This is a genomic window from Erwinia sp. SLM-02 (genome assembly GCF_037450285.1).
Classification (GTDB): domain Bacteria; phylum Pseudomonadota; class Gammaproteobacteria; order Enterobacterales; family Enterobacteriaceae; genus Erwinia.
Map to the genome: position 1 here is coordinate 1,769,043 of NZ_JAQISN010000001.1, position 56,385 is coordinate 1,825,427.

At 58.2% G+C, this 56,385-nt stretch carries 53 protein-coding genes (1 of these 53 cut by a window edge); 25 read left to right on the forward strand and 28 right to left on the reverse strand.

What is annotated here, in order from left to right:
* Positions 1-871: the 3' portion of a 2-hydroxyacid dehydrogenase gene (locus tag PGH32_RS08190; protein WP_337893742.1), read on the forward strand. It extends 116 nt beyond the left edge of the window; 871 of the gene's 987 nt are visible here — the last part of the coding sequence; its start codon lies beyond the left edge, outside the window; the stop codon is at positions 869-871.
* 36 nt (positions 872-907) lie between these two features.
* On the opposite strand, the gene PGH32_RS08195 is transcribed toward PGH32_RS08190, so the two are convergent.
* Complete coding sequence (locus tag PGH32_RS08195) at positions 908-1,174, reverse strand: putative hemolysin (RefSeq protein WP_314424726.1); 267 nt, start codon at positions 1,172-1,174, stop codon at positions 908-910.
* 185 nt (positions 1,175-1,359) lie between these two features.
* Between PGH32_RS08195 and PGH32_RS08200 the strand changes: the two genes are divergently transcribed.
* Both PGH32_RS08200 and PGH32_RS08205 read left to right on the forward strand, forming a co-directional pair.
* Positions 1,360-2,016, forward strand: a complete 657-nt coding sequence (locus PGH32_RS08200; protein WP_314424729.1) for an MgtC/SapB family protein — start codon at positions 1,360-1,362, stop codon at positions 2,014-2,016.
* A gap of 105 nt (positions 2,017-2,121) precedes the next feature.
* Complete coding sequence (locus PGH32_RS08205; RefSeq protein ID WP_337893743.1) at positions 2,122-2,409, forward strand: putative quinol monooxygenase; 288 nt, start codon at positions 2,122-2,124, stop codon at positions 2,407-2,409.
* Between the two features lie 81 nt (positions 2,410-2,490).
* On the opposite strand, the gene dbpA is transcribed toward PGH32_RS08205, so the two are convergent.
* The 3 genes from dbpA to PGH32_RS08220 all read right to left on the reverse strand — a co-directional run bounded on the left by dbpA (position 2,491) and on the right by PGH32_RS08220 (position 4,723).
* On the reverse strand, positions 2,491-3,870 hold the full coding sequence (dbpA, locus tag PGH32_RS08210; protein ID WP_337893744.1) for an ATP-dependent RNA helicase DbpA: 1,380 nt from the start codon (positions 3,868-3,870) through the stop codon (positions 2,491-2,493).
* Between the two features lie 149 nt (positions 3,871-4,019).
* On the reverse strand, positions 4,020-4,427 hold the full coding sequence (locus tag PGH32_RS08215) for a type II toxin-antitoxin system death-on-curing family toxin (RefSeq protein WP_337893745.1): 408 nt from the start codon (positions 4,425-4,427) through the stop codon (positions 4,020-4,022).
* Complete coding sequence (locus PGH32_RS08220) at positions 4,427-4,723, reverse strand: type II toxin-antitoxin system Phd/YefM family antitoxin (protein ID WP_337893746.1); 297 nt, start codon at positions 4,721-4,723, stop codon at positions 4,427-4,429. Before PGH32_RS08220 ends, PGH32_RS08215 begins: the two co-directional genes overlap by 1 nt.
* A gap of 308 nt (positions 4,724-5,031) precedes the next feature.
* Here PGH32_RS08220 and ttcA point away from each other — a divergent pair, with 308 nt between their 5' ends.
* Together ttcA and PGH32_RS08230 are read left to right on the forward strand one after the other, a co-directional pair.
* A complete protein-coding gene (ttcA, locus tag PGH32_RS08225; RefSeq protein WP_337893747.1) occupies positions 5,032-5,961 on the forward strand; it encodes a tRNA 2-thiocytidine(32) synthetase TtcA in 930 nt (309 codons plus the stop codon).
* Between the two features lie 23 nt (positions 5,962-5,984).
* Positions 5,985-6,680, forward strand: coding sequence for a helix-turn-helix transcriptional regulator (locus PGH32_RS08230; protein WP_337893748.1), 696 nt, complete (start codon positions 5,985-5,987; stop codon positions 6,678-6,680).
* A gap of 7 nt (positions 6,681-6,687) precedes the next feature.
* On the opposite strand, the gene PGH32_RS24690 is transcribed toward PGH32_RS08230, so the two are convergent.
* The gene (locus tag PGH32_RS24690; RefSeq protein ID WP_443112746.1) at positions 6,688-6,837 is read right to left on the reverse strand and encodes a hypothetical protein; all 150 of its coding nucleotides are present in this window, start codon (positions 6,835-6,837) and stop codon (positions 6,688-6,690) included.
* A 271-nt stretch (positions 6,838-7,108) separates the two neighbouring features.
* The gene (gene zntB, locus PGH32_RS08235) at positions 7,109-8,092 is read right to left on the reverse strand and encodes a zinc transporter ZntB (protein ID WP_314424877.1); all 984 of its coding nucleotides are present in this window, start codon (positions 8,090-8,092) and stop codon (positions 7,109-7,111) included.
* Between the two features lie 362 nt (positions 8,093-8,454).
* On the opposite strand from zntB, the gene bglF reads away from it, so the two are divergent.
* The 3 genes from bglF to PGH32_RS08250 all read left to right on the forward strand — a co-directional run bounded on the left by bglF (position 8,455) and on the right by PGH32_RS08250 (position 13,237).
* Positions 8,455-10,332 carry a PTS beta-glucoside transporter subunit IIABC gene (gene bglF / locus PGH32_RS08240; protein ID WP_337893749.1) on the forward strand — a complete coding sequence of 626 codons (1,878 nt, stop codon included), beginning with the start codon at positions 8,455-8,457 and terminating at the stop codon, positions 10,330-10,332.
* 21 nt (positions 10,333-10,353) lie between these two features.
* Positions 10,354-11,748 carry a glycoside hydrolase family 1 protein gene (locus PGH32_RS08245; protein ID WP_337893750.1) on the forward strand — a complete coding sequence of 465 codons (1,395 nt, stop codon included), beginning with the start codon at positions 10,354-10,356 and terminating at the stop codon, positions 11,746-11,748.
* 115 nt (positions 11,749-11,863) lie between these two features.
* Complete coding sequence (locus tag PGH32_RS08250) at positions 11,864-13,237, forward strand: carbohydrate porin (protein ID WP_337893751.1); 1,374 nt, start codon at positions 11,864-11,866, stop codon at positions 13,235-13,237.
* 88 nt (positions 13,238-13,325) lie between these two features.
* Here PGH32_RS08250 and licT read toward each other — a convergent pair whose 3' ends face one another.
* Positions 13,326-14,192 (reverse strand): BglG family transcription antiterminator LicT, encoded by an 867-nt coding sequence (licT, locus tag PGH32_RS08255; RefSeq protein WP_314424885.1) that lies wholly within the window; start codon positions 14,190-14,192, stop codon positions 13,326-13,328.
* A 335-nt stretch (positions 14,193-14,527) separates the two neighbouring features.
* Here licT and PGH32_RS08260 point away from each other — a divergent pair, with 335 nt between their 5' ends.
* Entirely contained in the window at positions 14,528-14,785 is a 258-nt protein-coding gene (locus PGH32_RS08260) for a DUF1902 domain-containing protein (RefSeq protein WP_337893752.1), read from the forward strand.
* Between the two features lie 3 nt (positions 14,786-14,788).
* Positions 14,789-14,986: a type II toxin-antitoxin system HicA family toxin gene (locus tag PGH32_RS08265; protein WP_337893753.1), complete on the forward strand. Its 198-nt coding sequence runs from the start codon at positions 14,789-14,791 to the stop codon at positions 14,984-14,986.
* A 252-nt stretch (positions 14,987-15,238) separates the two neighbouring features.
* Here PGH32_RS08265 and PGH32_RS08270 read toward each other — a convergent pair whose 3' ends face one another.
* Positions 15,239-16,858, reverse strand: coding sequence for a peptide ABC transporter substrate-binding protein (locus PGH32_RS08270; protein WP_337893754.1), 1,620 nt, complete (start codon positions 16,856-16,858; stop codon positions 15,239-15,241).
* Positions 16,859-17,064: 206 nt separating this feature from the next.
* Between PGH32_RS08270 and mpaA the strand changes: the two genes are divergently transcribed.
* A complete protein-coding gene (gene mpaA, locus PGH32_RS08275; RefSeq protein ID WP_314424890.1) occupies positions 17,065-17,772 on the forward strand; it encodes a murein tripeptide amidase MpaA in 708 nt (235 codons plus the stop codon).
* Here mpaA and ycjG read toward each other — a convergent pair.
* A complete protein-coding gene (gene ycjG / locus PGH32_RS08280) occupies positions 17,752-18,735 on the reverse strand; it encodes an L-Ala-D/L-Glu epimerase (protein WP_337893755.1) in 984 nt (327 codons plus the stop codon). The genes mpaA and ycjG overlap by 21 nt on opposite strands.
* Positions 18,736-18,853: 118 nt before the next feature.
* Between ycjG and tpx the strand changes: the two genes are divergently transcribed.
* Complete coding sequence (gene tpx / locus PGH32_RS08285) at positions 18,854-19,357, forward strand: thiol peroxidase (protein WP_105594706.1); 504 nt, start codon at positions 18,854-18,856, stop codon at positions 19,355-19,357.
* Positions 19,358-19,414: 57 nt separating this feature from the next.
* On the opposite strand, the gene tyrR is transcribed toward tpx, so the two are convergent.
* From tyrR to pspA, 7 genes are all read right to left on the reverse strand, one after another.
* Positions 19,415-20,980, reverse strand: coding sequence for a transcriptional regulator TyrR (tyrR, locus tag PGH32_RS08290; RefSeq protein ID WP_314424894.1), 1,566 nt, complete (start codon positions 20,978-20,980; stop codon positions 19,415-19,417).
* A 113-nt stretch (positions 20,981-21,093) separates the two neighbouring features.
* Positions 21,094-22,149 carry a YcjF family protein gene (locus PGH32_RS08295; protein ID WP_337893756.1) on the reverse strand — a complete coding sequence of 352 codons (1,056 nt, stop codon included), beginning with the start codon at positions 22,147-22,149 and terminating at the stop codon, positions 21,094-21,096.
* On the reverse strand, positions 22,146-23,543 hold the full coding sequence (locus tag PGH32_RS08300) for a YcjX family protein (protein ID WP_314424898.1): 1,398 nt from the start codon (positions 23,541-23,543) through the stop codon (positions 22,146-22,148). The genes PGH32_RS08295 and PGH32_RS08300 overlap by 4 nt, the downstream gene beginning before the upstream one ends.
* 52 nt (positions 23,544-23,595) lie before the next feature.
* Positions 23,596-23,826 carry a phage shock protein PspD gene (gene pspD / locus PGH32_RS08305; protein WP_314424900.1) on the reverse strand — a complete coding sequence of 77 codons (231 nt, stop codon included), beginning with the start codon at positions 23,824-23,826 and terminating at the stop codon, positions 23,596-23,598.
* A 27-nt stretch (positions 23,827-23,853) separates the two neighbouring features.
* Positions 23,854-24,204, reverse strand: a complete 351-nt coding sequence (gene pspC, locus PGH32_RS08310; protein WP_314424902.1) for an envelope stress response membrane protein PspC — start codon at positions 24,202-24,204, stop codon at positions 23,854-23,856.
* On the reverse strand, positions 24,201-24,428 hold the full coding sequence (gene pspB, locus PGH32_RS08315; RefSeq protein WP_314424904.1) for an envelope stress response membrane protein PspB: 228 nt from the start codon (positions 24,426-24,428) through the stop codon (positions 24,201-24,203). The genes pspC and pspB overlap by 4 nt, the downstream gene beginning before the upstream one ends.
* Before the next feature lie 35 nt (positions 24,429-24,463).
* A complete protein-coding gene (pspA, locus tag PGH32_RS08320) occupies positions 24,464-25,129 on the reverse strand; it encodes a phage shock protein PspA (protein ID WP_314424906.1) in 666 nt (221 codons plus the stop codon).
* A gap of 187 nt (positions 25,130-25,316) precedes the next feature.
* Between pspA and pspF the strand changes: the two genes are divergently transcribed.
* The 3 genes from pspF (at position 25,317) to sapB (ending at position 29,203) form a co-directional block, all read left to right on the forward strand.
* A complete protein-coding gene (gene pspF / locus PGH32_RS08325) occupies positions 25,317-26,306 on the forward strand; it encodes a phage shock protein operon transcriptional activator (RefSeq protein WP_443112747.1) in 990 nt (329 codons plus the stop codon).
* Positions 26,307-26,612: 306 nt separating this feature from the next.
* Positions 26,613-28,241 (forward strand): ABC transporter substrate-binding protein SapA, encoded by a 1,629-nt coding sequence (gene sapA / locus PGH32_RS08330; RefSeq protein WP_314424908.1) that lies wholly within the window; start codon positions 26,613-26,615, stop codon positions 28,239-28,241.
* On the forward strand, positions 28,238-29,203 hold the full coding sequence (gene sapB / locus PGH32_RS08335; RefSeq protein WP_314424910.1) for a putrescine export ABC transporter permease SapB: 966 nt from the start codon (positions 28,238-28,240) through the stop codon (positions 29,201-29,203). The genes sapA and sapB overlap by 4 nt, the downstream gene beginning before the upstream one ends.
* 208 nt (positions 29,204-29,411) lie before the next feature.
* On the opposite strand, the gene PGH32_RS08340 is transcribed toward sapB, so the two are convergent.
* Both PGH32_RS08340 and PGH32_RS08345 read right to left on the reverse strand, forming a co-directional pair.
* Positions 29,412-29,735, reverse strand: coding sequence for a hypothetical protein (locus tag PGH32_RS08340; RefSeq protein WP_337893757.1), 324 nt, complete (start codon positions 29,733-29,735; stop codon positions 29,412-29,414).
* Positions 29,735-30,013, reverse strand: coding sequence for a hypothetical protein (locus PGH32_RS08345; protein WP_314424916.1), 279 nt, complete (start codon positions 30,011-30,013; stop codon positions 29,735-29,737). Before PGH32_RS08345 ends, PGH32_RS08340 begins: the two co-directional genes overlap by 1 nt.
* A 481-nt stretch (positions 30,014-30,494) precedes the next feature.
* Here PGH32_RS08345 and sapC point away from each other — a divergent pair, with 481 nt between their 5' ends.
* From sapC to PGH32_RS08365, 4 genes are all read left to right on the forward strand, one after another.
* Positions 30,495-31,385 carry a putrescine export ABC transporter permease SapC gene (gene sapC, locus PGH32_RS08350; protein WP_314424918.1) on the forward strand — a complete coding sequence of 297 codons (891 nt, stop codon included), beginning with the start codon at positions 30,495-30,497 and terminating at the stop codon, positions 31,383-31,385.
* On the forward strand, positions 31,385-32,377 hold the full coding sequence (sapD, locus tag PGH32_RS08355) for a putrescine export ABC transporter ATP-binding protein SapD (RefSeq protein WP_314424920.1): 993 nt from the start codon (positions 31,385-31,387) through the stop codon (positions 32,375-32,377). Before sapC ends, sapD begins: the two co-directional genes overlap by 1 nt.
* The gene (sapF, locus tag PGH32_RS08360; protein ID WP_314424922.1) at positions 32,377-33,183 is read left to right on the forward strand and encodes a putrescine export ABC transporter ATP-binding protein SapF; all 807 of its coding nucleotides are present in this window, start codon (positions 32,377-32,379) and stop codon (positions 33,181-33,183) included. The genes sapD and sapF overlap by 1 nt, the downstream gene beginning before the upstream one ends.
* A 229-nt stretch (positions 33,184-33,412) precedes the next feature.
* Complete coding sequence (locus PGH32_RS08365; RefSeq protein ID WP_337893758.1) at positions 33,413-34,558, forward strand: oxidoreductase; 1,146 nt, start codon at positions 33,413-33,415, stop codon at positions 34,556-34,558.
* Positions 34,559-34,666: 108 nt separating this feature from the next.
* Here PGH32_RS08365 and PGH32_RS08370 read toward each other — a convergent pair whose 3' ends face one another.
* Positions 34,667-35,563 carry a LysR family transcriptional regulator gene (locus PGH32_RS08370; protein ID WP_314425032.1) on the reverse strand — a complete coding sequence of 299 codons (897 nt, stop codon included), beginning with the start codon at positions 35,561-35,563 and terminating at the stop codon, positions 34,667-34,669.
* Positions 35,564-35,689: 126 nt separating this feature from the next.
* Positions 35,690-37,279, reverse strand: a complete 1,590-nt coding sequence (locus tag PGH32_RS08375) for a PTS transporter subunit EIIC (protein WP_337893759.1) — start codon at positions 37,277-37,279, stop codon at positions 35,690-35,692.
* A gap of 241 nt (positions 37,280-37,520) precedes the next feature.
* On the opposite strand from PGH32_RS08375, the gene PGH32_RS08380 reads away from it, so the two are divergent.
* The 4 genes from PGH32_RS08380 to pdeR all read left to right on the forward strand — a co-directional run bounded on the left by PGH32_RS08380 (position 37,521) and on the right by pdeR (position 46,381).
* Positions 37,521-39,827: an FdhF/YdeP family oxidoreductase gene (locus tag PGH32_RS08380; protein ID WP_337893760.1), complete on the forward strand. Its 2,307-nt coding sequence runs from the start codon at positions 37,521-37,523 to the stop codon at positions 39,825-39,827.
* Positions 39,828-39,935: 108 nt separating this feature from the next.
* On the forward strand, positions 39,936-41,885 hold the full coding sequence (locus tag PGH32_RS08385; RefSeq protein ID WP_314424930.1) for an exoribonuclease II: 1,950 nt from the start codon (positions 39,936-39,938) through the stop codon (positions 41,883-41,885).
* A gap of 172 nt (positions 41,886-42,057) precedes the next feature.
* Positions 42,058-44,139, forward strand: coding sequence for a carbon starvation CstA family protein (locus tag PGH32_RS08390; RefSeq protein WP_337893761.1), 2,082 nt, complete (start codon positions 42,058-42,060; stop codon positions 44,137-44,139).
* 256 nt (positions 44,140-44,395) lie between these two features.
* A complete protein-coding gene (pdeR, locus tag PGH32_RS08395; RefSeq protein ID WP_314424934.1) occupies positions 44,396-46,381 on the forward strand; it encodes a cyclic di-GMP phosphodiesterase in 1,986 nt (661 codons plus the stop codon).
* Between the two features lie 19 nt (positions 46,382-46,400).
* Here pdeR and PGH32_RS08400 read toward each other — a convergent pair whose 3' ends face one another.
* Positions 46,401-47,270: a crotonase/enoyl-CoA hydratase family protein gene (locus tag PGH32_RS08400; protein WP_314424936.1), complete on the reverse strand. Its 870-nt coding sequence runs from the start codon at positions 47,268-47,270 to the stop codon at positions 46,401-46,403.
* 169 nt (positions 47,271-47,439) lie between these two features.
* A complete protein-coding gene (gene araD, locus PGH32_RS08405; RefSeq protein WP_314424938.1) occupies positions 47,440-48,144 on the reverse strand; it encodes an L-ribulose-5-phosphate 4-epimerase in 705 nt (234 codons plus the stop codon).
* Positions 48,145-48,462: 318 nt separating this feature from the next.
* On the opposite strand from araD, the gene osmB reads away from it, so the two are divergent.
* A complete protein-coding gene (gene osmB / locus PGH32_RS08410; protein ID WP_123329599.1) occupies positions 48,463-48,678 on the forward strand; it encodes an osmotically-inducible lipoprotein OsmB in 216 nt (71 codons plus the stop codon).
* 132 nt (positions 48,679-48,810) lie between these two features.
* On the opposite strand, the gene yciH is transcribed toward osmB, so the two are convergent.
* The 5 genes from yciH to pgpB all read right to left on the reverse strand — a co-directional run bounded on the left by yciH (position 48,811) and on the right by pgpB (position 52,598).
* Positions 48,811-49,137, reverse strand: coding sequence for a stress response translation initiation inhibitor YciH (gene yciH, locus PGH32_RS08415; RefSeq protein WP_314424941.1), 327 nt, complete (start codon positions 49,135-49,137; stop codon positions 48,811-48,813).
* The gene (gene pyrF, locus PGH32_RS08420; protein WP_337893762.1) at positions 49,137-49,853 is read right to left on the reverse strand and encodes an orotidine-5'-phosphate decarboxylase; all 717 of its coding nucleotides are present in this window, start codon (positions 49,851-49,853) and stop codon (positions 49,137-49,139) included. The genes yciH and pyrF overlap by 1 nt, the downstream gene beginning before the upstream one ends.
* A 327-nt stretch (positions 49,854-50,180) precedes the next feature.
* Complete coding sequence (gene lapB / locus PGH32_RS08425) at positions 50,181-51,350, reverse strand: lipopolysaccharide assembly protein LapB (protein ID WP_314424944.1); 1,170 nt, start codon at positions 51,348-51,350, stop codon at positions 50,181-50,183.
* A 6-nt stretch (positions 51,351-51,356) separates the two neighbouring features.
* On the reverse strand, positions 51,357-51,665 hold the full coding sequence (locus PGH32_RS08430) for a LapA family protein (RefSeq protein ID WP_314424945.1): 309 nt from the start codon (positions 51,663-51,665) through the stop codon (positions 51,357-51,359).
* Between the two features lie 165 nt (positions 51,666-51,830).
* Positions 51,831-52,598: a phosphatidylglycerophosphatase B gene (gene pgpB / locus PGH32_RS08435; RefSeq protein ID WP_314424946.1), complete on the reverse strand. Its 768-nt coding sequence runs from the start codon at positions 52,596-52,598 to the stop codon at positions 51,831-51,833.
* A 229-nt stretch (positions 52,599-52,827) separates the two neighbouring features.
* On the opposite strand from pgpB, the gene ribA reads away from it, so the two are divergent.
* A complete protein-coding gene (gene ribA / locus PGH32_RS08440) occupies positions 52,828-53,418 on the forward strand; it encodes a GTP cyclohydrolase II (protein WP_314424948.1) in 591 nt (196 codons plus the stop codon).
* A 141-nt stretch (positions 53,419-53,559) separates the two neighbouring features.
* Here the strand turns inward: ribA and acnA are convergent, their stop codons facing one another.
* On the reverse strand, positions 53,560-56,244 hold the full coding sequence (gene acnA, locus PGH32_RS08445; RefSeq protein WP_337893763.1) for an aconitate hydratase AcnA: 2,685 nt from the start codon (positions 56,242-56,244) through the stop codon (positions 53,560-53,562).
* Between the last annotated feature and the right edge of the window lie 141 nt (positions 56,245-56,385).

Here is a 56,385-nt window from a genome sequence, read left to right on the forward strand (position 1 = left end):
CAAGAACGCCACCGGATGCGACGGCGTATGCATTTTCGTCAACGATGACGGCAGCCGTAAGGTGCTCGAAGAACTGGCCGAGCTGGGGGTGAAGTTTATCGCGCTGCGCTGCGCCGGGTTCAACAACGTCGATCTCGATGCGGCAAAAGAACTGGGAATCCAGGTCGTTCGCGTGCCGGCCTATTCGCCCGAAGCGGTTGCCGAGCATGCCGTCGGCATGATGATGACGCTGAACCGCCGCATTCACCGCGCCTATCAGCGCACCCGCGATGCCAACTTCTCACTGGAAGGCCTGATCGGTTTCAACATGCACGGGCGCACGGCGGGCGTTATCGGCACCGGTAAGATCGGCATCGCCACCCTGCGCATCCTTAAAGGCTTTGGTATGCGCCTGCTGGTTTCCGACCCTTACCCTAATCCGCTGGCGCTGGAGCTGGGTGCGGAATATGTTGACGTTAAAACCCTGTTCGCCCAGTCGGACGTGATCAGCCTGCACTGCCCGCTGACCCCGGAGAATCATCATCTGCTTAACGAAAGTGCCTTTGCGCAGATGAAAGATGGCGTGATGATTATCAATACCAGCCGCGGAGGATTGATCGATTCTCAGGCCGCCATTGACGCACTGAAAAAACAGAAGATTGGTGCGCTGGGGATGGACGTGTATGAAAACGAGCGGGATTTGTTCTTTGAAGACAAGTCGAACGACGTGATCCAGGATGACGTTTTCCGCCGCCTGTCAGCCTGCCATAACGTGCTGTTTACCGGCCATCAGGCGTTTCTGACCGCCGAAGCGCTGACCAGCATCGCACAAACCACGCTGCAAAACCTGCAGCAGCTGGAAAAAGGCGAAACCTGCGCTAACCAGCTCTGATCCGCCCTTCGCCCCCCGCTGCCGCTGGCGGGGGGTTTAACGCGCGCAGGTGCCGTTAAGTAACGCACTCTCGCCACAGCGACGCCCGTTCGCCAGCTGACACATCCCAACCGAAGATCCATCCAGCTGCCGCGAAAGCGCCAGCGTTCCGCCCGCATTTTCACAATTACTGGCTGCCAGATCGGCCATTTGCACCCGTGCGGGTACGTGGGCGGCGGTTGCCTGCTGCGGCGGTTCATTGTCGCTGCTGCAGGCCGACAGCAGCAGCGTTGCGGCTGCAAGCAAAAAAGAGGCTGCTTTCATTGTGTAAACTCCGGTCGGTGTGGGATTAGAGGCGCCAGCCAGCATAAGCCAGGTTTTGCAGCAGGTCGATAGCTGTCATCCAATTTTACAAAATCAAAATTGATAAAATATCAATACCCTGACGTCTTAATTTACAATTCAGATCAATGCGCTGAGGAAAAGCACGTAAATACAGGAGGATAGAAATGATAATTGACCTTTTACTGCGTATCGCCCTCGCCGGTGCGCTGGGTGGCGTGATCGGGATGGAGCGCCAGCTGCGCTCGAAAGAAGCCGGGCTGCGTACGCACATTCTGGTCGGGATCGGCAGCGCCATGTTTATGATCGTCTCGAAATACGGCTTTAACGATATTCTTCAGGCCTCTCATATTGCGCTTGACCCCAGCCGGGTCGCCGCCCAGGTGGTCAGCGGCATGGGTTTTCTCGGTGCCGGGACCATCATCATCCAGAAACAAATCGTTAAGGGGCTGACCACCGCCGCCGGGCTGTGGGTGACGGCGGCTATCGGGCTGGTGATCGGCAGCGGCATGTACGAGATCGGTATTTACGGCACCCTGCTGGCGCTGGTGGTGCTGGAAACCTTTCGCCGGCTCAGCTACCGTTTCATCGGTCGTAATCTGACCCTGATCGTCCAGCTCAAATCCAAAAGCGTACCGCTGGTGCTGATCGCGCTGCAGCATCGGGACGTGCGCACCGGAAAAATCACCCTGACCAACCGCGACAGCGAAACCGGGCTGTGCGAAATGATGGTCGACGTGACCCTGTCACGCAAAGTGGCTCCGGAAAAAATGTACAACGTGCTGCTGGAAATAAACGGCGTGCGTTCGCTGGAAATACATTAGCCACAAATGCTCATGGCAAAAATAGCTGAAACAGTTACTCTAACAGCCATGCCTGTTGCGGCTGGCCCTGTGCCAGCAACGTTGTCTTGTTAAATGGAGATTATAATGACCGAGAAATCCGTACTGATTATCGCCACGTTTACTGCTAAACCGGGCCAGGGCGATGCGCTGTTTGCCGCGCTGAATCCCTGCGTTGCCCCCAGCCGCCTTGAGGCCGGTAACGTGCATTACGATCTGTACCGTAGCGTGGAGAACCCGGACGCCTTCCTGTTCCACGAGACGTGGAAAAGCCATGCCGCTATTGAAGAGCACGAAAAACAGCCGCATTTCCTGGCGCTGATCGCCGGCGTGGAATCCCTGCTCGCCGCCCCGCCGGTGATTACCAAAATCTGATCTGCCGCGCTCAGATGTTAAACGGCCCCCGGGTATCACACCGGGGGCCGTTTCGTTTCAGGCAAGGGAACGCTGAAGAACTTACTTCACGATGCGGGCGCGGCAGGTTTTGCCTTTGATTTTTACCTGCTGCAGCTGCTGCATGACCTTGCGAACCAGCTCCGTGCGAATCGCCACGAAGGCCAGCGTCGGGGCAATATCAATCTTGCCGACCTGATCGCCCGTCAGCCCGCCGTCGCCGGTCAGTGCGCCCAGGATATCCCCCGGACGGATCTTGGCTTTGCGCCCGCCGTCGAGGCTGAGGGTGGTCATCTCCGCGCGCAGCGGTTTCGGCGCCACGGACTTGAGTTCGCTGACGCTGGCCCACGTCAGGCGCTGCTGCAGGAAATCTTCCAGCGCATGGGCGCGCTGCATTTCATCCGGCGCAACGAAGCTGATCGCACAGCCTTCGGCACCGGCACGCGCGGTACGGCCAATGCGGTGGACGTGCACTTCCGGATCGAACGACAGCTGATAGTTCACCACCATCGCCAGCGATTTAATATCCAGCCCGCGCGCCGCGACGTCGGTCGCCACCAGCACCCGGCAGCTGCCGTTGGCAAAGCGTATCAGCACCCGGTCGCGCTCGGACTGTTCCAGATCGCCGTGCAGTGCCAGCGCGCTGATCTGCGCACTGTCCAGCGAGGCGGCGATGTCATCACACTCGCGCTTGGTGTTGCAGAACACCACGCAGGAAGCAGGCTGGCGCTCGCTGAGCAAGCCGATCAGTGCGCTCATTTTTTCGCGCGCGCTGGCCTCATAGAAGGTCTGCTCGATGGACGGCAGATCGGACACGTCGCCGGTTTCCACCGTTAGCGGATCGCGCTGCACGCGCTGGCTGATGCGGGCAATATCTTCAGGCCAGGTGGCGGAGAACAGCAGCGTCTGGCGCTGCGGCGGGCAGTAGCTGATAATCGCATCGATATCATCACGGAAGCCCATCTCCAGCATGCGGTCGGCCTCATCCAGCACCAGCGTTGCCACGCCGTCCAGCTTGAGGGTTTCTCGCTTGAGGTGCTCCAGGATACGCCCCGGCGTACCGACCACCACATGCGGCGCGTGCACCAGCGAATCGCGCTGAGCGCCCATCGGCTGGCCGCCGCACAGGGTCAGGATTTTGATATTGGCGGTAAAACGCGCCAGCCGGCGCAGCTCTTTCGCCACCTGATCGGCCAGTTCACGGGTCGGGCACAGCACCAGCGACTGAGTGACATACTGACTGACGTCCAGACGGTGCATCACACCCAGACCAAACGCGGCGGTTTTGCCGCTGCCGGTTTTCGCCTGCGCGCGCACGTCACGCCCTTCCAGGATCGCCGGAAGCGATGCGGCCTGTACCGGCGTCATGGCCAGATAGCCAAGTTCATTAAGGTTTTCAATCTGGCTGGCGGGCAGCAGGTTCAGGGTAGAAAAAGCAGTCACGGGTATTATCTCTGATCAATCGGGCGGGAATTTTGCCGCTGATTGTAGCAGATAATCCGCTGTGAACGTTACTTTCAGGCGGAAAGAGGTAACGACGGAGGATGCATAAGGCCAAAAGGAAGAACAATTTTAGAGAATGTTACAAGTCTTCAGACTACATAATCATGCTCCGCTACAATATCGTTACGGTAATCAGAAAGGATCCTTAGTGCAAAAGCTGTGTCATTCAAATCAGCCTCATCCATCGCTGCAAGTACAGTCAGTTTTACTAATTCGAACGAAGCATTGAGTTCATAGCCATTCATAAGAAGAAAAACACTCGCAGCCTGAAAGGCTGTTCGTTTATTTGCATCATTAAAAGCATGGGCTTTTGCAATTGCTATAAGATACATCGCTGCAAAAACAAAAATATCGTCACAACCCTCGTAATCGGCTAACGTTTGTATCCGGAATAATGCACCTGCCAGTCGGTCTTCATCAGGCTGTCCGCTGCCAGGGAGGGTCGAATTCTGGATTTCAATAACCTGCCCGGATGTCAGGAATTCGATGTCATCCATTACTTATCTTCCAGTGCTTTGATTATTTTTGCATGTTTGTGCTTGGTTTTGCTTAAAGCTTCATTGAATGAAATTTTAAACATGCTGCCTCTCTTTGGAGTGATGCGCTTTCCTTTATGAATGATGTAGGGTTTGTAGATGAAATTTTCTTCTTCAGGTTTTTCCTCAAAAAGCGCTCCATTTAGGACCGTATCAGGCCTTCCTCTCTGAGTCACAACAATAGTCTCACCATTTCGGACAGCGTCCAAAATGTCAGAAAGCTCCGCCCTCATCTGGGTATAACTGATTTTTCGCATATGACACCTCTAAACTGTACATGTACAAGTTAGCACAGGGAGTCTTTTGATGACAGAAAGAAAACATGTCTTGAAAAAGCGCCTCCGCTCAGATGAGCAGAAGCATCCCCACAGCTTAGCATTGATAAACTAATACTTCTTTTATCAGGTTTCGCCGGAGAGGGTTAGCAGTGTTAAAGTAAGATGAAATTCTACTGTAAAACGTGCTGGTATTCGCCATCGTAATCCGTACCATAGCACGCCAGTCAGTTTTCATGCCGGGCCTGCCGATGTTCTCGCCCACTCCAGCAATACGAGATAGCTAATAAATGCAACCGAATCCGGAAACCAGTAAGAAAGAGCAGTACAACCTCAACAAGCTGCAGAAGCGTCTGCGCCGTAACGTCGGCCAGGCGATTGCTGACTTTAATATGATCGAAGAGGGTGACCGGATCATGGTGTGCCTCTCCGGCGGCAAAGACAGCTACACCATGCTGGAGATCCTGCGCAATCTGCAGCAGAGCGCGCCGATTTCTTTCTCGCTGGTGGCGGTAAATCTCGACCAGAAACAGCCGGGCTTCCCGGGCCATATTCTGCCGGAATATCTGGAAACGCAGGGTGTGGAATATAAGATCGTCGAAGAAGACACCTATGCCATCGTTAAGGACAAAATCCCGGAAGGCAAAACCACCTGCTCGCTCTGCTCTCGCCTGCGCCGCGGTATTCTGTACCGCACGGCCACCGAGCTGGGCTGCACCAAAATCGCCCTGGGACATCACCGTGACGATATCGTGCAGACGCTGTTCCTGAACATGTTCTACGGCGGAAAAATGAAGGGCATGCCGCCGAAGCTGATGAGCGACGACGGGAAGCATATCGTTATCCGTCCGCTGGCCTACTGCCGCGAGAAGGACATTGAGCGCTTCGCCATCGCCCGCGAATACCCGATTATTCCGTGCAACCTGTGCGGTTCGCAGCCGAACCTGCAGCGCCAGGTGATTGGCGATATGCTGCGCGACTGGGATAAGCGTTATCCGGGCCGTATTGAAACCCTGTTCAGCGCCATGCAGAACGTGGTGCCTTCGCATCTTGCCGACGGCGAACTGTTTGACTTCAAGGCCATCACCCACGGCAGCGACGTCGTTGACGGTGGCGATCTGGCCTTCGATCGCGAAACCCTGCCGGTGCAGCCCGCCGGCTGGCAGCCGGAAGATGAAGACGAAGCCCCCGTTCGTCTTGACATCGTTCAGGTCGGCTAAGCACAACATTTCACGGAGGAAGTGTGTCGCGATCGCAACGCCTGCTGGATCTGCTGCAACTGCTGCGTAACCACCGCTTCCCCGTGCCCGGCGCTCAGCTCGCCGGCACGCTCGGCATCAGCCTGCGCACGCTCTACCGCGATATCGCCACGCTGCAACAGCAGGGGGCGGATATCGCCGGTGAGCCGGGCATGGGCTACGTATTAAAACCCGGCTTCACCCTCCCCCCGCTGATGTTCAGCGAAGAGGAGATTGAGGCGCTGGTGTTAGGCTCCCGCTGGGTAGCCAGCCGCACCGATACCGGGCTGAGCCAGTCGGCCAGGAGCGCGTTAAGCAAAATTGCCGCCGTCCTTCCTGCCGAACTGCGCCACAGCCTGGACAGTAACGGCCTGATGGCCGCGCCGTCTGCCAGCCCCCGAGTTGAAAGCGTGGATTTTGTCGCCATCCGGCGGGCGATCAGGCAGGAGCTGACGGCGACCCTCACCTATCGTGACGGCAAGGATTGCTCCACCCGGCGCGTGATCTGGCCGTTCCTGCTGGGCTACTTTGATAATCTGCATATCCTCGGTGCCTGGTGTGAACTGCGCGGCGACTTCCGCCACTTCCGCACCGACCGCATTCTCTCACTGGAACTCCATTCCACCCGCTATCCCCGCCGCCGCGCCGCCTTGATCAAGCAGTGGCGCGAGCAGCAGTTCCCGGACAGGCCGGCTCAGTAGCCCTGCCTCAGTGATGCGCGGGCGGGTCGATGATCGGGTCAGGATCGACGGGCGGTGGATCGGGAAGCGGCTGCGGCGTCGGTATCGGGCCGGGAACGGGTGCAGGGTCGCCCAGAGGTTCTGAGCCGCGAATGGCATGAAGCTGGTCAGTGAACATACTGTCCCCTTACTGTTTAAAGCGTGAGCTTTAAGCGTAGGACATCTGACCGGGCTGGCAAACGGGCAAAAAAAAGCCGGCTCGGAGCCGGCGTCGTACGAATTAAATGTGCTATGCATTAATTCTAAAAATGAAGTAAGACAATTATGGAGCGCAACGCCCATCGCTTGACGTTGCATTCACCTGCGAGAAAGAGTTTGCCCTTAACATCATCGTCAGATATTGACGTCGATCAGTTTTAACCGCCTTAATCGCACAATAATTTCTCTTTTCACAACCATTTACGTCGCCGCAACCACCACGCAACACCCAGCACCAGGATTGCTAACAGCAGACAGAAAATACCAAAGCCAAAGCGCCAGCTTCCGCCCGGGATCCCCCCGAGGTTGACGCCGAACAGCCCGGTCAGAAACGTGGTCGGCAGGAACACCACCGCCAGCAGCGACATGGTATAGGTTCGGCGGTTCATCGCTTCCGCCATCACCGAACTGATTTCATCTGACAATACCCCGGTCCGCGCCACGCTGGCGTCCAGATCGTCCAGCCCGCGGCCCAGACGGTCGGCAATGTCCTGCATCCGTCGGCGATCGTCATCGCTCATCCACGGCAGACGTTCACTCGCCAGCCGTGAGAACACGTCCCGCTGCGGGGCCATGTAGCGGCGCATAATGATCAGCTGTTTGCGGATCAGCGCCAGCTCGCCGCGCGGCGGAACCTGCAGGTCGACGACGGCATCCTCCAGTTCGATGATTTTGTCGTGCAGCTCCTCGATAAACTCACTGGTGTGGTCGGTCAATGAATCGCAGACATCCACCAGCCAGCTGCCGCCGTTGTGCGGGCCGTTGCCGTTTTGCAGATCGGTAAGCACTTCATCAATGGCAAACACCTTGCGCCGCCGGGTGGAGACAATCAGCTTATCGTTGATAAACACGCGGATGACCACCAGCTGGTCGGGCCGGGATTCGCTGTTCAGATTGACGCTGCGCAGGGTGATCATCGTGCCGTCACCCAGACGGCTGACGCGCGGCCGCATACTGTCGCCGCCCAGCGCATCGCGCACGTTGTCCGGCAGCAGCGGCGTGGTGGTCAGCCACTCGGCGCTTTCAGGATGGGTGTAGTTCAGGTGCAGCCAGCACGGATGGTCGCACGTGAGCACCTCGGTATCGGCAATCGGGATCATCCCACCGTGGCCATCCAGCTGGCACGAGATAATCGCATCCGATACCTGTAAGGATTTACCTGCAATAACGTCCACTTTTTGCCCCGCTTTCAACATAATCAATACGATACAGTCTAGCGTGCGGAACCGCAGTTGCAAAATAATGCGCGTATACACAATGGTTAGTAAACATGACAGACCGGGTTCAGCGGCGGTGGAGGGATCCGTGGCAAAAAAGTGAACCCGCTCACGAAATCCAGTAATTCCCGTTTTCCCCTCTTGTCAGCGGAGCCTTTCTGAGGAACTATTTACGTCAGAAATCAGGATTGCTACTGAATCTCAGGCAAAACCTAAACTGCTTTTTATGGACCGTGGGTCCGTTTGAAGCCGTTTAGGTTTTTTTTTGGCCTGAATTCAGTAACGGCCCGTTGACAAGATGTCAGAACCAGGAGCATACGATGAAGTACCAGGCGTTATCAGAAGAGATCCTGCAAGGGGTTGGCGGCAAGTCAAACATCAGCTCAGTCATACACTGCGCAACCCGCCTGCGTTTTAAGCTGAAAGACAGCAGCAAAGCCGATACCGCCGGGCTGAAGAAAAACCCGGGGGTGATTATGGTCGTGGAAAGCGGCGGCCAGTATCAGGTCGTGATCGGCAATCATGTCAGTGATGTCTATCAGGCGCTGCTGTCCGTGGCGGGCCTGGGGGACGGTAGCGGCAACGGCAGCGATGAACAGAAAGGATCGCTCTTTGCCCGCCTTATCGACGTCATCTCCGGCATTTTCACCCCGTTTATCGGCGTGATGGCCGCCTCCGGTATCCTGAAAGGTCTGCTCTCCCTGGCGCTGGCACTGAATGTGATTCGCGAAGACGCCGGGCTGTATAAAATTCTGTTTGTCGCCAGCGACGCGCTGTTCTACTTCCTGCCGGTGGTGCTGGGCTACTGCGCGGGTAAAAAATTCGGCGGCAACGCCTTCACCACGATGATTATCGGCGCGGCGCTGGTGCACCCGCTGATGCTGACCGCGCTGACCGCCGAGCAAAGCGGTGCCGCTCCGCTGCACGTCTTCGGCGTGCCAATCATTCTGATTAACTACAGCTCATCGGTGATCCCGATTATTTTTGCCGCGTGGCTGTCGTGCCTGATTGAGCGCACGGTACACGGTCGCCTGCCGGGCGCTATTCGTAACTTCACCACGCCGCTGCTGTGCCTGGTTATTACCATTCCGCTGACCTTTATGGTGATTGGCCCGGCGGCCACCTGGCTCAGCCATCTGCTGGCCGACGGCTACCTGGCAATTTATCAGTTCAGCCCGACCTTCGCCGGTGCCTTTATTGGGGCGTTCTGGCAGGTCTGCGTGATTTTTGGCCTGCACTGGAGCCTGGTGCCGATCATGATCAACAACCTCAGCGTGATCGGCTCGGACACCCTGCTGCCGCTGCTGATGCCGGCCGTGCTCGGCCAGGCCGGTGCCACCCTCGGCGTCATGCTGCGCACCCGTGATGCCAAAACCAAAGGCATTGCCGCCTCCGCGTTCAGCGCCAGCCTGTTCGGTATTACTGAACCCGCGGTCTACGGCATCACCCTGCCGAACCGCCGTCCGTTTATCTTCGGCTGCATCGGCGGCGCGCTGGGTGCCGCCGTGCTGGGCTTCTGGCACACCACCTCTTATTCCTTCGGCATGCCGTCAATCTTTACCTTCAGTCAGGTGGTGCCGAAAACCGGTTTTGACGCCAGCGTGATGGCCTCGTTTGCCGGCGCCGTCATCGCTCTGATCTTTGCCGCCGTCGCCACCTGGCTGTTTGGCCTGCCTGCCGCGAAAACAGAAGAGGCTCCGGCCCCTGCGCCGCAGGCGGTGGTCAATCCCGACCTGCTGGCAAAAACCCAGATCGCCAGCCCGATGACCGGCGCGGTGGTGGCGCTGGAGCAGGTGCCGGATGAAACCTTCGCCAGCGGCCTGCTGGGCAAGGGCGTCGGCATTCAGCCCACCGTGGGCCGCGTGCTGTCACCGGTTAACGGCACGGTTGCCTCACTGTTCCGTACCCGCCATGCCATCGGCCTTGAGGCGGATAACGGTGCGGAAGTATTGATCCACGTCGGCATCGACACGGTGAAACTCGACGGACTCCACTTCACCGCCCACGTCGGCCAGGACGATCGCGTCAGCGTCGGCGACCTGCTGCTGGAGTTTGATATCGCCGCAATACGCGCCGCCGGGTACGACCTGACCACCCCGGTGCTGGTCAGCAACAGCGATGACTATATCGACGTGCTGGTAGCCAGCCAGCAAAGCGAAGTGACCGCAGGCGATCCCCTGCTGGCGCTGATTAAATAATTTTTCACAAGGAGAACCATCATGACTCAACGTTTCCCACAAGATTTCCTTTGGGGCGGCGCGGTAGCCGCTAACCAGGTTGAAGGTGCCTGGCAGACCGACGGTAAAGGTCTGTCGACCTCGGATCTTCAGCCACAGGGTATTTTCGGCGAGCGCGTGGAACGCCAGGCTGGCGACTCAGGTATTAAAGATGTGGCCATCGACTTCTATCACCGCTATCCGGATGACATCAGGCTGTTTGCCGAGATGGGCTTTACCGTGCTGCGTACCTCGATTGCCTGGACCCGTATCTTCCCGGAAGGCGACGAATCGCAGCCGAATGAAGCCGGTCTGGCTTATTACGACCGCCTGTTTGATGAAATGGCGAAATACAACATTCAGCCGCTGGTGACGCTCTCGCACTACGAGATGCCGTACGGCCTGATCAAAAAGTATGGCGGCTGGGGCAGTCGTACCACCATCGCCTGCTTCGTGAAGTATGCGGAGACGGTATTCGAGCGCTTTAAGCACAAGGTTAAACACTGGCTGACCTTCAACGAAATCAACATGTCGCTGCACGCGCCGTTCACCGGCGTCGGCCTGCCGGAAGAGAGCAACAAGCAGGCGGTGTACCAGGCGATCCACCATCAGCTGGTGGCCAGCGCGCTGGCGGTTAAAGCCTGCCATCAGATCGTCCCGGAGGGGAAAATCGGCAACATGCTGCTGGGCGCGATGCTCTATCCGCTGACGCCGAACCCGGCCGACGTGATGGAAACGCTGCAGCAGAACCGCGACTGGCTGTTCTTTGGTGACGTGCAGACCCGCGGCTACTATCCGTCGTACATGACCCGCTTCTTCCGGGAAAACGGCATTACGCTGGACATTACCGAGCAGGATAAAATCGACCTGCGCCAGCCGGTCGACTTTATCTCGTTCAGCTATTACATGACCGGCTGCGTCACCACCGATGACGAGCTGAATCAGAAAGAGCGCGGCAACATTCTGAATATGGTGCCTAACCCGCATCTGGCGAGTTCCGAATGGGGCTGGCAGATCGACCCGGAAGGCCTGCGCTATCTGCTGAACGTGCTGTACGACCGCTATCAGAAGCCGCTGTTCATCGTTGAAAACGGCCTGGGCGCGCGCGATACCGTGGAAGCCGACGGTTCAATTAACGACGACTACCGCATCGCCTATCTGAACGATCACCTGGTTCAGGTGCGCGAGGCGATTGATGACGGCGTTGAAGTGCTGGGCTACACCTGCTGGGGTCCGATCGATCTGGTCAGCGCATCAAAAGCTGAGTTCTCCAAGCGCTACGGTTTTATTTACGTCGACCGCGATGACCAGGGTAACGGCACCCTCACCCGCACCCGTAAAAAAAGTTTCTTCTGGTACCAGGACGTGATTAAAACCCACGGTGAATCACTGAAATAAATAAACGTCGGGCAGCCAGGCTGCCCAATAAATTAACGCCCCGACAATCACTGTTCCGCAATAACGGGAACAGGGGGCGTTGTCGTGCCCTGAACCTCCATAACGAATATAAAAAATGAACAATATCTCTCTGTGTTTTAATAATAAGAACCGCCTCGCGCTACTGACTCTTGCTGCCGGCCTGTGCGCCTCTGCCGCGCACGCGCAGGAATGGAACGGCACCGCGCTGGGCTTTCAGGCACCGCAGGAAGGGCTGCTGGGGGACATGCTGGGTATTCGCCCCATTCTGGAAGAGAACGGCTTCCATTATAATTTGGGTTATTTAAGCCAGGTCTCCTATAACGCCGGCGGCGGATATAACCACGATAAACATGCCGCCTATATCGACCAGTTTTCATTAACCTTCGCCCAGGATTTAGAAACCCTGACCGGTATTCCCGACGCCAAAATCGAAGGGAATATTGTTAATCGCAACCATAACGACAGCCTGACCAATAAGCGATTAAAAGATGACAGGGTGAATTTCAATGATATTTCACAGGAGAGCTACGGCGGCCAGTCTATTACCCGCCTCGGCTGGCTGACCTTCTCGCGCACCTTTGATGACCGTCGCCTGCAGTGGCGCATCGGCATGATGAATAAAAACCAGGATTTCGACCAGATTATCCCCTGCGATTTCCAGCTGCTGTCGCAGTGCGGCGGCAAGTCCGCCAACTCAATGACCTGGTACAACTGGAACGTTCACTACTGGGGAACCACCCTGCAATATAAGCTGACCGATGAGCTGACCCTCAAAGGCGGGATCATGGAGCAGAACCCCGACGCCACCGCCCGTAACCACGCCTGGAGCTGGTCAACGAAAGGCAGCAAAGGCATGCTGCTGCCGGTGGAGCTGGAGCTGAAGACCCACGTTAACGATCTGCCGGGGATCTACAACGTCGGGGTGCTGTTTACCAACGCGAAGCAGTACGATCTTTACGCAGGCAAATCGCAGTCGCGCGGAGCCGACGACCCGGAGGGCTACCGCAGCTACAATCGTACCTGGTTCCTTTACACCGGCTTCAACCAGCAGCTGACCCGCCACGCCGATGATGCCACGCGCGGCCTGAGTACCTCATGGAGCCTCGGCCTCAGCGACCAGCGCAGCAACTATATGCACGCAACGCTGGCCGGTTCCCTGCGCTACCACGGCCTGTTCGATGCGCGCCCGGATGACTGGATCGGTTTCGGCGCCAGCTATATCAAAATGAGCGATCGCTATCGCGACAATCAGCAGGCGTTGAACGACATTCAGGGCGTAGACGATTACGGCAACCCGCTGTACAGCCCGCTGCCCGGCCACTCGGTGAATGCGGAGCTGTACTATCGCCTGCGCGTGACCTCCTGGCTGGAGCTGCAGCCCGCGCTGCAGTACTGGCATCGCCCCGGCGGCCTGAAAGAGACTCAGGATGCCTGGGTTACCGGACTGAAAACGGTGGTCACGTTCTGATCGACGCCGTCTTTATCTGAGTCATAAAAAAACGGGTGCTGACGTCAAAGTCAGCACCCGTTTTCGTTATCAGCCTCTGCCGCTCACATCAGGCTTCGTCGTCGCTCTCACCGAGCGCCAGCGTCTCCTTGCGCACCCGCTCGATATGAATGGTCAGGAACATGCGCTCTTCACTGCCCAGCTTGTACTGGTAGTTCTTAATAATGTGGCGATCGATTTTATCCACGCACTTATAGGCCTGCGGGTAGCGATCGCGGACCACATCGTGCAGGGACTCATCATCGCTGTAGACGCCGCGTTTGCCGAGCATGCGCTGGGAGAAAAACTTCAGGTGGGTCACAAAGCGGTTGTAGCTGAGGGAATCCGTCTGGTAGTCCAGCTGCAGCTGATATTTCACGATATGCAGGATCTCCTGCATAAATTTGGTGATATGCATCACCGCGGGCATTTCGCTGTCCAGCTGCGCGTTGACCAGATGCAGGGCAATAAATCCCGCCTCATCGTCGCTCATCCGCACCTTCAGGCGCTTTTCGATGATCTCCAGCGCGGCCAGGCCAATGCCGTACTCCTTCGGATACAGGCTGCGGATCTCCCACTGCAGCACGTTACGGATCGGCAGATTCTGCTGATGGCGGACCAGGGCAAAATGGATATGATCGGTCAGCGCAATCGCGATCTGCCCTTCGTGAAGTGCCGTACCCAGCTGCTCACGCGCCAGCGCGATCACGCACTCGCTGGTAATCACCACTTCAATGGGGATTTCAGACAGCAGCTCGCTTAAACGACCGGTCAGCTCACGGCTTTTCAGGGCAAAGGTTTTCTCCACCAGCGCGGGATCCAGATCCTCGCCCGCACGTTTCTTAAACGCCAGACCGCGCCCCATCACCACCTGCTCATTACCGTGCTCGTCGTGAATTATCACCACGTTATTATTTAATACTTTCGCTATTTTCATTTCCCGGCCCGAAAACAAAAAAACCTGACCGCCGGAAAATCCGACAATCAGGTTTTGCCTGTATGATTACAGTAACAATCCAGTCCCGCTACGATAATGGATAGATAGCGAGTCTCAAGTTCCTGACGACCGAAGTGTGATGCAACTCCCGAATTAGCGGCCCGGTGCTGAATCATATGCGCCGCGCATCAATCCTGCGATACCTCACCCCACTTGCGATTTGCCCATTATTGGGTACTATTACCAGACTGGTAACACCTTGCAGGGCGTTACTAACTTACTTCTACCCAATGTTCTTTGCAGAATCGGTTCTGACAGGGCACTGGAGGTTTTAAATGAATACTGCATCTGTTATCAAATTTCCTCAATCGTTCAACGTTAGTGTCTGCCACGATTCAGAAGAAGGCGTCTGGGTGGCAGAGTGTGAAGATCTCGGTCTGGTTACTGAGGCACCCACTTATGAAGAGCTGACCCAGCGCGTATGGGAAATTGCCCCAGACCTGTATCGAATGAACGGTCTTGGCGAAAACCCTGAGCATCTCTGCCTTTCGTTCAATCATGAACAATCTTATTCGGAAAGAATTGCTCTCTGAATCATGGGAACCGGACTGTATCCAAAGCTAACGGAACTGCTGTCGTCTGCGGGTTGCTTCCTCGACCGGCAGGGCAAGGGCAGCCATGAAATATGGTACAGCCCTGTTACACAGAAAAAATTCTCTGTGCCGTATACCATCGTTTCGAAACATACTGCAAATGGCATTTTGAAACAGGCAGGTATCGAAAAAGCTTTCTGACATCAGGTCACGCAGCAGGGAATTTCTTTATCCGTATGTGATCCTGCTGTTGAACGATGGCTCAACTCCTCTTGTTCAGCAACCTCATCAAGTTTCGCTACGACAGGGCATCAGGGTCAGACACCTTGTAAACCCTTCGGCGTTTCAGCCTCTTCTGCTGCTAATCGTTATAACGAGAAAGGCCACCAGCAAATACTGATGGCCCCTGAGTTTCTCAATCGTTGCCGATCGTCTTTGAGTGCTGGTTAATCACTAGTGCTTGAGAATATACATCGTCCGGCTGTAGGCGACGTCTTCCGGATTGGTAATCGGATATCCCTTCACGTACGGCTTGATCAGCCGCCCGTTGGTGTACTGATAAATCGGCGCTATCGGCGCGCGTTCGGCAATCATCTGCTCGGCACGGTTATAGTCGTCGTTGCGCGCTTTGACACTGGTTTCCCGGCTGGCTTTCTCCATCAGGGCATCGTATTCCGGACTTTTAAAGCGGGCGATATTGCCGCTGTGGGCGGAGGTCAGCAGGCTGAGGAACGTGGACGGTTCGTTATAGTCGCCGACCCAGGAGGCGCGGATAATGTCGAAGTTGCCGCTGTTGCGGCTGTCGATGTAGGTTTTCCACTCCTGATTCTGCAGCTTGACGTTGACCCCCAGATTTTTCTTCCACATCGACGCCACGGCAATGGCGATTTTCTGGTGCGTTTCAGAAGAGTTATACAGCAGGGTCAGGTCCAGCGGCTTCGACGGCCCGTACCCCGCCGCCGCCAGCAGGGATTTGGCCTGGGCGTTGAGATCGGCCTGGCTGTGCTGCTGCAGGAAGCTTTCCTTCGGCGTAAATCCGGCGGTCACGTCCGGGGTAAAGTGCCATGCCGGTTTTTCGCCGGTGCCCAGTACCTTTTCGGCAATGATTTTACGATCGATACTCCACGAAAGCGCCTGCCGCACGCGCACGTCCGCCGTCGGTCCCTTCTGGGTATTGAAGGCGTAATAGTAGGTGCCCAGCTGATCCGGGGTATAGACCTCGCCCGGCAGCTGTTTCTTCAGCAGGCCGTACAGCTCTTTCGGGAAGGATTCGGTGATATCGATATCCCCGGCGCGATAGCGTTTGGTGGCGCTCGACTCTTCGCTGATCGGCACAAAGGTGACTTTGTTCAGCACCGAGTGGGCGTTGTCCCAGTAGTGGGTGTTGCGCACCAGCACCAGCTTTTCATTCACCACGCGGCTTTCCAGCTGATACGCGCCGTTGCCGACCAGATTGCCGGGGCGCGTCCACTGGTCGCCGAACTGTTCAACGACTTTCTTCGGCACCGGGAACAGGCTGAAATTCGCCGTCAGGCTGACGAAGTACGGCACCGGTTTATCCAGCGTCACCTTCAGGTGGGTGGCGTCGGTTGCCGTCACCCCCAGTTTGTCCGGCGTCATCGTCCCCTTCACGATCGCACCGGCGTTTTCAATGCCCGCCAGTTCGGCAAACCACGCGAAGGTCGAGGTGTTTTTCGGATCGACCAGCCGCTGCCAGCTGTAGACAAAATCGTCGGCGGTGACCGGGTCGCCGTTGGACCAGCGGGCATCCTTACGCAGGGTAAAGATCCAGGTTTTGTTATCGTTGCTTTGCCACGCCGTGGCCACGCCGGGAATGATTTTGCCGCTGGCATCCTGACTGGTCAGCCCTTCAAACAGATCGCGGATCACCGGGATTTCAGGCAGGCCAACGGCCTTGACCGGATCCAGAGAGGCCGGTTCATCTTTTATATGGCGCACGATTTCCTGGCTGGCGGCCAGCTGGGTGCCGGGGGGGACGTCGGCAGCACGCGCGGCAGTGGAGATACACAGCGCCAGCACGGCGAGCGCGGGAACAGAAAAAGCCTTCTTCATTAAGACATCCTTAGCTGTCAGCAGCAGATGATAAGCGGCGGGTCTGAAATATTGCAGAAACTGTAGCGCAGTTTGTCGCGGAACAGGCATATTTTTCAACGGGCTGTGTCAAAAGCCTCACTTTTTTCTTTTTATCCCTGCCGCCCAGCTCTGCTACGCTGATTTGAGTATAGTGTCAGCCTGACGCACTTTTTCTGGAGCCCAATATGTCGTTACTTCATCCCCGCCCGCTGCGCGGCCGCCTGGACACCAACGGGAAACAGTACGGTCAGTCGCTGCTCGGCGCGCCGCTGCTGTGGTTCCCGGCTCCGGCCGCCGATGAGGAGAGCGGGTTAATCCTCGCCGGCACCCACGGCGATGAGACCGCCGCGGTGGTCACGCTGTCCTGCGCCATGCGCTCCCTGCAGGACCGGCACCGACGCCATCACGTGGTGCTGGCGGTGAATCCCGACGGCTGCCAGCTGGGCCTGCGCGCCAATGCCAACGGCGTTGACCTTAACCGCAACTTCCCGGCGGCCAACTGGAAAAACGGCGACACGGTCTATCGCTGGAACAGCGCGGCGGAGGAACGGGACGTGCTGCTGTCAACCGGCGATCGCGCCGGTTCAGAACCGGAGACGCAGGCGCTGTGCCAGCTGATCCATCAGCTGAAACCACAGTGGATCGTCACCTTCCACGAACCGCTGGCCTGCATTGAGGATCCGCATGAAAGCCCGCTGGGGCACTGGCTGGCAGAACAGACCGCTTTGCCTCTGGTCACCAGCGTCGGCTACGCCACGCCCGGTTCGTTCGGCAGCTGGTGTGCCGACCTCAACCTGCCCTGCATCACTGCGGAGCTGCCGCCGGTTTCAGCCGATGAGGCCACCGAACGCTACCTGGCGGCGATGGTGGCGCTACTGCGCTGGCACCCGTGACAGCTCGATGCGCCCACAGCTGAAAGGCAGGGCGGGATCCGCATCGACCGCCAGCCAGGTCGGGCCGTCGAGGTCCACAAAGCGGGCCTTCGGTGCCAGCGGCAGCGCGGCGCGAATGGCGCGAGAGGTGCAGAGCATACAGCCGAGCATGATCTCAAAGCCCTGGCGGCGCGCGTCCTCCGCCAGCGCCAGCGCTTCAGTCAGCCCGCCGGTTTTATCCAGTTTGATGTTGACCATCTCGTAGCGGCCGCTCAGCCCCGGCAGATCCTGCCGCGTATGGCAGCTCTCATCGGCACAGATCGGCAGCGGATGAATAAAGTTTTCCAGCGCGGCATCTTCCCCTGCGGGCAGCGGCTGTTCCAGCATCGCCACGCCGAGGTCGGCCAGCAGCTGGCAGCGTGCCGCCAGGCCTTCCGCGTGCCAGGACTCATTGGCATCAATAATCAGCGTCGCATCGGGAACCGCCGCGCGGATGGCGACCAGACGTTCGGCAATCAGATGATTATCCAGCTTGATTTTTAACAGTCTGGCCCCGTTCTGCCACAGCGCCAGCGCGCTGCTGGCCATCATTTCCGGCACGTCGATGCTGACGGTCTGCGCCATATCAATCACCGGCGGTGCCTGTTCCCCGGCAAGCTGCCACAGGCTGCGCTGCTCTCGCAGTGATTCCAGCTGCCACAGCGCGCTGTCGACGGCGTTGCGCGCCGCGCCGGCGGGCAGCACCTGCTGGAGCTGTTCGCGGGTCATGCCCTGCTCAAGCTGCGGGATGATGCGGCTAATCAGCGCCATCACCGATTCTTCACTCTCGCCGTAGCGCGGATAGGGCGAACACTCGCCCTGCACCCTGACGCCCTGCTCTTCCAGTTCAACCACTACCACGCCCACCTCGTTGCGGGTGCCGCGGGCGATGACGAACGGCGTATGCAACGGCCAGCTCTCCGGATAGACCTTCACTGCTCTCATGCTCATGTCCTTATACGCTCTGGGCTTTTAATTTTGTTATCGTTTTTTACTGTCTCATCGCTTCAGCATGGCATACACTGAAAGCGTTTAAACACCATTAACATTAAAAGGATAGTCTATGTCTCAGACCGTACATTTTCAGGGTAACCCGGTTTCCGTTGACGGCCAGATCCCTGGTCCTGGCCAGAGCGCGAAACCCTTTACCCTGGTCGCGAAAGACCTTGCTGATGTCTCTCTTTCGCAGTACGCAGGTAAACGTAAGGTGCTGAATATCTTCCCAAGTATTGATACCGGCGTGTGCGCGGCATCAGTACGCAAATTTAACCAGCTGGCTAACGATCTGGACAACACCGTGGTGCTGTGCATTTCTGCCGATCTGCCGTTTGCACAGTCCCGCTTCTGCGGATCTGACGGCCTGAGCAACGTGGTCACCCTGTCCACCCTGCGCGGCGGCGAGTTCAAGAAAGACTACGGCGTGGCGATTGCTGAAGGCCCGCTGGCCGGTCTGACTGCCCGCGCGGTGGTGGTACTGGATGAGCAGGACAACGTGCTGTACAGCGAGCTGGTGAATGAAATCACCACCGAGCCGAACTACGACGCGGCGCTGGCTGCACTGAAGTAAGTCTGTTGCAGGCCAGCCGCCCGGCTGGCCTGATGTTGTCCCCGACTGCCCGCTTAACTACTCGCTTTCCGTTTTTTTCTGGCTCAGGCCATATTCACGCAGCTTATTGGCAATCGCGGTATGCGATACGCCGAGTCTTTTCGCCAGCTTGCGCGTGCTGGGATAGGAGAGATAAAGACGGGTCAGCACCGAGCGCTCAAAGCGGCTGGTGATTTCGTCCAGCGAGCCTTCAATCGCATCGTCAGCCAGCGGCATTTCCATCGCGTACTCGGGTAACGCGATATCCTGCGGCCGCAGTTCATAGCCCTCCAGCTGGGCCAGCGCACGATAGAGCGCATTTTTCAGCTGGCGCACATTGCCCGGCCAGGTGTATCGCGTCAGGAACCCGTTCAGCTGCGGCGACAGTTTCGGCCTCGCCATCCCCTGCTCATCGGCAAAGCGCGCCACGAACATCTCAGTCAGCGGCAGGATGTCCTGCGGGCGATCGCGCAGCGGCGGCAGATTCAGCGTCAGCACGTTCAGCCGGTAAAACAGGTCCTCGCGGAACTCCCCGCGCTGCACCAGCTCCATCAGGTTTCGCTGGGTCGCGCAGATCACCCGCACGTCCACGTGCACCTCGTGCTCTTCGCCCACCCGGCGGAAGGTGCCGTCGTTAAGGAAACGCAGCAGCTTGGTCTGCATTCGCGGCGACATTTCACCGATTTCGTCCAGCAGCACCGACCCGCCGCTGGCCTGTTCGAAGAAGCCCTTTTTCCCCTCAAGCGCATTGGGATAGGCCCCCGCCGCGTGGCCGAACAGCTCGCTTTCGGCCACATCGTCCGGCAGCGACGCGCAGTTCAGGGCCAGGAACGGCTTTTTCCCGCGCGCGCTGCGCAGGTGGCAGGCGCGGGCCAGCATATCTTTGCCGGTGCCGGTATCGCCGACGATCAGCAGCGGTGCATCCAGCATCGCCAGCTTGCGCGCCTGATCGACCACCTGGCGCATTTTACTGCTCACCGCGACGATGTGCTGGAATTCGCTGTCATCGTTCACCGCCAGATTTTGCAGCTGCTGCCCCATGCGGGCGGTCGATTTCAGCAACACCACCGCTCCGGCGGGGGTGGTGGCATTATTTTCCTCATCCCGGGCGTAGATGGGCGTCACCTCCATCAGGAAGTCGCGACCCTGCAGCACCACGTGGTGCGCCTGCGCCTCAATGCGCTCACTTTCCAGCCAGCGCTGAAAGTTAAATCCGGGGATCAGCGCGCCCGCGCTGTAGTTACGCATTTTCTCTTCATTGAGATCGAACAGCGACTGCGCCGCCGGGTTGGCCAGCTCAACCTTACTTTTTAAATCAATCGAGAAGACCGGCTCCGGGAGGGCGACAAGCAGCGCGCTCAGCGCGCGGTGCTCGCGCTCGGACGGCAGAAAGTTGACCGTACGCACGTCGGTCACGCCGGGGATACGGCGGATTTCCGCCATCAGCTGACTGAACTGTTCAAAGCTGATGGTGGAAAAGTTCAGATAGATGCGGCCGATAGCGGCAATTTCGATTCCGCGCAGATCGATGCTGCGTTCTACCAGCAGATCCAGCAGTTCACGGGTCAGACCAATTCGGTCCTGGCAAAATACTTCGAGACGCATGGATGTAAACCCTTATTGTTGCGGTGTCCGGCACTGCCACAATAATACGCTATCCCACGGCTTCTCAGAAGTATTCTGTCAGGAAAAGTTGACAGCAACTGTAATCAGCCGTGTTATTTTTCCCGCTCGGGTGACCGTTTCAGGCTCTCTTTCAGCTGGCCTATCAGCTCGCGACGGAAGTCACCCAGCCGGGGTTTGTCATCTTCCAGCCACGGCAGCGGGCGGCAAAGCTCCATCGCTTTAATGCCAAGACGAGCGGTGAGCAGCCCGGCACCAATGCCCTGCGCGGCGCGCGCCGACAGGCGGGCGGCCAGATCCTGTGACATCCAGTCCATGCCGACTTCCCGCACCAGCTCCGAGGCCCCGGCAAAGGCGATGTTCAGCAGCACCAGTTTAAACAGACGCAGGCGGCTGAAGTAGCCCAGTTCAATGCCGTACAGCTGGGCGATGCGATTGACCAGCCGCAGATTGCGCCAGGCGATAAACGCCATATCCACCAGCGCCAGCGGGCTGACGGCGATCATCAGCGTTGATTCCGCGGCGCAGAGGCTGATTTCGCGCCGCGCCTGACGGTCCAGCTGCGGCTGAACCAGCCGGGCGTAGAGCGCCACCACTTCACTGTCATTGTGGGTTTCGTGCAGCGAGGCCTGCCAGCGCTGTAACGCCGGGTTGCCATTGTCCAGCCCCGCCTGCTGCGCCAGCTTTTCACAGAAGGCGCGGGCTTTGCCCATGCCACGGCTCTGCAACAGTTCGCGGCCCGTATCGCGCTCGGTCGCCCGCTCGCGCAGGCGGTACAGCCGACGCCATTCAACCATCAGCGATCCTGCTCCGGCGGCGACAATCAGCCCGCCGGCCACGCTGCCGCCGAGGGCAATCCAGTCCTGTGCGATCCACGCCTGATGGGTCCACTGCACGCCCTGCGCCACCACGCTGATGCCAAACAGCCCCAGCCCGGCGGTCACCATTTTGCGCCACAGGCTGCGTTTAGGCCGCAGCGCGGCTTCCACCGCCAGCTCGCCCGCGCTCTCTTCCTGTACGTCAACGTCCTGCTCGACGGCGACGAACCTGTCCTGCTGTTCGCCAAATTCCTGCTGCTGCCGCAGGATCGTCGCCTGCTCCCGGGCCAGCGGCTCGGCAAAATCCATGCGCGGTTTAATGGGTGTACTCATCGCAGTTTATCTCCCAGTAAAAATTCCAGCGCGGCATCCATACGGATATGCGGCAACGGCCTGTCGATATCCAGCGCCTGCGGGCGGAACTGCTCAAAATGAAAACCCTGCTGCTGCCAGAAGGCGCTGCCGGGGAGACGGGGCGGCACTTCGCCCGGATAGACCGTCAGCGGCACGCCGTCCGCCAGTCGGTGACCGCGTAACGCCGGAATGCTCTCCCCCTGATGCTCAACGTAGCCGCTCTGCGTGGCCTGCACCGAGGCCAGACCCACGCAGTCCATGGTAATACCTTCAAAGGCGGCGTTTTGCCAGGCGTCCTGCACCAGCTGTTGCAGCAGTGACACCAGGTTGGCGTGCTGATCGGCGGTAACGTGATCGGATTTGGTGGCGGCGAACAGCAGCTTGTCGATCACCGGTGAAAACATCCGGCGAAACAGCGTGCGCTGGCCGTAGGAGAAGCTTTGCATCAGCTGGGTCAGCGCCAGCCGCATGTCGTTAAATGCCTGCGGCCCGCTGTTCAGCGGCTGCAGACAGTCGACCAGCACGATCTGGCGGTCAAAGCGCAGGAAGTGATTTTTATAGAAATCCTTCACCACGTGCTGGCAGTAGTACTGGTAGCGCGCGCGCAGCATGCCGATATTGCTGCCGGCATCCGCCTGCGCCAGTCGGGTTTCACCACCCTCCGCCACCTCCGGCCAGGGGAAAAACTGCAGCGCGGGAGCACCGGCCATTTCACCGGGCAGCACAAAGCGGCCGGGCTGAATAAAGTGCAGCCCTTCCTGCTTGCAGCGCTGCAGGTATTCGGTCCACGCGGCGGCAATCTCCGCCAGCCGGTTTTCATCCGCCGGGGCGAGCGGATCCAGCCCGGCGGTAAGCTGCTGCCACTTCTGCGACCACAGGGCGCGGTCGCCCTGCAGCAGCCCGGTCATCTGGCGCGACCAGCTGAGATAATCCTGCGCCAGCATCGGCAGATCCAGCAGCCATTCGCCGGGGTAGTCAACGATTTCGAGATAAAGCGTGGAGGCATCGGTAAAGTGGCGCAGCAGCGAATCGCGCGAGCGGTAGCGCAGGGCCAGTCGCATTTCGCTGACGCCACGCGTCGGCGTCGGCCAGTCGGGCGGCGTGCCATGCAGCTGCGCCAGGCCTTCATCATAGGTAAAACGGGGGATGCCGAGATCGCGCTGCGGCACGCGCTTAACGCCCAGCAGCCGCTGTTCGCGCACGGCGGTAAACAGCGGCAGTCTGGCGTCCGTATTTACATTCAGAAGCTGGTTAACCAGCGAGGTGATAAAAGCGGTTTTACCGCTGCGGCTCAGGCCGGTAACGGCAAGGCGCAGATGGCGATCCACGCCGCGGTTCACCAGCGACATCAATTCATTTTGCAGTCGTTTCATCAGGAGCCAGCTACCTCAGGTGTTTAATTGTCCTTAGCTTAACACACTGGCGCTAGCGGGCCGGTTTCACCCACTTTGACACCGCACCGCGCATTACGCGGCGGATCAGCGGTTCCAGCGCCCACGCCAGCAGGATTTTCAGCGGTTTACGCGCCACGGATTTTACCGCCCATCCGCTCAGCCCGGCCGGGCCGTAGGTAATGGCGCTAATCAGTATAAATTTCCCTGCCTTGATCAGTGCGGGAGCAGCCTGATGACGCAGGGTCGATTTTCCGTGACGCATAATTTTCTCCACGTGATTGCAACACGATTAAAGCTGGCTGAAGCGGCTGCGCACGGTGAAAGTTTCCGACGTGACGTAGCGTTCCACCTCGCGCAGCTGCCGTTCGCCGCCGCGCAGTTCATCGCTGAGTTCGTCCAGCAGCTGCGCCGCATTTAACGGCGGCTGGTTATCCAGCTCGCTTTGCGGCATCTCGTCCAGCACCAGGGCCAGCGCCGCATAGGCGACCAGGGTAAACACAAACAGCCCGAAGAACATCGACAGCACCACAATTACCCGCACCAGCCGCACCGGAATATCCAGATAGTTGGCCACCCCGGCGCAGACGCCTTTGAGTTTGCCCTGCTGCGGAATACGGTAAAGCTTATGGCGGTGATTCATGGCTGCCTCCAGTTCGGATGCTCGGCGTCGAGAATCGCTTCCAGCGCCTGAATGCGTTCCCGCATTTTTTTCGCCTCGCCGGTCAGCTGCTGCAGTCGCTGCAGGTCGCCCTGTGACAGGTCGGCACCGCGATTCTGCCGGTTGCTGTAGTGCAGCCACAGCCAGATCGGCGCAACGAACAGCACGAAAATGGTTAACGGTATGGCAAGAAATAACGCGCTCATTGATTCTCCTTAATACAGGCCCGTTGACGGTTAGCTTACTCGCTGCGGTTCATTTTAGCTTTCAGAGCCGCCAGCTGCTGGCTGATTTCATCGTCCGCCTGCAGTTCAGCAAACTGCTGGTCGAGGGTTTTCGATTTGCCGAAGCTGTGGCTCTCGGCTTCCGCTTCCATATGGTCGATGCGGCGTTCAAACGATTCAAAGCGCGCCATAGCTTCATCAATTTTACCGCTGTCCAGTTGGCGACGAACGTCACGGGAAGAGGACGCGGCCTGGTGACGCAGGGTCAGCGCCTGCTGACGGGCGCGGGTTTCATTCAGTTTGTTTTCCAGCTCACCAATCTCGCCTTTCATCCGCGTCAGGCTCTCTTCCACCTGGCCGGATTCCTGCTGCAGTACGGCGATCAAATCGGTCAGTTTCTGCTTCTCGATCAGCGCGGCGCGGGCCAGATCGTCTTTCTCTTTGCTCAGCGCCAGCTCGGCCTTGTCCTGCCATTCCGCCTGCTGGGTTTCCGCCTGGTCAATGCGGCGCAGCAGCTGTTTCTTTTCGGCCAGCGCGCGGGCCGACGTGGTACGCACTTCCACCAGCGTATCTTCCATTTCCTGAATCATCAGGCGAACCAGCTTCTGTGGATCTTCGGCCTTTTCCAGCAGCGCGTTAATGTTGGCATTTACGATGTCGGCGAAACGAGAAAAAATTCCCATAATATAATCCTCTTAAATAAAACCCCGGCGTCTGCCGTTTAAGCACGTTGATTGTGCGGTACGGGAATACACTATTCAAAAGGCGTGCCAGTTTTTATGTTGTTGATTTTTAATGGTCAGGCGTATTTACAGCCGCTGGGCTAAACTCTACAGTGGTTAATCTCGCTAAATCCTGGTGAAATTCATTATGAGCGATCGTTCCGATACCCTGCTGGGTGAATCAAACAACTTTCTGGAAGTGCTGGAGCAGGTTTCCAGGCTCGCGCCGCTGAATAAGCCGGTGCTGGTGGTGGGTGAACGCGGGACGGGGAAAGAGCTGATTGCCAGCCGCCTGCACTACCTGTCAGCACGCTGGCAGGGGCCGTTTATTTCGCTGAACTGCGCGGCGCTGAATGAGAACCTGCTGGATTCCGAACTGTTCGGCCACGAGGCCGGGGCGTTTACCGGCGCACAGAAGCGCCACCTCGGCCGCTTTGAGCGGGCGGACGGCGGCACGCTGTTTCTCGACGAGCTGGCCACCGCGCCGATGCTGGTGCAGGAAAAATTGCTGCGGGTGATTGAATATGGCCATCTTGAACGCGTCGGCGGCAGCCAGCCGCTGCAGGTCAGCGTGCGTCTGGTCTGTGCGACCAATGACGATTTGCCACAGCTGGCGCGCGAGGGCAAATTCCGCGCGGACCTGCTTGACCGACTGGCGTTTGACGTGGTGCAGCTGCCGCCGATGCGCGAACGCCGCAGCGACATCCTGGTGATGGCACAGCACTTTGCCATGCAGATGTGCCGCGAGCTCGGCCTGCCGCTGTTTCCCGGTTTCTCATCCGCCGCGCAGCAGACGCTGCTGGCTTACGACTGGCCCGGCAACGTGCGTGAACTGAAAAACGTGGTGGAGCGCTCGGTTTACCGCCATGCGGACAGCGAGCGGCTGCTGGATACCATCATCATCAATCCCTTCAGCCCAACCGCCTCCGCCGCGCCCGCTGCAGAGCCCCCAGGCGATGCCCTGCCCGACCTGCCGTTTGATTTACGCCACTGGCAGCTGTGTCAGGAACGGGCGCTGGTGGAAAAAAGCCTCGCTCAGGCGCGCTTTAACCAGCGCCGGGCGGCAGAGCTGCTGGGCGTCAGCTACCATCAGCTGCGTGCGATGCTCAAAAAGCACGCCATCAGCGGGGATGAGTAACGGGCAAAAAAAAAGCCCACTCAAGGTGGGCTGAAAAATACTGGAAGCAATGTGAGCAATGTCGTGCTCTTCCCCGGTAGAGCCACCGGTGAAGCGCAAGGCAATAATAATCATTCTCACTTCTCTCTGTAAAGTACTTTGTTGAGAATTTTTCTCATTACCGCAGTAATATTGGGTGTATTTTGAACACCCCTGATAACAGTACGCTCTTTTAGCGGCGAATTAGCCGTCAGTTATCCCGCCGGGCTGTAGCCATTCGGCGAGAGTGCGGTACACTCTGCTTATGCCTTAAATATCAGACCAATTATGCGCAAATTATTTTCCACCCTGTTACTCAGCCTCGGCGTTTTCTCCGCCCAGGCGTGGTCCGCAACGCCCGGCGATATCCGCCAGAGCGGCTTTGTCTATTGCGTTAACGGCGTAATGAACACGTTTAATCCGCAAATGGCCAGCGGCGGGCTGGTGGTGGATACCCTTGCGGCCCAGTTTTACGATCGCCTGCTGGACGTTGACCCCTACACCTATCGGCTGATCCCCGAACTGGCCGAGAGCTGGGAGGTGCTGGATAACGGTGCCACCTACCGCTTCCATCTGCGCCAGAAAGTCGCCTTCCAGAAAACCGCGTGGTTTACGCCAACCCGGCCAATGAATGCCGATGATGTGGTGTTCAGCTTTGAGCGCGTCTTTAACCGCCAGCATCCCTGGCATAACGTCAACGGCGGCAGCTACCCGTATTTCGACAGCCTGCAGTTTTCCGACGCCGTTCAGAGCGTGAAGAAACTGGATAAAAATACCGTTGAAATCCGCCTGAACAGCCCGGACGCCTCGTTCCTCTGGCATCTTGCCACCCACTATGCGCCGGTGCTCTCCGCGGAATACGCCGATAAGCTGACCAAAAGCGATCGCCAGGAGCAGCTTGACCGCGAACCGATTGGCACCGGGCCGTTTATGCTCAGCGAGTATCGCGCCGGGCAGTACATTCGCCTGCAGCGTAATGAGAACTACTGGAAAGGCACGCCGCGCATGTCGCAGGTGGTGATCGATCTTGGCGCGGGCGGCACCGGGCGCTTATCCAAACTGCTGACCGGCGAGTGCGATGTGCTGGCCTATCCCGCCGCCAGCCAGCTTTCGATTCTGCGTGACGATCCGCGCCTGCGCCTCACGCTCCGCCCGGGGATGAATACCGCCTATCTGGCCTTTAATACCCGCAAGCCGCCGCTCGATCGGCCTGAAGTGCGCCAGGCACTGGCGCTGGGCATTAATAATGAACGTCTGATGGAGTCGATTTTTTACGGTACGGCGGAAACCGCCGCCTCAATTCTGCCGCGCGCTTCCTGGGCCTACGATACCGATGCGCGCATCACCCCGTATAACCCGGACCGGGCCAGAGAGGCACTGAAGGCGCTGGGGATCGAGAACCTTCACCTGACGCTGTGGGTTCCCTCCGCTTCGCAGGCGTGGAACCCCAGCCCGATGAAAACCGCCGAACTGCTGCAGGCCGATCTGGCGCAGATCGGTGTGCGGGTAACCATTGTGCAGGTTGACGGCCGCTTCCAGGAGGCGCGGCTGATGGAGATGAATCACGATCTGACCCTGACCGGCTGGTCAACCGACAGTAACGACCCCGACAGCTTCTTCCGGCCGTTACTGAGCTGTGCGGCGATTGCCTCGCAGACCAACTACGCCCACTGGTGTAATCCCGAGTTCGACGATCTGGTTCACCGGGCGCTGCTTTCCCAGCAGCTGGCCACCCGTATCGACTACTACGATCGCGCCCAGGCGCTGCTGGCTAAAGAGCTGCCGGTGCTGCCGCTGGCCTACTCACTGCGCCTGCAGGCCTACCGCCACGATATCAAAGGGCTGGTGCTGAGCCCGTTCGGCAATGCGTCGTTCGCCGGCGTCCATCGCGACAAGGGTGAGGAGGCTTCACCGTGATTATCTATACCCTGCGCCGCCTGGTGCTGTTTATCGTGACCCTGTTTATGCTGACGCTGATCGGCTTCAGCCTGAGCTATTTTACTCCCCATGCGCCGCTGCAGGGTGCCTCGCTGTTCGATGCCTGGACGTTCTGGTTCAAAGGCATTCTGCACCTCGATTTCGGCGTATCCAGCATTAACGGCCAGTCGATAAACCAGCAGTTGCGCGAGGTGTTTCCCGCCACGCTGGAACTGTGCTTTATGGCCTTTGCGCTGGCGATGCTGGTCGGCATCCCGCTGGGGATTGTCGCCGGGGTGATGCGCAACAAATGGCAGGACAAGCTGCTGAGCGCCATCGCGCTGCTGGGCTTCTCGCTGCCGGTATTCTGGCTGGCGCTGCTGCTGACGCTGTTTTTCTCGCTCAATCTCGGCTGGCTGCCGGTGTCCGGGCGCTTTGACCTGCTCTATCCGGTTAAAAATATTACCGGCTTCGCGCTGATTGATGCGTTTCTTTCCGACTCGCCGTGGCGGCATGAAATGATTGTCAGCGCGCTGCGTCATATGGTCCTGCCGGTCGCCGCGCTGTCGGTTGCGCCTACTACCGAAGTGATCCGCCTGCTGCGCATCAGCACCCGCGATGTGATGGAGCAGAACTACGTCAAGGCGGCAGCAACCCGCGGCCTGTCGCTGTTCACCATTATTCGCCGCCACGTGCTGCATAACGCCGTGCCGCCGGTGATCCCCCGCCTCGGGCTGCAGTTTTCCACCATGCTGACGCTGGCGATGATCACCGAGGTGGTTTTCAGCTGGCCGGGGCTGGGCCGCTGGCTGATTAACGCCATTCGGCAGCAGGATTACGCGGCGATCTCCGCCGGGGTAATGGTGGTCGGCGCGCTGGTGATCGCGGTAAACGTGCTGGCCGATATTCTCGGGGCGATGACCAACCCGCTGAAGCATAAGGAATGGTATGCCCTACGCTAGGGTATAAATTCTGGTTGAGGGGATAAAGCACTCGAAAAAAAATCGGTTACCGTGTTAACGGGAGACATACTCAGAAAGGAAAGCTTTGGCCATGTGATAAAAGGAATTAAAACGCGTGGATGTTATTAAAGAAGCGCAAAAAAAATAGAAATAATAATCACGCAATCAAATCCGTAATATTGCATTGACCCGGGCTACCGATCCGCTCTCAGGACATCATAACAAGGTAAAGCAGCCGGTTAAAATCCTCCTTTGTGCTGCAGAAGATATGCACCAGAGCCACATTACGCTCAAGGGTGTATAGCACGCGATACTGGTTATCCAGGTCCAGCCATTCGAAGAGTTCGACGCCCTTTTCCAGCGCCTGAAGATTTTTGTGATGGATACCGGGGTTCTCGCCTATAGCTGTCGCTGCACGTATCAGCAGGCCATCGGCAAATCCCTGTGCTGCCGGCAATCCATGAATGGAGGCTTTGTACCGCTCCACCAGTTCAAGGGTAATTTGCCCTGTTTTGGAAATCTGAACTTTCATTACGCGCCTTTTAACTGGCGGAGGCGCTGACGTTCAGCCAGTAACTCTTCAGCGCTGAGGCTTTCGTTTCTGGCAAATTCCTGTTTTGACAGGCCAACGAGTCTGAGCATGGCATTGATTTGTTTATCCGCTTCCCGCTCGGCCAGTTCGGCTTCCCGCTCTGCGGCAGTCTGAATAAACAACTCCGCCGTACCGTTACGGGTCACAAATACGCCCCCCCTGAAGTTTTCAGGCGAACCGAGCAGGTCACGTGCGGCTTTCTGTGAGATGGTGGCCATGTTTTTTATCCTTATCCTGGGAGGCGTGCTTAGTAACGGTATTCAAACGCGTCGTTACGGAATTGATGATGATGCTGAGTTCAGATGCTGCTTTTGCGCAGAATCTGGTCACTATATCACCAGCTTATGTTCCGTCAATAATTTATGACAAATTCTTCCCCGCAGGTGTGCAGCTGCTTACAGAGCTGGCTCATCGCAGGTTCAGTTCATCGCAAGAACTCACCCCCACCCTGTTTGGGTCGTATCAACGGGGCACTGCTTAAATTTGCCGGGATGCTGATGGTGCTGTGGTTTCCCCGTGCAGTCCCCTTGCTTGTGACACTGTAATAGACGGATAATCATCTATGCTGAAATATACGGGTTTACTCCGCCGTCGGATGTCACCACAATGGGTGTGCCTAAAGCGTGATTTCAACGTAAGATGATGATATGAAAATAGAGTTTAAATTAACCACGCGCAAAAAAACGCCAGCGGAAACTCATGCCCGCCGATAATATCTATTCAGAGAAGCGTCCGCCCAGCCCGCTGCGCCACACGTGGCGGCTGTTTTATCACGACACCACGGCGATGATTGGCCTGTACTGCTTCGGTGCCGTCCTGCTGCTGTGCATCTTTGGCAATCTGATCTCGCCTTACGGCATCGATCAGCAGTTCCTCGGCTATCAGCTGCTACCGCCGTCCTGGTCGCGCTACGGCGACGTTTCCTTCTTCCTCGGCACCGACGATCTGGGCCGCGATCTGCTCAGCCGCCTGCTGAGCGGTGCGGCACCCACCGTGGGGTCGGCGATTGTCATTACCCTGGCCGCCGCGGTCTGCGCCATGGTGCTGGGGGTACTGGCGGGGTTAACCCACGGCCTACGCTCGGCGGTCATGAACCACGTGCTGGATACCCTGCTGTCGATTCCTTCCCTGCTGCTGGCGATAATCGTCGTTGCCTTTATGGGGCCACGGCTGGAAAACGCCATGCTGGCGGTGTTTCTGGCGATCCTGCCGAGGCTGGTGCGCGCCATTTACAGCGCGGTGCATGACGAACTGGAAAAAGAGTACGTGGTGGCCTCCCGGCTCGACGGCGCCAGCAATCTGGATATCCTGTGGCATGCGATTTTACCCAATATTCTCGCGCTGCTGATCACCGAGTTCACCCGCGCGCTGTCGATGGCGATCCTCGATATTGCCGCCCTGGGCTTCCTCGACCTCGGCGCGCAGCTGCCGTCGCCGGAGTGGGGAGCGATGCTGGGGGACTCGCTGGAGCTGATTTATGTTGCGCCCTGGACCGTGATGTTACCCGGCGCAGCGATTATGCTTTGTGTACTGATCGTCAACCTGCTGGGTGACGGCGTGCGCCGGGCCATCGTTGCGGGAGTCGAATAATGCCGCTGCTTGATATTCGAAATCTGACCATTGAGTTTATGACCGCCGACGGGCCGGTCAAGGCGGTCGATCGCGTCAGCATTACGCTGACCGAAGGTGAAATTCGCGGGCTGGTGGGCGAATCCGGCTCGGGGAAGAGCCTGATCGCCAAGGCCATCTGTGGCGTTACCAAGGACAACTGGCGCATCACCGCCGACCGCATGCGCTTCGATGATATCGATCTGCTGCATCTTTCCCCCCGCGAGCGCCGTAAAATCGTCGGGCAGAACGTGTCGATGATTTTTCAGGAGCCGCAGTCCTGCCTCGATCCGTCGGAGAGCATCGGCACCCAGCTCAAGCAGGCCATCCCCGGCTCCACGTGGAAAGGCCGCTGGTATCAGCGTTTTCGCTGGCGTCACTATCGGGCGATTGAACTGCTGCACCGGGTGGGGATTAAAGATCACAAAGATATTATGCGCAGCTTCCCCTACGAGCTGACCGACGGCGAGTGCCAGAAGGTGATGATCGCCATTGCGCTGGCTAACCAGCCGCGCCTGCTGATTGCCGACGAGCCGACCAACGCCATGGAGCCAACGACGCAGGCGCAGATTTTCCGTCTGCTCTCCCGCCTGAATCAGAACAATAACACCACGATTTTGTTAATCAGCCATGATTTGCAGATGCTGAGCCACTGGGCCGATAAGATTAACGTGATGTACTGCGGCCAGACGGTGGAGACGGCGGTGAGCGAAGAGCTGATTAGCGCCCCGCACCATCCGTACACTCAGGCGCTGATCCGCGCGATGCCGGATTTTGGCCGCTCGCTGCCGCACAAAAGCCGCCTGAATACGCTGCCGGGTGCGATCCCGTCGCTGGAGCATCTGCCGATTGGCTGCCGTCTGGGGCCGCGCTGCCCCTATGCGCAACGCACCTGTATTGAAACCCCGCGGCTGACCGGTTCGAAGAATCATCTGTACGCCTGCCACTTCCCGCTGAACACGGAGCAACAGTAATGGACGAAACGCTGCTGGAAGTGCGCAACCTCAGTAAAACCTACCGCTACCGCACCGGGCTGTTTCGCCGCCAGCACGTTGAAGCGGTGAAAGACGTCAGCTTTACCGTGCGCGAGGGCCAGACGCTGGCGGTAATCGGAGAAAACGGCTCGGGTAAATCAACGCTGGCCAAAATGCTCAGCGGAATGATTGAGCCCTCCTCCGGTGAAATCATGATTGACGATCGTGCGCTGGAATACGGCGACTATGGCTATCGCAGCCAGCGTATCCGCATGATATTCCAGGATCCGTCCAACTCGCTCAATCCCCGCCAGCGCATCAGTCAGATTCTGGACCTGCCGCTGCGGCTGAATACCGAACTGAGTGGACCCGAGCGGGAAAAACGCATTATCGCCACCCTGCGCCAGGTGGGGCTGCTGCGCGATCACGCCGCCTACTACCCGCATATGCTGGCGCCGGGGCAGAAACAGCGTATCGGCCTGGCGCGCGCGCTGATCCTGCAGCCGCGCGTTATTATCGCCGATGAGGCGCTGGCCTCGCTGGATATGTCGATGCGTTCACAGCTGATCAACCTGATGCTCGAGCTGCAGGATAAACACCGTATTGCCTATATCTATGTGACCCAGCACCTGGGAATGATGAAGCACATCAGCGATCAGGTGCTGGTGATGCATCAGGGTGAGGTTGTGGAGCGCGGCAGTACGGCAGACGTGCTGGCCTGCCCGCTGCACGAACTCACCAAACGTCTGATCAGCAGCCATTTTGGTGAGGCGCTGACCGCCGACGCCTGGCGTAAAGACCGTTAATCCGGTCCCCCCGCACGATGAATAAGCTCCCGGACGCACGCGGTAAACCTGCCGCGGCGTTCCGGTGTCCCTGCATTTCCTAAGCCCTTATATCTTCCAGCTATTTAATAGCACCGATCATTATTTTGCTCGCCACAGCGCTTACGTCAGGATATTCATGCCATTCAGATCGGCGGAGCCTCTGACGTTTACGGTATCCGTCGGTCAGTTAACTTGAAAAGGAATGACCATGGAACAACGCCGTTTTCCCGGCAACAGCCACTGGTATCATGAAACCCAGACCAGTCTGCCCGCTCAGCGGAGCGCGCTGGTGCCTGAGGCCGCGGAGATTACAGACCGTTTTTTACTGGGTCTGACGCAGCAGGCGGAAGGAGAATTAAAAGCTATCCTGCAGCATGCGCAGCCGCTGCATCTGGCCTCGCGGGATCTGTATCAGCTGCTGTTTCCCAATCAGCTGTCCACCAGCCTGACGCATACGCTGACGCTGTACGACCGCATCAGCACCGCGCTGACCGTGGCGCAGGTCACGGGGATCCAGCGGCTGTGCAATCACTATGCGGCGCGATTAAATCCCCTGCCGGGGCCGGACTCATCCCGTGAAAGCAATCGCCGCTTAACGCAGATCACCGAATACGCCCGTCAGCTCGCCGGGCAGCCGACGCTGATTGACTCTGCGGCGCTGCAGCGCCTGGATGAGGTGGGGTTAACCGTTCCCGATATTATCAGCTTCAGCCAGACCATCGGCTTTGTCAGCTATCAGGCGCGCGTTGTGGCGGGGATCCACGCGCTGATGGCCCTGCCGGTGCGCTGGATGCCGGGCGTCAGCGTGCCGCCGGATGCGGCGGCGCTGCCCGCTGGAGAGTGGCAGCCCGCGCTGACGCCGCTGGAGCCGCGCTATGCCGCCGCCGATCAGTTGGAGGCGCTGACCTTCTGCCTACCGCTGATCCAGCCGGAACCTTTCGTCTGGCTGCTGGCGCAGGACGGCGACGTGCTGAACGGCTGGGGGCATCTGCTGTCGGCGTTGGAAAAACAGCACGCGTCTGACGATACCGCGCTTGCCGCTGCGGTGGCAGCACGGATTAACGGCAGCAGCCGGTGTTTCGCCCGCTATCCGGCAGGCGAGCTGCGCGATGCGCTGCGGGAAAATGTCGATCGGGCGTTAAGCATCGCCAGCGAACGACAGAAAGCGATTATTCTGCTGGCCTCCCAGCTGACGCGGGTTCCGGACCGCTTCAGCGCGGCGCATGTGCAGCCGCTGCGCGAAGTGGGTTTATCCACCGCCGGGATTTTCGATGTGATCCTGAGCGTCGCCGCTGCCGGCTGGTCAAACCGCCTGATGCAGAGCCTGGGTACGATCGGTCTGGATAATCACTAAGCTATGAGCGGTGGGCGGGTATCTGCCGCCCACCGCTGAAAAAGCACGCGGCTGTGCGCGTGTTCCAACGAATTTTGAAGGGCACGCTGCCGGGCTGAGGGTTGCCGATCAGCCTACCAGCACGTGCCTGACCTCATCAAAGAAGTGCTGCGCCAGCGGCGTGGCGCGCCCGGGTTCAGCGATCACCACCGCGCCGTGCCGCGACATCGGCGGCATCAGCAGCGGCCGACGGCAGAGTTCGCCAATCGTCTCTGGGATCAGATGCCCGACCGGGGAGATCAGACAGCCCAGCCCCACCTGCACGCCCTGAATAAGCTGGAACACCGAGGTGGTTTCCATCACCACGCGCAGGGTATGCCCCGCATCGAGGAAATGGCTGTCGAGGTAGCGGCGGAAATAGCGCGTGCGGTCGGCCAGGCACAGCGGCAGCGGCACCACCTCCTCCAGCGTCAGCGGCGCTTCCCCCGCCAGCTGCGGGAAATGCTGCGGATGCCAGATCACTTCCACGCCGCGGTCGTCCAGCATTTCCGCCTGAAAGTGCAGTTCACGCAGCGTCGCCAGCTCGAAGAAGCCGATGCCGACATCCACCGTGTGGCTGTTCAGTGCTTCCAGCAGCTGGTCGGCGCTGAGTACCGCGATGCGATAATCCAGCTGCGGATAACGATCGGACACCGCCTTTAACAGCATGGGCAGCGAAATACTGCACTGCGGCACCACGCCGATGCGCAGCGTGCCGCTGACGCCGTGTTTCAGCGATTCGACCTCCAGCTTCAGCCCCTGATAAACCGAAACGATTTCCCGCGCCCACGACAGCACGCGCTCGCCCTCCGGCGTAAAACCGTCGAAGTTATTACTGCGGTTGATCAGCGACAGGCCCAGCTCGCGCTCCAGATTTTTCAGACGCATGGAGAGGGTCGGCTGGCTGACAAAGCTGGCTTCTGCGGCGCGGCCAAAGTGGCGCTCACGCTCCAGATTACACAGATAAATGAGCTGCTTAATGTCTATTTTCTTTATATTCCATAGAGATATATAACTTACCAGAAATTATAGCGGTGTAGCTATCGGTGTACAAACATAACCGGCGAGGTAAATGCGTCGGTCACCTTATTGTCTTCCTTCACTTAAATTTCCTCAGGCTATCCCCAGCGCGCTTTTCACTTCTCCGGCGATTTTCTCCACCTGCGGGCCATAGATCACCTGTACATCGGTATCGCTGACGCGGTTCACCCCGTTAGCCCCGGTGCTCATCAGCGTGGCATCCACCACCTCTTTCATCGCTCTGACCCGCACGCGCAGGCGGGTGAAGCAGCAGTCCACATCCTCAATATTTTCCGCACCGCCCAGACCGCTGATAATCACCTTGATGCGTTCTGCGGCCTCCACCTGCGGCGTGGCCTCTGCTTCTTCCGTTTCGCGACCGGGCGTTTCAACATGCATCCGTCGGATAATGAAGCGGAAACTGTAGTAATAGACCGGAATATAAATCAGCCCCAGCGCGATGCTCCACCACCAGGCGGTCTTTTCACCGCCGAGGATGCCGAAGACCACCAGGTCGATCGCTCCTCCCTGCACGTTGCCAATCATCAGATGGAACAGCGACATCAGCATAAACGACAGCCCGCTGAGCAGCGCATGCAGGACGTAGAGCACCGGTGAAACGAAGATAAAACAGAATTCCAGCGGCTCGGTGATGCCGGTGGTGAAAGACGTCAGCGCCGCGGCAAGCATCAGCGCCTTGACGCGCTGCTTATGCTCGGGACGGGCGGAATGGTAAATCGCCAGCGCGGCGGCGGGCAGGCCAAACATCATTACCGGAATTTTACCCTGGGCAAGGAAGCGCGTGGCTTCACGCACCGTCTCATCGGGCACGCTACCGGGATGGGTCAGCGAGGCATTGAAGATGTTCAGCGCCCCCACCAGCGTCTGCCCGTCGACGGTGGCAATGCCGCCAATCGGCGTGAAGCGGACGGTTTCATTGAGGATGTGGTGCAGCCCGGTCGGGATCAGCAGCCGCTCGCTGGTGCCGTACAGGAACGCGCCGTACTGCCCGCTTTTGCCGATCAGTTCACCGATCCACGCAATGCCGAGGCCAACAGTCGGCCAGACCACCGCCAGCAGCACCCCCACCAGCGGCAGCACCAGCACGGTAACGATCGGCACGAAGCGCCGCCCGCCGAAGAAGCTGATGGCCGTCGGCAGCTGGACGGTGTAGCAGCGGTTATGGATAACGGCAGTCAGCAGTCCGGCAATCACCCCACCCAGCACGCTCATGTTATAGGTGAAGATGCCCAGCATCTGGATATATTCCGCCGCCGTCATCATCGCCTGGGTCTGATCCATGCCCTGCGCCTGCAGCGCCTGGGCCGTGGTGGTGGTGGCGGTCAGCCCTTTGGCGGCCAGCGTGGCACTGACGCCCACGTGCATAACGATAAAGCCGATCGTCGCCGCGAAGGCCGCTGTCGGCTTTTCCGCTTTTGCCAGACCGATGGCGCTGGCGACGGCAAACAGCAGCGGCAGGTTGGCAAACAGCGCGCCCGCGACCTTACGGATAAAACCGATGATCAGCTGCGGCACCTGCATCGCGGCAAACGCCTCACCGGTGATAGCCGGATTCTGCATCGCCGCTGCCACGCCGAGAAAGATCCCGGCGGCGGCAATGACCGAAATCGGCATCATTAACGCTTTACCGAATGCATGAACGCTGCTGGCAAATTTTTTCATCAGGCCTCTCCCGCCGTGCTTCGTGAACGCTAAGTATTAGACGACAGCGGGCGGATCGCCGTACCGGAAGGAAAAACAACCGATTAATCTTTGAACAAAGTCACAGTTTTAACATTATCGCGATAAATACTAACTATCGCTCCATCGCTGCAATCAATTAGACAATTTCGACCCCTGATATCACACTTAGCCAAAAGGAGTCATAACTTCTTAACATCATTCCAACATAAGCCTGCATATTATGAAATTTAAAGAAGCGATTAAACCCTACCAGGCCGCGGCCGGTGGTTGGGGTTCACTGGAAGCGACCACCCGTTTTGTTTTCGACAGCAAACAAGTGTTAAAAAACATGCGCAACCTGATGCGTATGAACAAGGCAAAAGGCTTCGACTGCCCCGGCTGTGCCTGGGGGGATGATAATAAAAGTACCTTCAGCTTCTGCGAGAACGGTGCCAAAGCGGTGACCTGGGAAGCCACCCGCCGCAACATCGGTGCCGACTTCTTCGCGCAGTACAGCGTGACTTCGCTCTATCAGCAGAGCGACTACTTCCTGGAGTATCAGGGCCGCCTGACCGAGCCGCTGCGCTATAACCGCCAGACTGACCGCTACGAGCCGATTAGCTGGGACGATGCGTTTGCGCTGATCGCCCGCCATATCAAGGCGATGGACAACCCGCACCAGATGGAGCTGTACACGTCCGGCCGCGCCAGCAATGAGGCCTCCTGGCTTTATCAGCTGTTTGGCCGCATGAACGGCAGCAACAACTTCCCCGACTGTTCCAACATGTGCCACGAGGCCAGCGGCAGCGGTCTGAAGCGCAGCATCGGCGTCGGTAAAGGCACCATTCGCCTGGACGACTTCGATCACGCCGATGCCATTTTTGTCTTTGGCCAGAACCCGGGGACCAACCATCCGCGCATGCTGCACAGCCTGCGCCATGCCGCCGATCACGGTGCCAAAATTGTTACCTTCAATACCCTGCGCGAACGCGGACTGGAGCGGTTTGCCGACCCGCAGAAGCCGCTGGAGGTAGTGACCAGCATGGCCGGTCAGATCAGCTCCACCTACTACCAGCCGAACCTGGGCGGCGATATGGCCGCCGTTCGCGGCATGGTCAAAGTGCTGGCGGAAAATCACCGTGCGCTGGTCGCCGCCGGTGAAAAAGGTCTGTTTGACGAAGCCTTCATCAACGCCAAAACCGAGGGTATGGAGGCCTATCTGGCCGCAGTCGATGCCACGCAATGGCCGCAGATCGTCCAGCAGTCGGGCCTCAGCGAGCAGCAGATCCGCGAAGCGGCGGCGATCTATCAGAGCGCCGATCGGGTGATCTGTACCTGGGCGATGGGCATTACCCAGCATAAACACTCCGTTGATACGGTGCGTGAAATCGTTAACCTGCAGCTGTTGTTCGGTCAGTTAGGTAAGAAAGGCGCGGGACTGTGCCCGGTACGCGGCCACAGTAACGTGCAGGGCAACCGCACCATGGGCATTGATGAGAAGCCGCCGAAAGCCTTCCTCGACAGCCTGGGCCAGCATTTTGGCTTCGAACCCCCGCGTGAAAACGGCCACAACACCGTTGAAGCGCTGGAAGCGATGCTGCGTGATGAAATTAAGGTATTAATCGCCTTAGGCGGTAACCTGGCCGCGGCGGCCCCGGACAGCCCGCGTACCGAAGAAGCCCTGCGCCGCTGTGGTCTGACCGTGCAGATCAGCACCAAACTGAACCGCAGCCACCTGTGTCCGGGTGCGGTGGACGCGCTGATCCTGCCCACGCTGGGCCGTACCGAGCAGGATATTCAGGAAACCGGCCCGCAGTTTATTACCGTGGAAGACTCGTTCAGCATGGTGCACGCCTCCGAAGGCGTGGGCAAGCCGATTGCCGATACGCAGCGCTCTGAAACCTGGATTGTTGCCGGTATTGCCAATGCGGTACTGGGCGAAGAGAAAGTCGACTGGCTGGGGCTGGCGTCGGATTACAATTTGATCCGCGACCATATCGCCGCAACCATCCCGGGCTTTGCCGATTTCAATGCGAAATGCGACATCAAGGGCGGGTTCTATCTGGGTAACGCCGCCGCAGAGCTGCGTTTCAACACCCTGCATGAGAAAGCTCAGTTCAGCAACGCGGCGCTGCCGGTTTCCCTGTTCCCGCCGCTGGATGCCGAGGTGCCGTTCACCCTGCAAACCCTGCGTTCGCACGACCAGTACAACACCACCATCTATGGTCTGGACGATCGCTATCGCGGCGTTTACGGCCAGCGTGAAGTACTGTTTATCAACGCGCAGGACATGGAAAAACTGGGCTTCGCCGCCGGGGATAACGTCGATATCGAAACCGTGTGGAACGACGGTATCACCCGCAAGGTTCACGGCTTCAAGCTGGTGCCGTACAATATTCCCGCCGGCAACCTGGCCGCCTACTATCCGGAAACCAACCCGCTGGTTCCCCTGTCCAGCTTCGGTGATATCAGCGGTACGCCTACCTCGAAGTCGGTGCCGGTAAAAATCACCCTGTCACCGATAAAGCACGAACTGCGAATCGCGTAAGTCTGCGGGCGGCCAAAAATGGCCGCCCTTTTTATGTCAGACTTGCCGCGAGGCGGTTAATCGCGTAAAACTGTCTGCCGCTCTTAGGCCACGAAAACTGTTGAAATTATGTTCCAGGATAACCCGCTGCTTGCGCAGCTTAAAGAGAAACTCCACTCCCAGACCCCGCGCGTTGAGGGTGTGGTAAAAGGCACGGAAAAAGGCTTTGGCTTCCTGGAAGTCGATGCCCAGAAAAGCTACTTTATCCCGCCACCGTTTATGAAAAAAGTCATGCACGGTGACCGCGTTTCTGCGGTGCTGCAAACCGATAAAGATCGTGAAGTTGCCGATCCGGAAACGCTGATCGAGCCGTTCCTGACCCGCTTTGTGGGCCGGGTGCAGCGCAAGGACAAAGACGACCGTCTGTCCATTATTCCCGATCATCCCCTGCTCAAGGATGCTATCCAGTGCCGCGCCGATCGTAGCGTCAAGCATGATTTCCAGAACGGCGACTGGGCCGTGGCTGAGATGCGCCGCCATCCCCTGAAGGGCGACCGCACGTTCTACGCCGAGCTGACCGAATTTATCACCACCGGTGACGACCATCTGGCTCCGTGGTGGGTGACACTGTCACGCCACAATCTGGAGCGTGAAGCGCCGGATGTCGCCACGCCGGAAGAGATGCTGGATGAGAAGCTGGAACGTGAAGATCTCACCGCACTGAATTTCGTGACCATTGACAGCGCCAGCACCGAAGATATGGATGATGCGCTGTACGTGGAAGAAACGGCGGAAGGCGAACTGCTGCTGACCATCGCCATCGCCGACCCGACGGCCTATGTGCTGCCGGGCAGCAAGCTGGATAAGATCGCCGCCGAGCGTTCGTTCACCAACTATCTGCCAGGATTCAATATCCCGATGCTGCCGCGCCAGCTGTCGGACAACATCTGCTCGCTGCGCCCGAACGAGCGCCGCCCGGTGCTGGCCTGCCGGGTGAAAATTGCCGCCGACGGTACGCCGGGCAGTGATATTCAGTTCTTTGCCGCGTGGATCGAGTCTAAGGCCAAGCTGGCTTACGATAACGTCTCCGACTGGCTGGAAAACGACGGTGCCGGTGAATGGCAGCCGGAAAGCGACGCGATCGCGCAGCAAATCCGCCTGCTGCATCGCCTGTGCCTGGCGCGCAGCGAGTGGCGCAAGAGCAATGCGCTGGTGTTCAAGGATCGCCCGGACTTCCGCTTCCTGCTGGGAGAGAAAGGCGAAGTGCTGGATATCATTGCCGAGCATCGCCGCATCGCGAACCGCATCGTGGAAGAGTCGATGATTCTGGCCAATATCTGCGCCGCCACCGTGCTGCGCGATAATCTCGGCTTCGGCGTTTATAACGTGCACCTGGGCTTTGACCTGGTTAACGCCGAGCAGGCCGCTGCCGTGCTGGCGAACCATGGCATCACCGCCGACCCGGCGGCCATTGCCACGCTGGAAGGCTTCCGCGTGCTGCGTCGCGAGCTGGATGCACAGCCGACGCAGTTCCTGGACAGCCGCATTCGCCGCTTCCAGTCATTTGCTGAGGTCAGCATCGCACCCGGCCCGCACTTTGGTCTGGGTCTTGAGGCGTACGCAACCTGGACTTCACCAATCCGTAAGTTCGGCGATATGATCAACCATCGCCTGCTGAAAGCGATTATCAAGGGTGAAGCGGCTGAACGCCCGGCCGACGAGCTGACGGTGAAAATGGCCGAGCGCCGTCGCCAGAACCGCATGGCGGAACGCGATGTCGGCGACTGGCTCTACTCGCGGTTCCTGCAAAAGGCCGCCGGTACCGATCGGCGCTTCAGCGCCGAGATTATCGACGTTTCGCGCGGCGGTATGCGCGTTCGCCTGCTGGAAAACGGCGCGGTCGCGTTTATTCCTGCTCCGTTTATCCACGCGGTGCGTGATGAGCTGACGTGCAGTAATGAAAACGGCTCTGTGATGATCAAAGGCGAAGTGGCTTATCGCGTTACCGACGTTATTGAGGTCACCATCGCCGAAGTGCGTATGGAAACCCGTAGCGTGGTGGCCCGCCCGGCTGCATAACGATAAGGGCGGGATAACCCGGTTATCCCGCCCTGTTTCCCCCTCTTTCCTGCGTAAAAAACCCCCGACAGTTCACACTTCCTGACTGATTACCTTTCTTTAACATTTCATTACACTATTTTTAACGTGCTGATCCCTTCTCCCTTTTGCGGTTGTTACAAGGAGTAATGTGATGAAAAACGTCAAGTCAGGTGTGATCTGGATTGCCGTGGCCATCGTCGGTGCCTGCGCGTTTGCAATGCTGGCACTGAACCGAGGCGAACCGGTTAACGCGCTGTGGCTGGTAGTGGCTGCCGTTGCCTGCTACAGCATTGCTTATCGATTCTACAGTCTGTTTATCGCCCGCAATATTTTCGAACTTGACGATCGTCGTATGACGCCCGCCGAGCGTAAAAACGACGGCCTGGACTACGTTCCCACCAACAAATGGGTGCTGTTTGGCCACCACTTCGCCGCCATCGCCGGAGCCGGTCCGCTGGTCGGGCCGATTCTTGCCGCGCAGATGGGCTTTCTGCCCGGCACGCTGTGGATCCTGATTGGGGTGATGCTGGCCGGTGCGGTGCAGGATTTCCTGATCCTGTTTATCTCCACCCGCCGCGACGGGCGTTCACTGGGTGAAATGGCCCGCCAGGAGCTGGGTGCCTTCGCCGGGGTGATCACCATGCTTGGCGCGCTGGGCGTGATGATTATTATTCTTTCCGCACTGGCGCTGGTGGTCGTGAAGGCACTGACCAACAGCCCGTGGGGCATGTTCTCCATCGCCGCCACCCTGCCGATTGCCCTGTTTATGGGGATCTATATGCGATTCCTCCGCCCGGGTCACATCGCGGAAGTCTCGCTCATCGGCTTTGTGCTGATGATGGCGGCGATTATTTACGGCGGGGATATTGCCCTGCATCCCTTCTGGGGACCGTTCTTTACCCTGAAAGGCACCACCCTGACGCTGGTGCTGGTGATTTACGGCTTCGTGGCCTCCGTACTGCCGGTGTGGCTGCTGCTGGCGCCGCGTGACTATCTCTCCACCTTCCTGAAAATCGGGGTGATCGTCGGCCTTGCGGTGGGCATTGTCTTTGCCATGCCGGAAATGAAAATGCCGGCGGTCACGCGCTTTATTGACGGCAGCGGACCGGTGTTCTCCGGCGGGCTGTTCCCGTTCCTGTTTATCACCATTGCCTGTGGCGCAATCTCCGGATTCCACGCGCTGGTTTCCAGCGGCACCACGCCGAAGCTGGTGGAGCGTGAAAGCCATATTCGCATGCTGGGCTACGGCGCAATGCTGATGGAGTCGTTCGTTGCCATTATGGCGCTGATCTGCGCCTCGGTGCTGGATCCGGGTATCTACTTCGCGATGAATGCGCCGGCGGCGCTGATCGGCACCACGGTGGAAAGCGCGGCGCAGGCGATTAACGGCTGGGGCTTTGTGATCACCCCGGAGGTGCTGACCGCGATTGCCCGCGACGTGGGGGAAACCTCGATCCTTTCCCGCGCAGGTGGCGCGCCGACCTTTGCCGTTGGCATGGCGCATATCATTACCGAGGTGTTTAACAGCCGGGCGATGATGGCCTTCTGGTATCACTTTGCCATTCTGTTCGAGGCGCTGTTTATTCTGACGGCGGTGGATGCCGGCACCCGCGCCTGCCGGTTTATGGTGCAGGACCTGGCGGGCACCGCTATTCCGGCGCTGGCCAACAACCGCTCGTGGTTCGGTAATATTATCGGCACGGCGGTGGCGGTTTCCGGCTGGGGCTTCTTCGTCTATCAGGGCGTGATCGACCCCCTGGGCGGCATTAATACCCTGTGGCCGCTGTTCGGCATCGGCAACCAGATGCTGGCTTCGATGGCGCTGATTCTGGGCACCGTGGTGCTGTTCAAGATGAAGAAGCAGCGCTATGCCTGGGTGACGATTCTGCCGACCGCCTGGCTGTTTGTGACCTCAATGACCGCCGGATGGCAGAAAATCTTCCACGAGAAACCGTCGATTGGTTTCCTCGCTCAGGCGAAAAAATTCTCCACCGGTATCGATCAGGGCGTGGTGATCGCACCGGCGAAAAGCGTGGCGGATATGCAGACTATCGTCATGAGTAACCAGATTAACGCGGCGCTGTGCGGCTTCTTTATGCTGGTTGCCGTCACCATGCTTATTTCGTCCTTCTTCGTGATCCGTCGCGCCCTGCAGAGCAGCCAGCCGACCACGCATGAGAGCGAAATTGTCCTGCGCAGCGAGACGGTTAAATCAACCGGCGGCCATTCCTGATCGCGGTATGATGTGGAAAAAATAGCGTTTCACGGTCAATATTGCAGGATCCGCTGAGGGCATATTACCGTCACCCTTAATCATATAAGGGTTAATATTCAGTCTCCCCGCTCGTCAGATCGGGGAGATTTTTTATTTATCCTGATTTAATCAGATTCGATTAATTGCTATTGTGTCTCGGGATTCTGCAACCGGCTAATAGTGTTGCTAAAATAAGAAGATACCACCTGCATTGCATCATCAAGGAGAAAAATAAATGACCGATGAACAGGGGCAAACGCTGCTATACGCCTGGTTTGGCACCAGCAGCCCTTATTGGCATTTACGCTTCGACAGTGATGCGCTGCACTTCGCCCAGGAAGAGAATGGCGCAATCAATATTGCCGTGCCGCTTAATGCGGCGCAGGCCAGTCTGATCCGCGAAATGACCGTGGTCACCTCCAGCGTTAACCTGACGCTGTCCCTGTATGGTACCTCGCTTTCCATGCATCTGGTCGGTCGCAAAGTCAGCCTCTCCCAGTGGGCGGGCACCGCCTCGGCCTGGGGCGATACCTCGGCGGTGGCGCGCGACCTGGCGCTGGGGCTGTCCTTCGCCGAGCAGGTGGTGTCGGAAGCGAATTCGGTGATCGTTATCCTCGATCAGCACGGCAATATTCAGCGCTTTAACCGCCTGAGCGAAGAGTATACCGGGCTGAAGGAGCAGGAAGTGATCGGCCGCAATGTCTTCCAGCTGTTTATGACCCGTCAGGAAGCGGCTTCCTCCCGCCGCAATGTCAGCACCTTCTTCCGCGAAGGCAGCTCCTATGAGGTTGAGCGCTGGATTAAAACCAAAATGGGCCAGCGCCTGTTCCTGTTTCGCAATAAGTTCGTCCACAGCGGCAGCGGTAAAAATGAAATTTATCTGATCTGCTCAGGCACCGATATTACCGAAGAGCGCCGCGCGCAGGAGCGCCTGCGGGTGCTGGCGAATACCGATACGATTACCGGCCTGCCCAACCGCACGGCGATTAACGATCGTATTACCGAGGTGCTGGAAAACCGGGCGAATGAACAGATTGGCGTGGTGTATCTGGATCTCGATAACTTTAAAAAGGTCAACGACGCCTACGGCCACATGTTCGGCGACCAGCTGCTGCAGGCCGTATCGCTGGCCATTCTGAGCTGCCTGGAGAAAAACCAGACCCTGGCACGACTCGGCGGCGATGAGTTTATCGTGCTGGCGGAAGATACCACCCAGGCGGCACTGGAGGCGATGGCCTCCCGCATCATCGACCGGCTGAAACAGCCCTTCCGCATTGGCCTGATCGAGGTCTATTCCGGCTGCTCCATTGGTATTGCCATTGCCCCGCAGCACGGTGAGGATCGCGACAGCCTGATCCGCAACGCCGATACGGCCATGTACACCGCAAAAGAAAACGGCCGCGGCCAGTTCAGCGTGTTTTCCACCGAGATGAACCAGCGGGTGTTTGAGTACCTCTGGCTGGACACCAACCTGCGTAAGGCGCTGGAGCTGAGCCAGCTGGTTATCCACTACCAGCCCAAACTGGATGCGGACGGCACGGTTAGCAGCGTTGAGGCGCTGGTTCGCTGGCTTTCGCCCGAGCGCGGCCTGGTTCGCCCCGACCGCTTCATCTCCTATGCCGAAGAGTCCGGGCTGATTGTGCCGCTGGGCCGCTGGGTGATGCTGACGGTGCTGGAACAGATCCTCGAATGGCGCAAGCAGGGTATTTTCCTGCGCGTGGCGGTCAACGTTTCTGCCCGCCAACTGATCGATCAGAGTATCTATACCGACCTCAAGCTGGCCCTGGACGAGGCCGGGCTGGAAAGCTGCCCGATTGATATCGAGCTGACCGAAAGCTGTCTGATGGAGAATGAAAGCCAGGCCCTGGTGCTGATGGGCGAGTTCCAGCAGCTCGGCGCATCGGTGCATCTGGACGATTTCGGCACCGGCTACTCCTCCCTCTCGCAGCTGGCGCGCGTGCCGATTGACGCCATCAAGCTCGACCAGAGCTTTATTCGTGATGTGAACGAGAAGTCCGTTTCGCAGTCGCTGGTGCGGGCGATCGTGGCCGTTGCCCGTGCGCTGAACCTGCAGGTGATTGCCGAGGGGATTGAAACCGAAGAAGAGGAAGCCTTCGCGCTGGCCTGCGGCGTTGACGTGCGGCAGGGCTATCTGTACGCGAAGCCAATGCCCGTTGAGGAACTTGAGCACTGGCTTGCGCAATACCTTGTTAAAGCCTGATTATCGCGGGGTTAGCTGCTTACCCCGCTTTCAGTAAAGACTGGGCGCTGTGGCGGTTTTGCAGGTTGACCAGCCGCTCCATGTAGGCAATATCTTTCGGCTCCAGGCTGAAGGCGAAATCAACCCAGTCCTCGGTGATATCCATCAGCTCGGCCCGGGTCAGCTGAAGCACGCGCTGACGCGCTTTCAGCATCGCCCGCACGCCGTTGAGTTTTGGCCGCAGCGTATCAATAAAGGTACGCGTGCTGCGGTAAGCGTCATCCGGCTGGAATAGCTTATCGACCAGCCCCCGCGTTTCAAACCACTCGGCGGTGTGCGACTCCCCTTCACAAATCAGCTCTTCTGCCAGCTTCATCCCCGCCCGACGCGCAACCAGCGAATAGCCGCCCATCCCGGGGAACAGATTGAAGGCAATTTCCGGGAAGCCCATCCGCGCGGTGTTTTGCGCCAGGATGAAATGATGCGCCAGTGCCGCCTCAAATCCACCGCCCAGCGCGCTGCCCTCCACCATGGCGATAGTCACCGCGCCGGTGTCGAATCCCCGCGCCGCCGCATGGATGCAGTCGACGCAGGCGCGGGCGTAGGCCCTCAGCGCCTCGCGGCGGCCGTTTTTGATCGACTCGACGAAGAAACTGAGATCGCCTCCGGCATTGAACATGCCGGGGACCAGTGAACCGGTCACCCAAAAATCGATAGCCAGCCCCGAACGCTGCGCCGCGTAGCTGAGATTCATGATCTCCTCTATCAGCTGATGGTTGAAGCTCGGGCGCGGCTGCGCCCGCAGCAGCATCCACATGGTCCGGCGCTCCTCCTCATAGTAAGCGGAAAGCTGGGTCATCTGTCCGGCTTCACTGAACAGTCTGCAGGTAGTCTGGTTTACAACGGTCATATTATTATCCTCGATTAGTCATGCGTTCTGTACGCAGCTCCAGCCTAATCGACAGGATGTTTACACTAAATGGCTGTTTGATTATTAAAGCAAAATAGTAAATTTTCAGACAAAAAGTGACAGTAACCACCCGGATAAAATGACCGTCGACGCTGAAAAACCAGCGGCGTTAACCTGAATTCTGCCCGTAGTACGCTCCGGCACCGTGCTTCCGCAGATAGTGCTTGTCCAGCAGGGTTTGCTGCATCACCGGCAGTTCCGGGGCAAGCTGCTGGCTGAAAATCCCCATATAGGCGACTTCCTCCAGCACGACCGCGCTGTGAACGGCATCGTCCGCGCTTTTTCCCCAGCAGAATGGGCCGTGAGAATTGACCAGCACCGCGGGGATAGCCAGCGGATCGATATCCCGTTCGCGCAGGGTTTCAATAATCACCTGTCCGGTTTCCCACTCATAGCGCTGGTTGATTTCGCTATCGGTCATTTTGCGCGTACAGGGGACCGCGCCGTAAAAATCATCGGCATGCGTGGTTCCCCAGGCGGGGATATCCCGGCCCGCCTGCGCCCAGATAGTGGCGTGGCGGGAGTGAGTATGGACAATTCCACCAATTTCCGGCCATGCCAGATAGAGAGCGCGATGGGTGTCGGTATCCGATGACGGGCGTTTACTGCCTTCAACAATGTTCCCGCTTTCCAGCTCGACCACCACCATATCGTCACGCTGCATCTGTTCGTAGCTGACTCCGGAAGGTTTAATCACCACCAGCCCCTGCTGGCGGTCGATGGCGCTGACGTTACCCCAGGTAAAGGTCACCAGCCCGTAACGCGGCAGCGCGAGGTTGGCTTCCAGCACCTGCTGTTTTAGTTGTTCAAGCATCGTTAATTCTCCGATTCGGTCCGTGTGTCATTGTCGACGCAGGCGAGGAGAGCGGGTATGGAGGTAATGGCTGGATAAAGGCAGTTTCCGGCTGACTGCGGCATTATGCGTTATCGGTCAGCGGCACATTATTCGGAATTTTTACCTGGGAAGCGCGGCGGCAGCTTCTAAAATTAGACCAGATGGTTAACGTTCGCGATAGTCAGCTCGCTAACCGTTAACAATAGCGCTGTAAAAATAGACAGTTTCAGTCCGAAAATCCGGGAATCCACTATACTTAACCGGGTAATCAGTCGCTGCAATTGAGGAGTATTCACTATGACAAACACTGCAAAACGCATTACCGCTGCGATGCTGGCGGCAACACTGGTTCTTTCCCTCAGTGCCTGTTCAAACTGGTCTAAACGCGACCGTAATACGGCTATCGGTGCCGGTGCGGGGGCAATAGGTGGTTCGATCCTGACTAACGGTAGCGGTTTGGGTACCGTCGGTGGTGCCGCCGTCGGGGGTATTATCGGGCATCAGGTTGATTAACACGTTTTCACCTTCGGTATCTCTGGTTACCGCAGCGAAAAAGGAAGTAATGAGGCCACCATTGTGGCCTCTTGTTTTCAGACGAGCTTGATGCGTAGCGGATGTGACCGGGACAGCGTTGGACGGTCGTTTTCAACCGCCAGCAAGCTTAACCTTGTGGCCTTTGGCCTCAAGCAGCGTTTTTAATAAATCCCGCTTGTCGCCCTGAATTTCAATCACGCCATCCTTCACCGCGCCGCCGCAGCCGCATTTTTTCTTCAGTTCGGCCGCCAGCTTTTCCAGTTCTGCATCGTCAACGTCCACTCCTGAGATCAGGCAGACGCCCTTGCCTTTACGACCGCTGGTCTGGCGCTGAATGCGAACGATCCCGTCGCCTTTCGGGCGCGGCGCTTTCTCTTTCACTTCATCTATCCGGCCCGTGGCGGTGGAGTAGACCAGCCTGCTGTTATCGTCGGCCATTATGCCTCCTGGATTGAGGTTAGGATCTCTTGCAGGGTCGCCGCCGGATTAGCCGACTGGGTAATCGGACGCCCGATCACCATATAATCCACGCCGGCCTGCACCGCCTGCTGCGGGGTCATGATGCGGCGCTGATCGCCCGCGTCGCTGCCCGCAGGACGGATGCCGGGCGTGACCAGCTTGAAATCCTGGCCGATAGCCTGCTTAAAGCGGCTGGCTTCATGCGCCGAACAGACCACGCCATCCAGACCGCACTGATTGGTCAGGCGCGCAAGGCGTTCCGCCTGCTCCGCCGGGGACAGCTCAATACCCAGGCCACGCAGGTCCTCCGCATCCATGCTGGTCAGCACGGTAACGGCGATCAGCAAAGGCGCGTCTTTGCCAAACGGGAGCAGCGCTTCGCGGGCCGCATTCATCATTCGCGCCCCGCCGCTGGCGTGAACGTTCACCATCCACACGCCCAGGTCGGCGGCCGCCGCCACGGCATGCGCCGTGGTATTGGGAATATCATGAAACTTCAGGTCAAGGAAGACCTCGAAACCACGCTGTTGCAGGTCGCGCACCAGCTGCGGGCCAAACAGGGTAAACATCTCTTTCCCCACTTTCAGGCGGCAGCTGCCGGGTTCAATCTGGTCAACAAAGGCCAGGGCGCGGTCGCGATCGGCGTAATCTAGCGCAACAACAATCGGTGAGCCGTTAAGCTGGGGTGAATGCATCAATAAACCCTCTTTCAGTGGAGCACCGCATGGCGCAAACAGAATAGTCACAGTCATTCAGCAAACGGCTGCGGGCAGTTCACTGAAATCAGCAAGCGGAAACGGCAGGCATTTTACCTGCGGATGGGGAAAATTCACAGTTAACCCGCTGAGAATTCTTAGTGACTGGTGACGAATTGCCACCGTCCCCCTGTCAGACATTGCTGCCAACGGGGCTGCTGGAACCGCCAGGGAGAGGCAAGCTAGAGTATGTTGTAACTAAGTCGAGCTAAAGGATATTGATAATTAAAGAGGTCAGGACAGATAACCGTTGCTCAGGCGCAATGATTATTGTCCATCCAGCCCGCGGATCGGCTTCACGGAAGACCAGGCCCGGCACGACGGGCAGTGCCAGTAAAGGGCATGTGCGGTGAACCCACATTTGTGGCAGCGATAGCGAGGCTTGGTGCGGATTTGCTCACCCACCATATCGCGCAGCACCATCAGGCTCTCTTTGGCACGACCGTCTTCCGCTTCCTGCAGGTTGAAATCCATCAGGCGATGGAACACGCGCATGGTGGGATGACGCTGAAGCTGACGGGTGATGTAGGTTTGCGCCACTTCCGGGCCTTCATCGCGATCGAGAATGCCGGCGAGATACAGTTCTGCCGCCGCGCCGGTATTTTCCTCCACGCAGCGCTTGAGGTAATCGCTCCAGGCCCTGGGCTGGTTGAGATGAACGAAACAGGTTTCCAGCATTTCCAGCGTCTCGCTGACCAGCTCACGATCCTGCTCGATAACGCGCTGCAGGTGGATAACGGCTTTGGCATAATCGCCTTTCGCCATATGGATCCGCCCCATCATAATGGAGATACGGGCGCTGTTGCGGTCCGCCGCTTCGCCCTTTTTCAGCAGATTCATTGCGCGTTCAAGATCGTCACTGCCCATCGCCTGCAGCGCCAGCTCGCAGTAGAAGTGGGCAATTTCCATTTTTTTCTGCTCTTTCCCCAGCTTCACCAGGCGTTCTGCCACTTCAATGGCATTCGGCCAGTCGCTGGTCGACTGATGGATAATCAGCAGCTGCTGCAGCGCACCGATACGAAAATCCGTTTCCTCAACCAGCTGGCCGAACATCTGTTCTGCACGGTCGTAAAGCCCGGCCACCATGTAATCACGGCCAAGCTGCTGTATGGCAAGCAGGCGCTGATCGTAGGTCAGGGAGGCACTTTCCATCAGCGCCTGGTGGATGCGGATGGCGCGGTCAACTTCACCGCGCGAGCGGAACAGATTGCCCAGGGTCAGGTGGGCTTCAACCGTCCCGCTGTCTTCCTTGAGCATGTCAAGAAACAGGTCGACGGCTTTGTCCTGTTGATTTGAGAGCAGGAAGTTGACCCCGGCCACGTAATCACGTGACAGGCGGCTCGCCTCCTGTTGCTTGTCCTGTTGCGCACTTCGGCGCCCCATATACCAGCCGTAGGCGGCGGCTACGGGAAGTAACAGAAACAGCAGTTCCAACATAAATGATTATTCCTTGACGGCTGGCGTTCTTGACGCCGTCGCGGCAGCTTCCGTCTGCCCAAGCTGATGCTGCAGTCGTTTAAGCTTGCGCTGGCTGTTGGCCAGCGCCACGCGAACACGTAGCCAAAACAGCCCACATATCGCCCATCCCAGCAGGAAGCCAAAGGCAAACAGCGAGGCCAGCAGTGTAGAGATACGGAATTCACCCTGCGCCAGCAGATAGTTAAAGGTCACAACCTGGTCGTTATGCGCACCCAAAGTGACTGAAATGACAAAAATCGCCAGAACCACTAAAAAAATCAGCAAATATTTCACAGTTCATCCCGTAATCTGATGTTAATCAGATGAATTATGCCAAAAAAAACGCCCTGATGCTTGTGTTGATACTCGCAGATCTCGGACGCCGCACGATTTCCCTGCCCTCACTGCGATATAGCGCCATGTGACTGACAGTAATGGGGGCAAAAAATCCATTTACAATCAGGGCGACTCATTTTCCCGCTGGCTGATTTCCTGCTGTTCCTGCGGCAGAACGCTCAGCGGGCCGCAAAACCGCTGGGCAAGCCAGGTAGCCAGGGTAATAAACAGCCAGCTGAACAGCGTGGAGACAATGAGGTCCTGCGGCCAGTGCATGCCCAGCACCAGGCGACTGCCCATCACCAGCGTGGCCCACATCAGCAGCAGTACGATAGTGGCATAGCGCCGACGCGGCCACAGCAGGCCGACGCCCAGCAGCGCCCAGCTGGCGGCAAACATTGTATGGCCGGAGGGGAATGAAAATCCGGTTTCAAACGCCCAGTGCCGCTTCAGCCAGCCGGGGAGCTGCGGATTATCGGCGATCGCCTCCTCTACCAGCTGGCTGCGCTGTTTGCGCTTCAGGTCGTAGAAATATTCATTACTGACCCCCTCGGCTTTTTCCAGCCACAGAACGTATGGCCGGGGTTCCTGCACCTGATTTTTGATCAGGCTTTTAGTGTACTGACCCAGCAGGATAGTGCCGACCAGAATGGCTAACAGGAAGACCGCCGGCTTAACGCGAAAACGCAGGCACCAGAGGAACCAGCCGCACAGCAGCGTGCTGGTCAGCACGCCCCACGGACGGGTGACCGTCTCGGTGAATCCGTACAATGCCAGATAAACCCATCCCATCTCTCCCGGGTGCCACTGCCAGCCGGAAAGCGCCACCAGCACGGGCATCAACAGCAGGAGAAGCATCCCAATCGTGGTTCGTTTGAGAATTTCAGCCATCTTTCTTCCTTAAAAACTCAGGTTATTTCTCTGGATTGATATAACAATAGTAATAAAAATAATAACATATGAATTGCGAAGGTGATAATTGTGCGTTATCACTGGATAGCTCAAACATGTTAACCTTCGCGTCGCAGGTTATGGCAAAATAGCACGTATTGTAAGCCGTCAGGCAACTGACACTGCGCCATCTGATGATAGCGTACACCTGAAGTTTATGGAGAGTCACATGCAGCTTAAACGGGTGGCAGAAGCCAACCTGCCCACGCCCTGGGGCGATTTCCTCATGGTCGGATTTGAAGAACTGGCAACCGGGCACGATCATGTTGCGCTGGTTTATGGCGATATTTCTCACAGCGAACCGGTGCTGGCACGCGTTCACTCCGAATGCCTGACCGGCGATGCGCTGTTCAGCCTGCGCTGCGACTGCGGGTTCCAGCTGGAGGCCGCGCTGACGCACATTGCCGAGCAGGGCCGCGGCATTCTGCTCTATCATCGTCAGGAAGGCCGCGGTATCGGGCTGCTGAATAAGATCCGCGCCTACGCGCTGCAGGATAAAGGTTACGATACGGTCGAAGCGAATCACCAGCTGGGGTTTGCCGCCGACGAGCGCGACTTCACCCTGTGTGCGGATATGTTCAAGCTGCTTGGCGTTGATGAGGTTCGTTTGCTGACCAATAATCCGCGCAAGGTGGAGATCCTGACGGAAGCGGGGATCAATATCGTTGAACGCGTACCGCTGATCGTGGGGCGTAACCCCAAGAACGCACACTACCTCGATACCAAAGCCGCAAAAATGGGCCATTTGCTGTCGAAGTAGGTCCGCGCGGATCCTGTTACTCCGCCTGAGACATAAAAAGCCGCTATGATTCACATAGCGGCTTTTTTACGCCAGAAGCCGTTCGGGTATCGTCATCGCTGATACCCGAAACGGAGGCGATTAACGCCCGCCGAACGCGCCCTAGTCCCGCAGCATGTTGCGGATCACGTAGTGCAGGATGCCGTCATTCTGGTAGTAGGTCAGCTCGTTGCCGGTATCAATGCGGCAGCGCGTGTCGAGAACCTCCTGACTGCCATCCGCCCGCGTCAATGTGACTTTGACCGTCATCCCCGGTTTCAGCTGCTGCAGATGCGCAACGTCGATCAGCTCTTCGCCGGTCAGCTTCAGCGTTTTCCGCGTCACCCCCTGTGGAAACTCCAGCGGCAGGATCCCCATCCCAATCAGATTCGAGCGGTGGATCCTCTCGAACGATTCGGCGATCACCACGCGGACGCCCTGAAGACGCGGCCCCTTCGCCGCCCAGTCGCGGCTGGAGCCGGAACCGTACTCTTTCCCGGCAATCACCGCCAGCGGAATGCCCTCTTCGCGGTAGCGCATGGCGGCGTCGTATATCGCTAACTGTTCATTGCTGGGAATATGACGCGTTATCCCCCCCTCCACGCCCGGCACCATCTCGTTGCGGATACGGATGTTGGCGAAAGTTCCGCGCATCATCACCTCATGGTTACCGCGCCGCGAACCGTAGGAGTTGAAGTCGGTACGTTCAACGCCGCGATCCAGCAGATAGCGCCCCGCCGGGCTGTCGGCTTTGATACTGCCCGCCGGTGAAATGTGGTCGGTTGTCACCGAGTCGCCCAGCATCGCCAGGATGCGCGCGCCTTTGATATCCTCCACCGCCTCCGGTTCTTTTTCCATGGTGTCGAAAAATGGCGACAGGCGAATATAGGTGGAGTCGTTATCCCATGAATAGGTCGCCGCTTCGCTCACCTTGATCTGCTGCCATTCGGGCGTACCGGCAAAGACTTCGGCATACTCCTTGTGGAACATCTCGGTTGAGACCATCTGCACCGCCTCAGCAATCTCTTCCGGCGACGGCCAGATATCCCGTAGGTAAACCGGTTTGCCGCTGGCGTCTTCCCCGAGGGGATCGGTTTGCAGGTTAACCGTCATATTGCCGGACAGCGCGTAGGCCACGACCAGCGGCGGCGAGGCCAGCCAGTTGGTCTTAACGTAGGGATGGATACGGCCTTCAAAGTTACGGTTACCGGACAGCACCGCCCCCACCGTCAAATCTCCCTGACGGATAGCCGTTTCGATTTCATCCGGCAGCGGTCCGGAGTTACCGATACAGGTCGTACAGCCGTAGCCCACCAGGTTGAACCCCAGGCGGTCGAGGTACGGGGTCAGCCCGGCGGTGGCCAGATAGTCGGATACCACTTTTGAGCCCGGGGCCAGAGACGCTTTAACCCAGGGTTTACGCTGCAGGCCAAGCGCGGCGGCTTTTTTCGCCAGCAGTCCGGCGGCCATCAGCACGCTGGGGTTGGAGGTATTGGTGCAGGAGGTGATCGCGGCGATCACCACCGCCCCGTCCTCCAGCTGGTACTGCTTGCCGCTGCGGGAGTCACGGTAGCTGACCGCCTGATGGTTTTTCTGCGCGTGGTTCACCTCCAGCTCATTGCTGGCGCGGAAGGCGGCGGGCACATCGCCCAGGGCCACGCGGTCCTGCGGACGTTTCGGCCCGGCCAGGCTCGATTCCACCAGCCCCATATCCAGCGACAGGCTGCTGGTAAACACCGGTTCATCACCCGGATGTCGCCACATTCCCTGCGCGCGGGCGTAGGCTTCCACCAGCGCCACCTGCTGGTCGCTGCGCCCGGTCAGTCGCATATACTCCAGCGTCACGCTGTCCACCGGGAAGAATCCGCAGGTAGCGCCGTACTCCGGAGCCATATTGGCAATCGTTGCGCGATCCGCCAGCGGGAGATCCTTAAGGCCGTCGCCGTAAAATTCCACGAATTTGCCGACCACGCCGTGCTTACGCAGCATCTGGGTGACCGTCAGCACCAGGTCGGTGGCGGTAATGCCGGGTTTCAGCTTGCCGGTCAGTCTGAATCCCACCACGTCCGGGATCAGCATTGAGACGGGCTGCCCCAGCATCGCGGCTTCGGCTTCAATACCACCGACGCCCCAGCCGAGCACGCCGAGGGCATTGATCATCGTGGTGTGGGAATCGGTGCCGACCAGGGTATCCGGATAGGCCACTTCCCTGCCGTTCTGCTCCTCGTGCCAGACCGACTTGCCGAGATACTCCAGATTGACCTGGTGACAAATCCCCGTGCCCGGCGGCACCACGCTAAAGCGGTTAAAGGCTTTCTGCCCCCAGCGCAGGAAAACATAGCGCTCGTGGTTGCGCTCCATCTCAAGATGGACGTTTTCTTCGAACGCATCATCATCCCCAAAGCGGTCCACCGTGACCGAGTGGTCAATGACCAGATCCACGGGTGACAGGGGGTTGACCTTCGCCACATCGCCCCCCAGCCGCTTCACCGCCTCGCGCATGGCAGCGAGGTCCACCACTGCCGGCACGCCGGTAAAGTCCTGCATCAGAACGCGCGCCGGACGATAGGCGATTTCACGGTCGGCATGGGCATCTTTCAGCCATTCAGCAATCGCCCGGATATCCGGTTCGGTAACGGAATCGCCATCCTGCCAGCGCAGGAGATTCTCCAGCAGCACCTTCATCGATTTTGGCAGGCGATCGATGTCGCCCAGCTCACGGGCGGCTTTTGCCAGACTGAAGATGTGATACTGCTGGCCATTCACGTTCAGCGTGTCCTGGCTGATTTCACGTAGGGTCGTCGACATTGCTCCTCCTTTCTTGTTCTGATAGCTCGTTCCTGCCGCATAACCAGACTAAATGCAGGGTTTGCTTTAAAGATAGTACAAAAAGGGGGTAACATTTTGATTACAACACAAAATGCCAAGCACATATCGGCAAAATGCCCC

What these genes read in the sequence shown, in the direction of transcription:
- PGH32_RS08195 (WP_314424726.1), bottom strand. Translation starts at nt 1,174, where the DNA reads ATGAAAGCAGCCTCTTTTTTGCTTGCAGCCGCAACGCTGCTGCTGTCG.
- PGH32_RS08200 (WP_314424729.1), top strand. Translation starts at nt 1,360, where the DNA reads ATGATAATTGACCTTTTACTGCGTATCGCCCTCGCCGGTGCGCTGGGT.
- PGH32_RS08205 (WP_337893743.1), top strand. Translation starts at nt 2,122, where the DNA reads ATGACCGAGAAATCCGTACTGATTATCGCCACGTTTACTGCTAAACCG.
- PGH32_RS08215 (WP_337893745.1), bottom strand. Translation starts at nt 4,427, where the DNA reads ATGGATGACATCGAATTCCTGACATCCGGGCAGGTTATTGAAATCCAG.
- PGH32_RS08220 (WP_337893746.1), bottom strand. Translation starts at nt 4,723, where the DNA reads ATGCGAAAAATCAGTTATACCCAGATGAGGGCGGAGCTTTCTGACATT.
- ttcA (WP_337893747.1), top strand. Translation starts at nt 5,032, where the DNA reads ATGCAACCGAATCCGGAAACCAGTAAGAAAGAGCAGTACAACCTCAAC.
- PGH32_RS24690 (WP_443112746.1), bottom strand. Translation starts at nt 6,837, where the DNA reads ATGTTCACTGACCAGCTTCATGCCATTCGCGGCTCAGAACCTCTGGGC.
- bglF (WP_337893749.1), top strand. Translation starts at nt 8,455, where the DNA reads ATGAAGTACCAGGCGTTATCAGAAGAGATCCTGCAAGGGGTTGGCGGC.
- PGH32_RS08245 (WP_337893750.1), top strand. Translation starts at nt 10,354, where the DNA reads ATGACTCAACGTTTCCCACAAGATTTCCTTTGGGGCGGCGCGGTAGCC.
- PGH32_RS08250 (WP_337893751.1), top strand. Translation starts at nt 11,864, where the DNA reads ATGAACAATATCTCTCTGTGTTTTAATAATAAGAACCGCCTCGCGCTA.
- licT (WP_314424885.1), bottom strand. Translation starts at nt 14,192, where the DNA reads ATGAAAATAGCGAAAGTATTAAATAATAACGTGGTGATAATTCACGAC.
- PGH32_RS08260 (WP_337893752.1), top strand. Translation starts at nt 14,528, where the DNA reads ATGAATACTGCATCTGTTATCAAATTTCCTCAATCGTTCAACGTTAGT.
- PGH32_RS08265 (WP_337893753.1), top strand. Translation starts at nt 14,789, where the DNA reads ATGGGAACCGGACTGTATCCAAAGCTAACGGAACTGCTGTCGTCTGCG.
- PGH32_RS08270 (WP_337893754.1), bottom strand. Translation starts at nt 16,858, where the DNA reads ATGAAGAAGGCTTTTTCTGTTCCCGCGCTCGCCGTGCTGGCGCTGTGT.
- mpaA (WP_314424890.1), top strand. Translation starts at nt 17,065, where the DNA reads ATGTCGTTACTTCATCCCCGCCCGCTGCGCGGCCGCCTGGACACCAAC.
- ycjG (WP_337893755.1), bottom strand. Translation starts at nt 18,735, where the DNA reads ATGAGAGCAGTGAAGGTCTATCCGGAGAGCTGGCCGTTGCATACGCCG.
- tpx (WP_105594706.1), top strand. Translation starts at nt 18,854, where the DNA reads ATGTCTCAGACCGTACATTTTCAGGGTAACCCGGTTTCCGTTGACGGC.
- tyrR (WP_314424894.1), bottom strand. Translation starts at nt 20,980, where the DNA reads ATGCGTCTCGAAGTATTTTGCCAGGACCGAATTGGTCTGACCCGTGAA.
- PGH32_RS08295 (WP_337893756.1), bottom strand. Translation starts at nt 22,149, where the DNA reads ATGAGTACACCCATTAAACCGCGCATGGATTTTGCCGAGCCGCTGGCC.
- PGH32_RS08300 (WP_314424898.1), bottom strand. Translation starts at nt 23,543, where the DNA reads ATGAAACGACTGCAAAATGAATTGATGTCGCTGGTGAACCGCGGCGTG.
- pspD (WP_314424900.1), bottom strand. Translation starts at nt 23,826, where the DNA reads ATGCGTCACGGAAAATCGACCCTGCGTCATCAGGCTGCTCCCGCACTG.
- pspC (WP_314424902.1), bottom strand. Translation starts at nt 24,204, where the DNA reads ATGAATCACCGCCATAAGCTTTACCGTATTCCGCAGCAGGGCAAACTC.
- pspB (WP_314424904.1), bottom strand. Translation starts at nt 24,428, where the DNA reads ATGAGCGCGTTATTTCTTGCCATACCGTTAACCATTTTCGTGCTGTTC.
- pspA (WP_314424906.1), bottom strand. Translation starts at nt 25,129, where the DNA reads ATGGGAATTTTTTCTCGTTTCGCCGACATCGTAAATGCCAACATTAAC.
- pspF (WP_443112747.1), top strand. Translation starts at nt 25,317, where the DNA reads ATGAGCGATCGTTCCGATACCCTGCTGGGTGAATCAAACAACTTTCTG.
- sapA (WP_314424908.1), top strand. Translation starts at nt 26,613, where the DNA reads ATGCGCAAATTATTTTCCACCCTGTTACTCAGCCTCGGCGTTTTCTCC.
- PGH32_RS08340 (WP_337893757.1), bottom strand. Translation starts at nt 29,735, where the DNA reads ATGAAAGTTCAGATTTCCAAAACAGGGCAAATTACCCTTGAACTGGTG.
- PGH32_RS08345 (WP_314424916.1), bottom strand. Translation starts at nt 30,013, where the DNA reads ATGGCCACCATCTCACAGAAAGCCGCACGTGACCTGCTCGGTTCGCCT.
- sapC (WP_314424918.1), top strand. Translation starts at nt 30,495, where the DNA reads ATGCCCGCCGATAATATCTATTCAGAGAAGCGTCCGCCCAGCCCGCTG.
- sapD (WP_314424920.1), top strand. Translation starts at nt 31,385, where the DNA reads ATGCCGCTGCTTGATATTCGAAATCTGACCATTGAGTTTATGACCGCC.
- sapF (WP_314424922.1), top strand. Translation starts at nt 32,377, where the DNA reads ATGGACGAAACGCTGCTGGAAGTGCGCAACCTCAGTAAAACCTACCGC.
- PGH32_RS08365 (WP_337893758.1), top strand. Translation starts at nt 33,413, where the DNA reads ATGGAACAACGCCGTTTTCCCGGCAACAGCCACTGGTATCATGAAACC.
- PGH32_RS08375 (WP_337893759.1), bottom strand. Translation starts at nt 37,279, where the DNA reads ATGAAAAAATTTGCCAGCAGCGTTCATGCATTCGGTAAAGCGTTAATG.
- PGH32_RS08380 (WP_337893760.1), top strand. Translation starts at nt 37,521, where the DNA reads ATGAAATTTAAAGAAGCGATTAAACCCTACCAGGCCGCGGCCGGTGGT.
- PGH32_RS08385 (WP_314424930.1), top strand. Translation starts at nt 39,936, where the DNA reads ATGTTCCAGGATAACCCGCTGCTTGCGCAGCTTAAAGAGAAACTCCAC.
- PGH32_RS08390 (WP_337893761.1), top strand. Translation starts at nt 42,058, where the DNA reads ATGAAAAACGTCAAGTCAGGTGTGATCTGGATTGCCGTGGCCATCGTC.
- pdeR (WP_314424934.1), top strand. Translation starts at nt 44,396, where the DNA reads ATGACCGATGAACAGGGGCAAACGCTGCTATACGCCTGGTTTGGCACC.
- PGH32_RS08400 (WP_314424936.1), bottom strand. Translation starts at nt 47,270, where the DNA reads ATGACCGTTGTAAACCAGACTACCTGCAGACTGTTCAGTGAAGCCGGA.
- araD (WP_314424938.1), bottom strand. Translation starts at nt 48,144, where the DNA reads ATGCTTGAACAACTAAAACAGCAGGTGCTGGAAGCCAACCTCGCGCTG.
- osmB (WP_123329599.1), top strand. Translation starts at nt 48,463, where the DNA reads ATGACAAACACTGCAAAACGCATTACCGCTGCGATGCTGGCGGCAACA.
- yciH (WP_314424941.1), bottom strand. Translation starts at nt 49,137, where the DNA reads ATGGCCGACGATAACAGCAGGCTGGTCTACTCCACCGCCACGGGCCGG.
- pyrF (WP_337893762.1), bottom strand. Translation starts at nt 49,853, where the DNA reads ATGCATTCACCCCAGCTTAACGGCTCACCGATTGTTGTTGCGCTAGAT.
- lapB (WP_314424944.1), bottom strand. Translation starts at nt 51,350, where the DNA reads ATGTTGGAACTGCTGTTTCTGTTACTTCCCGTAGCCGCCGCCTACGGC.
- pgpB (WP_314424946.1), bottom strand. Translation starts at nt 52,598, where the DNA reads ATGGCTGAAATTCTCAAACGAACCACGATTGGGATGCTTCTCCTGCTG.
- ribA (WP_314424948.1), top strand. Translation starts at nt 52,828, where the DNA reads ATGCAGCTTAAACGGGTGGCAGAAGCCAACCTGCCCACGCCCTGGGGC.
- acnA (WP_337893763.1), bottom strand. Translation starts at nt 56,244, where the DNA reads ATGTCGACGACCCTACGTGAAATCAGCCAGGACACGCTGAACGTGAAT.